The following is a 56,090-nucleotide window of genomic DNA, read 5'->3' as shown; positions in this document are numbered from 1 at the left end:
TGATCGAAGGTCTGGCACATGGGGTGCGGCTGGTAGAGCTGGGCGTGCACAGTGAGTTGACGGGCGTGCTGGCCCTGACGCGCTATCTGGCGCGTCATCGTCCGTGTGTCTTGTTGTCCAGCGGTCTGGAAGCCAACCTCAATGCGCTCAAGGCGCGCCGTCTGGATCGCTGGCGCGTGCCGGTGATTGCGCATCATGCCGTGGCGCCGGCCAGTGAACTGGTGGCCGCGGGCAGCAAGGCGCGCGGCCTGAGACGACGGATGGCGCTCAAGTATCCGCATGCGGCACTGGTGCTGGTCGAAAGCGATGAAGCCGGCTGCCAGGCACGCTACGAGGGCGGCATCGAGGCAGCGCGCGTCGTGACGTTGCCGTTGGTCCCTGATGAGGAGACAGGAGCGCTGAGCGAGCATCAATTGATGCAGTGCCTGTCGCTGATGCTGTCGGCAGCCGAGGTCGAGGGCGCGTCACCCTTCTCGTCCCAACGCTGGCAGGTCAGCAGTGGGGGAGCTGCGGCTGGCCTCGCGCAGTCCTCATCAACGCTTGACACCTCTGGCGTGGTGAGTCGGCAGGCCACCAGCGCTGATACCGGCGCGTCCGCGTCCCTCATGTCATCCGTCGATCTGCAGGCCGAACTGGCCAACAGCGGCGCACGAGAATAAGTCTTTCCATGGATGCCATACTGCTCGACCTGCCCAATCTACTTTTCTGCCTGCTACTGGTAATGGTCGGCTTCGTGCGCGGCTGGGTGACGCGCAATGTCGCGATCATCCTGGGCCTGAGCAGCCTCGTGCCGTACCTGCTCAACAATGTGTTGTTCTCACCGGAATACATGCCTGACCAGTTTCGCTACTGGAAGCAGGTCATGGCATTTCGCGCCATGGATTGGGGCACGATAGACCATGCACTGACCGTCTCATCTTCTTCGGGGCTGCTGGCGCTGCTGCCGTTGCCGTTGGTTGAGACAATTTCCAGTCTGGGTTTTTTCAACAAGTTCCTCTACATCGGCGGCCTGATGGTCATGTTGCGTCGCGGCATCATCTCCCACGCGGTGTTGCTGTTCTTGCTGTGCTACCCGAGCCTGGTGCTCTACAGCTCGCTGAGCCTGCGCGATACTCTGGTGACGGGGTTCATGCTCACCAGCTTCCTGCTGGCCATCGAGCGTCGGCCGGGTTGGGCGCTGTTGATGCTGATGCCGCTTTGGCTGATCAAGTTCCAGAATATGCTGATCATGCTGATCTTCCTGAGCGTCTACGTGGTTTATGACGTAAGCCGCCGTGGCCTATCCACCAAGCGCTTCTGCTGGTTGCTGGTCGGGTTGGTCGCCAGTGTGATGATCATCTACCCACTGGCGGTGGATCAGATCAACTTCTTCCGTGCGGCCATGTACATCGAGGATGGCGGCAAGAAGGAAGATATCGAGATCATCCAGGGCTTCGGGGATTTCCTGGTTACCGGCATACAAGGGGCACTGTACTTCCTGATCAAGCCGCTGCCCTGGGAAGCCGCCAATGCGCTGCAGCTGATTCAGGCGGGTGAGAATCTGCTGGTGGTCGCCTTCCTCGTCTGGCTGACCCTCAAGTGCTGGCAGGTCCAGCGCGAGAAGACGCTCTTCTGGCTGCTGTATCTGATCGGCGCCTTCACCATCTATGGGCTGGTCGTCTTCAACTACGGCACCGCGGTGCGCTATCGCTTCCCGTTCCTGGTCATCTATGTGGTGTGCATGGCGCATGACACAGGGCTGGTACGTCTGTGGCAGCAGCAACGCCGGCCTGCGTTGCTGGACTGACCTGCTGGACTGAGTTGCCGGCCTGAGCTGCTGGACTGAGCCACGACGTCTTTCCTTTCGTGCTGGTGTCGCTTCTCGGTCGTTTCTCTTGTTGTTTGTTTCTCTTATCGAAGGTCTCTCTTCCGGATGCTTCCGGTCGCGCGCTCAAGCTCGCGCGATGTTCTTCTTCGCATGACACGCAAGGAATGCCCCATGCCAACACGTGACGCCCAGCCCTCCACGGTGGTGCTGGTTTCCAACTCGTCGTTCTTTCTCTACAACTTCCATCGCGGTGTCATCGAAGGGCTACGTGATTCGGGCTATCGCGTGGTGTGCCTTGCGCCCACCGATGCCCATAGTGAACGCCTGGTGGACGAGCTCAAGGTCGAGCATCGTGCGCTGGGCATGGAAGGCAAGGGCACCTCGCTGATCGGAGAGGGCAAGAGCCTGCTGGCACTGCTGGGGACATTGCTGAAACTCAAGCCGCGCTATGTTCTCAACTTCACCATCAAGGCCAATGTCTATTCGGGACTGGCCTGTCGTCTGCTCAAGATTCCCTATACCAACAACGTCTCGGGGTTGGGCACCGCCTTCATACACGACAGCTGGCTGTTTCGTCGCGTGCGTGCGCTGTATGGCTTCGCCAATCGTGGCGCACGTTGCGTGTTCTTCGAGAACCGCGATGACCAACGCCTGTTCATGCGCCTCGGGCTGCAGAAGTCCACGCCGTCTGTCGTGTTGCCCGGCGCCGGTATCGACCCGCAACGCTTCGCCTTTGCGCCGCAGCCGCAGACGCCACCGCTGACCTTCGTGATGGTCGCACGCCTGATCGGCGACAAGGGGGTGCGGGAATACGTGACGGCGGCCGAGCGTCTGCATGAGCGTTATCCGCAGGCACGCTTCTGGTTGATCGGCCCGTCGGGAATCAGCAACCGCACCGCGATCAGCGACGAGGAAATCGCTGCCTGGCGCGAGAGTGGCGTATTGCATTACCTGGGCGAACAGCGGGATGTGCGCCCCTTCCTGGCCGAGGCCAATGTGCTGGTGCTGCCGTCGTACCGGGAAGGCATGCCGCGCACGGTACTGGAGGCGGCCTCGATGGGGCGTCCGGCGATCGTCAGTGATGTGCCGGGCTGTCGCAGCTCAGTCAAGCCTGGCGTTACCGGATGGCTGTGCGAAGCGGCCGATGCCGAGTCTCTGGAGCAGCAGATGCAGGGCTGTCTGGACATGCCGCATGCGGCGTTGGTCGAGGCGGGGCAGGCGGCACGCGTGCGTATCGAGCGTGAATTTGATCAGCAGATCGTGGTGCGTGCCTATCTGGGCTGCCTGCAGCACACACTGGATATCGAGTCACGTAAGTCAGTAATCGCTACTGCGTGAAGGGTGTCTATAAAATGCTGAATTAATAGTGTTTTCTTGATGATAATGAAGAAATTCGTCATCGACAGTTGCGTGAATATCAGAAAATCCCCAATAGGCAAGCGTGCATGCTAGCCCCACCAGGAAATAGTGATCTTGGTGCATGGCTCGCTGTCTTGCGCGGTCAACAGCGATACAGCGATGAGTTTGTATCTTCCAGCACGACCCCAACTTTTTCTCCCTCATCATTTCACTCGTATGAGAGCATCTTGATATGCCTCGAGTGTGCCAGTGAAGATCGTCGACAAACAACAGAGAGCCGGCATGAACGGATATCGCTTTTGTGTCCAATGTGGAGGTGCCAGCGTCCATCGCGTCAAGCGACATTGGTGGCAACGATTGCTCAAGAGCTCGCCTAGGTACCGGTGTGAGGATTGCGGCATCATCAATGATGTGTCGACTGAAGCATTGCGGCCGACTGGTAAAGCCGATCAGGACACGATCAAAACTATACGTTAGCGCTATCAGAGCCGAAATCAGAACCTTTCGGCCGAACGCTGCTTCCCTCCCGTTTTTTGATACCCCCCCTTTCTCCCGCCATTGACTCCTGTCGGTGGCGGTTTTTCTGCGCCGCAGTTGTGCATCGCGACTATGCAGTGCGACATTTCGCATGCCGAGCGTATGCCTCGTGGCGAGCATTTCCCTTTGGAGCGTATGAGCCAATGAAGATTCTGTTTGTCGTCGGTAATCTTTCCAGCGACGGGGGCACGGAGCGTGTCACATGCGAAATCGCCAATGGGCTGGTACGGATGGGTCACGAGGTGATGATCGCGAGCCTGTTCGGGCCAACGACCAGCTCATTTTCCCTGGATAACAGCATCACGACCTGTTGCCTGAATCTGAGGGAAGCAAGAGGAAGTGCCCGGCGTTCGCTGGGAATCAGTTCGGCGCTGCTGGCCAAGGTCCGGCACCAACAGGCCGATGTGGTGGTGCTGGTGGATTCGATCCTGTTTGCCTTCTGTGCGCCGTGGGCCCCGTTCCAGCGCGCCCGGATCATCTGCTGGGAGCATTTCAACCTCGCCACCGATCATGGTTCACGCCTGCGTTCGGTGGGCCGCTCGACCGCCGTGCGCCTGGCCGACGCCATCGTGGTGCTCACCGAGCGGGATGCCGAGGCCTGGCGAGCCCGCTATCGCATCCGCGACAAGGTCGGCGCGATCTGGAATCCGGTGCCGCACTTCCCCAAGCCCAGCGAGGAGAGCGCAGCGTCGCGTACCGTGCTTGCCGTCGGGCGCCTGACGGAGCAGAAGGGCTTCGATGTGCTGTTGAACGCCTGGCACAAGGTCGTGTCGGTCCACCCTGACTGGCGACTGCGCATCGTCGGCTGGGGTGAGGATGAAAACGACCTCAAGGCCCAGGCATGGACATTGGGCCTGAGTGACAGCGTCGTTTTCGTGGGCCGCACCTCACAGGTGGAAAAGGAGTATCAACGCGCGGCGTTGTACGTGATGAGCTCACGCTGGGAGGGGCTGCCGATGACCCTGCTGGAAGCGCAATCCTTCGGCTTGCCGGTGGTCTCGACAGACTGTGAAACCGGGCCTGCCGAAATCCTGGCCGGCGGCAGCGGCGTGCTGGTGGATGTCGAGGACGATGAGGCGCTGGCGCGCGAGATCCGTGATCTGATCACGGATGAAGCTCGTCGCAGCGAGATGTCCCTGCTGGCACGCGACAATGCCGCGCGCTTTGATGCGGACACCCTGTGCGGCGAGTGGCAGCAGTTGCTGGAGCGCCTGACCTCCGGTCGAACCCGCATCGCGGATGCCTCGTGAATCCTCCCAGAGTGTCAAAATCGGGCCGGTGAGCAGGGCGTGATCCACTCTGGTGAGCCTTTGGCTAAACATTCGCTGACCAGGCGACCAGTCACGCCTGCCAGTGTCACCCCGATATGCTGATGGCCAAAGGCATGGATCACGCGTGGCTCATTGGGTGACGGGCCGATCACCGGCACGGAATCGGGCAGGGTGGGACGAAAGCCCAGCCAGCGCCGGGCCACCGGGGCGTCAATGCCCAGCACCTTGCGCACCCGGCTTTCCAGATAGTCGAAACGGGTCGGGTTGGCCGGCCCCGCAAGCGAGCTCAGCTCCACGGTGCCGGCCACGCGCAGGCGCGCACCCTCGGCGCTGTGCAGTGGCGTCATGTAGAAGGCGCTTTCCACCGGGCAGGTCGGGCGGTTGAGCGGCGAGTGCTCGAGATCGAATTCGATGTGATAGCCACGCTCGGTATCCAGCGGAATCCTGTCGCCGATCTGGCGCGCCAGCTGTGCCGACCAGGCCCCGGCTGCCAGCACCACTCTGTCCGCCCTGAGTCGCCGGCCATCGGCGTACTCCAGCAGCATGCCGGAGGCCTGTCGGCTCAGGCGGGTGACCTCGGCGCTGACGATCCGGCCCTCTTCGCGCAGCGGGGTGGCCAGGGTGTCGATGAACACCTGCGGGTCATCGAGGTGACAGGAGGAGGGGAACAGCACGCCGCCCGCGGTGTGGCCTTCCATGGCGGGTTCCAGCGCGATCAGCTCGTCCGCCGTCAGTACCTGCTGGTGGATGCCGAGCTGGTCGCGCAGTCGGATATCGCCCTGTGCGGCCTGCAGGTTCTCGGCCTTGCCGTAGGCATACAGGCAGCCCTTGCGCTGAATCATCGCGGCGGCGGCGGGGGCATCGTCCAGCAGCGGCTGGTAGTCCGTGTAGGTATGGCTGAGCAGCTGGGCCAGCATCTCGCTGTTGGCGCGAAAGCGAGTGGCGTTGCACTGGCCCATGAAGCGCATCAACCAGGGCGAGAGCCTGGGCAGGCATTTCCAGTCGATGACGAAAGGCGAGTCAGGCGACAGCAGCAGCGACGACATGCTGCGCCAGATTTCCGGACGGGCGATGGGCAGGCAGCCGTAATCCGCCAGGGTGCTGGCATTGCCGAAGGAGGTGCCGCTGGCGATGCCTTCGCGTTCGATCATCGTCACCTCGTGGCCGCTGCGCCGCAGCCACAGGGCGCAGGCGACACCCACGGCGCCCGCGCCGATCACTGCCACTTCCGTGTGTTCGCTATCACTCATTGATCACTCACCTTGTGGTCATCTTGTTGTTATCGAGGTGTTGTCGACCAGGCATCGATATCGAAGCGTCGTCATCGAGGTATTCGCGCCGCAATGACGCACGCCCCGGGGGGTGGCCGGGGCGCAGCAGGGGGCCTTTCGAGCATGCCTCGCGCGCGACAGCTCGGCAAGCGCGCTGTGGCCGTGCGTGTCGTACTCAAGCGTTCCGGGCGTGGCGCAATCCAGGCCCTTCAAGACACGCGTTTCAAGATCGGCTCGGCTCCTCGAAGGGCAGCGGGATGTCATCACCGCGCCGGACGGCGAAGACATTCAGCGTCATTGCCACCAGGGCGTAGTAACCCAGTACCCCGACCAGCTCCACCACCACGGTTTCGCCGAACATCGCGACGGCCTCGCCGTACAGGGCATCATCGATGCGCCGCTCGGCGTAGAGAGCGCGGGTGACGCGATAGATCAGCCGCTCATCGTCTTGTTCAAATGCGGGTTCACGCTCCTCGCGCAGCGCCGTGATGACCTCGGGCGCGAGGCCGGCCTGCTCGGCAATCGGCGCGTGAATCTGCCATTCAGCCTGGGATTTCCACCATGCCGCCGTGGTGAGAATCGCCAGCTCGCTGAGGCGCAGCTCAAGGCCGGTGGCGTAGCGGCAGAAGGCACCGAGGCGCTGGGCATGATTGGCAAGCTCGGGGCTGTGGATCCAGGCCAGGAAAGGGCCGTCCAGATTGCCGCGCGGGCCGCTGAGAATCTCGGCCAGCACTTCGCGCTGAGCCGCGCTCATGCTGGCGTCATCCAGTTCGGTCAGGCGCGATGTGATCGCCATGAAAGTCACTCCATTCAAATCCATTCAAAGATCGTGGGGTAGGCAATGCGCCTGCAGCTGAGCCGTCACAGGCTGGCAAGGGTGGTATCGATGGCACGCCCCAGCTTGGTGGTGATCTCGTCCAGATGCGACTCCTGCAGAATGAACGGCGGTGCCAGCAGGATGTGATCGCCCTGGCGGCCATCGAGGGTGCCGCCCATCGGATAGCACATCAGGCCTTCGGCCATGGCGGCCTTCTTGAGCCGCGCGTGCAGCTTGAGGGAGGCGTCGAAGGGCTTTCTGGAATCGCGATCCGCCACCAGCTCCAGCCCCCGGAAGAGGCCGCGACCGCGGATGTCGCCGACATGGGGGTGATGCGCGAAGCGCTCGTTCAGGCGTGCCTTGAGCCCCTCGCCGAGGACATTGACGCGTGTGAGCAGGTCGCGGGATTCGATGGTCTGCTGGACTGCCAGCGCCGCGGCACAGGCGGTGGCATGGCCGATATAGGTATGGCCGTGCTGGAAGAAGCCGGAGCCATTGGCGATGGCATCACGAATGCGCTGGCTGACCAGGGTCGCGCCGATCGGCTGGTAGCCGGCGCCCAGGCCCTTGGCGATGGTGATCAGGTCCGCCGTGACACCTTCCTGCTCGGCGGCGAACAGACTGCCGGTGCGCCCCATGCCGCACATCACCTCGTCGAGAATCAGCAGCACGCCGTAGCGATCACAGACCTCGCGGATGCGTCTGAAGTAGCCCGGTACCGCGGTGACGGCGCCCAGGGTGGCACCGACCACCGGCTCGGCCACGAAGGCCATCACGTTCTCGGCACCCAGACGCAGGATTTCCTCTTCAAGCTCCGCGGCGAGACGAATGCCCATCGCCTCGGGCGTCTCGTCGGGCTGCTGGTCGCGATAGGCGTAGCAGGGGCTGACGTGGCTGACGTTGATCAGCAGCGGCTCGAATTGCTGACGCCGCCAGGCATTGCCGCCGGTGGCCAGCGCGCCCAGCGTATTGCCGTGATAGCTCTGGCGCCGCGCGATCAGATGCTTGCGCTGGGGCTGGCCGATCTCGACGAAATACTGACGGGCCAGCTTGAGTGCCGCCTCGACCGCTTCCGAGCCACCGGAGACGAAGTAGACGGAGTCGAGTCCAGCGGGGGCGCGTTCGATGAGGAAGTCGGCCAGCTGCTCCATCGGGTCGCTGGTGAAAAACGAGGTGTGCGCGTAGGCCAGTTGGCTGACCTGATCCTTGATGGCCTGCGCCACCGCCTCGTCGCTGTGTCCCAGGCATGACACGGCTGCGCCACCGCTGGCATCCAGATAACGGCGTCCCTCACGATCGACGATGTAGGGGCCATCGCCCTTCACGGCGGTGGGATACTCCTGATTGAGGTTGCGATGCAGTACGTGGCTCATGCGGGCTCCGTGGCAGCAGGGATGCGAAGGTGTAATGCAAATATGTAGTGCATTTGTAGTTTGTGCAATAAATAATTGCATGTGGTCGCTTGTGCCTTCGGACTCGACCGGCCAGAGATGCTACCGTTGCCGCCAACTTTCCTGTCCCTTGCCAAGGAGGTATTCCATGCCCCCATCCTCCCGAGCCCCCGGGCCCGCATCCCCTGACTCGCCGCCGGAGACCCTGGAGGGGTTGAAGCAGTTGCTGGCGGCGATCGATCGTCGTGAGGTGGAGATTCGTCTCGGCGCGAGTTCCCGGCGCGTGCTGGCGGTGCTGATCGAGTCCCCGCAACGCACGGCGGTGTCTTCCATCAGCCAGCTGGCGGAGCTGACCGGCGTGAATGCCTCGACCTTCTCGCGTCTGGCCCAGCGGCTGGGCTACGAGGGCTTCAGCAGGTTTCAGGATGTCTTTCGCCAGGCGGTGACGGATGGCGAGCACTTCTACAGTCAGCAGGCCTCGCAGCTGCTGGCGCGAGACGCCGATAGCAGCGCCATGGCCCAGCTTGCGCGTCTGGGACGGCAGGAGAGCGCCAACATCCTCAGCATGCTGGAAAGGGTGGACGCCGCGGCCTTCGAGGCCGCGACCACCTTGCTGGCCGAGGCGCCGCGCGTGCGCCTGCACGGCATGCGTCAGTTCAATTCCCTGGCGCTGTTCATGGCCTATGGGCTGGGCATGCTGCGCCCGGACGTGGCGCCGCTGGATGCCAGTCGTCAGGGTGTGGCCGATGCACTGGCCCAGCTGTCGGCCGGTGACGTGCTGGTGGTGGCCAGTTGCTTCCCCTATACCCCAAGCGTGGTGGCCTGCGCCGAGGTGGCGGTCAAGCGTGGTGTCGAGGTGATCGCGCTGACCGATTCGGCCAGCTCTCCGCTGGAGCCGCTGGCGCGCTACAGCTTCCATGTGCCCAATCACAGCCTCTTCTACAGCAACAGCATGAGCGCCTTCATGTTTCTCGCCGAAGGCCTGCTCAGTGAGGTGGCCAGCAAACTGGGCGATGCCGGGGTGGCTTCGCTCAAGCAGCGCGAGGCGATCATCACGGAGCTGGGGGGCGCACGCGGCTGATGCCCGCGACTCACTGCACCGACGGTGAACGCGGTCATGCACCACGGTGGTGCGGGAGCAGGCCTACGCAATGCGGCTTCAAGGCGCATACAGGACCAAAGAGGCATGGAGGGAGATTGGCGTGATTCCTGCAAAACGACTGATATGAAATGACATCCGTCAGGGCAAGGAATTTCCCATGAGCCGCGAGTACCGTTACACCCTGGGCAGTCAGGTCCATCGTTTTGCCAATCTGGCCGAGCTGATGGCCAAGGCGACGCCCGCCCGCTCCGGAGATCGTCTTGCTGGCGTGATCGCGGAAACCGCCGAGGAGCGAGTCGTCGCTCAGCTGTGTCTGGCGGAGTTGCCCCTCAAGACCTTCCTCGAAGACGTGCTGATTCCCTACGAACAGGACGACATCACCCGCCTGATCATCGATGAGCATGATCCGGTGGCGTTCCTGCCGATCGCCCATCTCACCGTCGGCGACTTCCGCAACTGGCTGCTGAGTGACCTCGCGACCCCCGCGCTGCTGGCGCAGGTGCGCGCCGGCATCACCCCCGAAATGGCCGCCGCGGTCAGCAAGCTGATGCGCAATCAGGACCTGATTCTGGTCGCGAAGAAGTGCGAGGTGGTCACCGCCTTTCGCAATACCATCGGCAAGAGTGGCCATCTCTCGACCCGCCTGCAGCCCAACCATCCCACCGATGACGTCACCGGCATCGCGGCCAGCATTCTCGATGGCCTGCTCTACGGCAACGGCGACGCCGTGATCGGCATCAACCCGGCCACCGACAACGTGGCGCAGAGTATCAAGCTGATGCGTCTGATGGATGAGGTGATCCAGAAGTACGCGATCCCCACCCAGTCCTGCGTGCTGACCCACGTCACCAATACCCTCGAGTGCATCGAGCAGGGTGCCCCGGTGGATCTTGTCTTCCAGTCCATCGGCGGCACCCAGGCCACCAACGAGAGCTTTGGTGTCGAGCTCTCCGTGCTGGCGGAGGCGCAGCAGGCCGCGCTGTCGCTCAAGCGCGGCACGGTGGGCGACAACGTGATGTATTTCGAGACCGGCCAGGGCAGTGCGCTGTCCGCCGATGCCCATCACGGCCTGGACCAGCAGACCTGCGAGGCGCGCGCCTATGCGGTGGCGCGCAAGTACTCGCCGCTGCTGGTCAATACCGTGGTCGGCTTCATCGGCCCCGAGTATCTGTTCAATGGCAAGGAGATCATCCGCGCCGGCCTCGAGGACCACTTCTGCGGCAAGCTTCTGGGCCTGCCGATGGGCTGCGACATCTGCTACACCAATCATGCCGATGCCGATCAGAACGACATGGACACCCTGCTGACGCTGCTCGGGGTGGCGGGCTGCAACTTCATCATGGGCATCCCCGGCTCGGATGACATCATGCTCAATTATCAGACCACCTCCTTCCACGATGCTCTCTATGCACGGCGGGTGCTGGGTTTGGGGCCGGCACCGGAATTCGCCGCCTGGCTCGAGGAGATGCAGATCTTCACCGATGTCGCCACCCAGGCACTGCCAAGCGAAATGCCCGACCGCTTCGCCAATTCACTGCGTCAGGTGACAGGAGGTGACGCATGAACCCTGACCAGCCCTCTGCTGATGCGGTCTCGTGCAGCCTCGAACCCGATGCCATCGTCACGCCCAATCCCTGGCAGCGGCTTGGCCAGTTCACGGATGCGCGCATCGGCCTTGGCCGTGCCGGCATCAGCCTGCCGACCAATCGTTCGCTGGAATTCCAGCTGGCGCACGCCCGCGCCCAGGACGCCGTCCACCTGCCGCTGGAGATTCCCCGACTGATCGAGGACCTCAATCAGCTCACAGCGCTCGAGAATGCTCCGCAGATCCAGCGACTGCACAGTCGCGCCGTGGATCGCACCACCTATCTGCAGCGCCCCGATTACGGCCGGCGTCTCGATGAGGATTCGCGTCAGCAGCTGTCCGCCCTCGACGCCCAGCCTGCCGATCTGGCCATCGTGGTCGTCGATGGGCTCTCGTCTCTGGCGGTGCAGAACAATGCCGCGCCCTTCATCGCGGCACTGCTGGAATCGCTTGCCGAAGACGGGCCGGATGCCTGGTCATTGGCACCGATCAGCGTGGTGGAGCAGGGGCGGGTCGCGATCGGCGATGAAGTCGGTGAGCTGCTCAATGCCCGTGCAGTGCTGGTGATGGTCGGCGAGCGTCCCGGCCTCAGCTCCCCGGACAGCCTCGGACTCTATCTGACCTGGCAGCCGCGCGTCGGCCTGAGCGATGCCAGCCGCAACTGCATCTCCAACGTGCGCCCGGCAGGGCTCGACTTCGCGATGGCCGCCCAGCGTCTGCATTACCTGCTGCGTGAGGCACGCAAGCTCGGCCTCACCGGCGTGGGCCTCAAGGACAGAAGCGGCGAGACGGCGCTGGAAGGCGGCACCGGTATCCAGAACTTCCTGCTGTCCTGATGGGACGGCAGCGCAGCAGCGGGAAACTCCCGATCCAACAATGACAAATGCCTGAGGCATACAAGGCGGCACCATGACTCGCGACACGAATCACGACACGAATGAACAGGACTATCTGGCCAGGCGCCAATTGAAGAAAGGGACGGCAGGCTGGGTCCTGCTGGCGGGCCTAGGGGTCTCCTACGTGATTTCCGGCGATTTCGCCGGCTGGAATTTCGGCATCGGCGAGGCGGGCTGGGGCGGCTTCGCGATCGCCGCACTGTTGATGGGCATCATGTACCTGGCACTCGTGCTGTCGCTGGCGGAAATGTCAGCGGCCATTCCGGCCGCCGGCGGCGGTTACAGCTTCGCCCGCCAGGCGATGGGGCCGGCAGGCGGCTACCTCACCGGCCTTGCCGTGCTGATCGAATATGCGCTGGCCCCCGCGGCCATCGTCATCTTCATCGGCAGCGCGGTGGAATCGTTGCTGGGCATCAATGGCCCGATCATCTACGCCATCTTCTATCTGGTGTTCATCGGCATTCACCTGGCGGGGGTCGGCGAGGCGCTCAAGGTGATGATGGTGATCAGCGGCCTGGCCGTGTTCGCGATCATCGCCACCGCCGTCGCGCTGATCGGTGACTTCGACAGCAGTCGCCTGTTCGATATCGCTCCGACCGATGCCTGGGGCGCCAGCGACTTCATGCCCAATGGCTGGTATGGCATCTGGGCGGCGCTGCCCTTCGGCATGTGGCTGTTTCTGGCCGTGGAAGGGGTGCCGCTGGCGGCGGAGGAATCACGCAACCCGGCCCGTGATGTCCCGCGCGGCATCATCGGCGCCATGCTGTTTCTGATGTTCACCGCCGTGCTGGTCGTCTTCCTGCTGGCCGGCGCCGCGGGGGCCGAGGCAATCGGCAGCAGCGCCGTGCCGCTGGTGGATGCCCTCAAGGCCACCGGCAGCGAGGGGCTGGCGACACTGGTCAATGTGTTGGCCCTGGCGGGGCTGGTGGCGTCGTTCTTCTCGATCATCTATGGCTACAGCCGTCTGGTCTTCGCGCTGTCGCGGGCGGGGTATCTGCCCAAGACGCTGTCGCTGACCAGCAAGCGCAAGGCGCCGACCTGGGCGCTGGTGGTGCCGGGCATCTTCGGGTTCCTCGTCTCGCTGACCGGCGAGGGCGATCTGATTCTGGGCATGGCGGTGGTGGGGGCAACAGTCTCCTATGCGCTGATGGCGGCCAGCCATATCCTGCTGCGCCTGCGTCAGCCGGCGCTGGCACGCCCCTATCGCACGCCGGGTGGCATCGTGACGTCCGCCATCGCGCTGGTGCTCTCGCTGATCGCGTTGACCGGGGTCTATGCCTTTGATCCGCGTGCCTTCAATTACACCCTGGTGCTGTTCGTGGTGGGCATCGCCTACTACGCCATCTTCAGCCGTCATCGGCTGGTGGCGAAGACCGCCGAGGAGGAGTTCGCGCTGGTGGCGAATGCCGAGAGTGACCTGGCGGCCAGCTGATCCGCTCAATCAGTTCAATCAGTTCAGGTAGCAAAGACGACAACGCCCGCCATGGCTGACCATGGCGGGCGTTGTCGTGACTGGCGGGCTTGGATCCGCTCAGTTCAGTTCAGCTCATCTCTGATCAGAAAGGATACTGCGCCAGGAATTGCTGGGCGGCTGCGGCGGGGTCTTCGGCACTGCACAGCGCCGAGACGACCGCGAGGCCGTCGGTGCCGCTGGTCATGACTTCACCGGCATTGGCCAGCGAGATGCCGCCGATGGCGACCGTCGGCAGCGGGCTTGAGCGCACGAGCTGCGTGAGCCCCTCGATGCCCAGCGGTGCGGCATGATCCGGCTTGGTCGGGGTGGCATGCACCGGGCCGAGGCCGAGGTAGTCGATGCGCTCGACATCGACGGCCTTGAGCTGCTCAAGCGTCTGGACCGACAGGCCGATCAAGGCGTCCTCGCCGAGACGGCGACGCGCCTCGACCGGGTCGCCATCGCTCTGGCCGATGTGCAGGCCATCGGCGCCACTGGCCAGCGCGACCTCGATGCGGTCATTGATGATCAGCGGTACCTCGTACTCGTCCAGCAGCGCCTTGAGGCGGATGGCCTGGGCGATCATCTCCTCGTCGCTGGCGTGCTTGTCGCGCAGCTGCACGACACTGACGCCGCCGCGCACGGCGGCCATCACGGTGGCTTCCAGGCCGCGCTCTGCGCACAGCGCGGGGTCGGTGACCAGGTAAAGGGATAGATCAAGTGACATCGGTCAGCTCCAGACGAGAGGCTAGCGGGGTGGAATCGGCGTCGAGAGTATACAGGGCATCCATGAAGCGTGGCACGAAGCTGCCCGGGCCTTGCGCCGACTGGCCCGCCGTCTCACCGGCCTCGGCGTAACAGGCCAGCGCGGCGGCGGTGGCGTGCAGAGTGTCGTCATGTCCGGCGAGGAAGGCGGCGACCACGCTGCTCAACGCGCAGCCCATGGCGGTGACGCGGCCCATCAGCGCATGACCACCCTGAACCGTGATTTGCCGCTGGCCATCGGTGACGACATCGGCACGGCCGGTCATCGCCACCACGCAGTTCTGCGCGCGCGCCAGCGCGACGGCGGCCCGACTGGCGCGCTCCAGCGCATCCTCACCGTCATCGCCGCTGTCCACGCCGCGACCCTGATTCATCTCACCGGCCAGCGCCAGCACTTCGGAGGCATTGGCGCGAATCACGCTGGGGCGATATTCCAGCAGCGCGCGGCACGCATACTTGCGCAGGCTGGAGGCGCCGATGCCGACGGGGTCCAGCACCCAGGGTTTGCCATCGCGGTGGGCGCACATCGCGGCCAGCTGCATGGCCTCGATCCAGCTGGGTGACAGCGTGCCGATATTGATCGACAGCGCCGCACTGATGGCGGAGATCTCCTGGATTTCCTGCTGCGCATGCGCCATCAGCGGCGAGGCACCGATGGCCAACAGGGTATTGGCGGTCGGCGTCATCGCGACATGATTGGTGATGTTGTGCACCAGCGGCGTGGTCTGGCGCAGCTGATTCAGCAGGCTGCCGGGAGAAAGGGATGACGATGGGGTCATGGGATCTCGTGACTGGAGAAAGGAAGCATCAGCGCTCGAGAGTAAAAGCTGGCGCTGAAAGGTCAAGTGGCAAGGTCCGGCGCTGACGGTGGCATGACGCGGTATCTCCCTGTCATCTATCAAGAGTCGCGCAAAGGATAATAAATAATATCGTGGTTCTATAAACCTTGACGACAAGTCCATAAGATACAGTCTCTTACGGTCTTTTGTGTACGAGTCATCAGTCAAGGGTCACGCAGTGATACGGATAGGTCAGCGCGGTAGCGTCAGCAATACGAGCAGCAGTCACCTGGATTTCGCTGGCAACAGCAGCATGAGCAACAGCAGCACGAGCAACAACAGCAAGCCCGCGCGCGGCCGGCAGCCGTCTGGCGGTTCTCGGCTTGAGCGCATCGCCAGAAGGGTGGTGATGGCACTGACAGTGCCCGTGCTGCTGGGCGCTGCGGCCAGCAGTCAGGCGGATGCGGTGATCGCCAGCTGGAATCTGAAGCATGCCGGCTGGAACAACGGCAAGCATCTCGAGCAGGTCGCGGCGGTGGCAAGCCATATGGACCTGATCGGCCTGCAGGAGGTGATGAAGGAGGAGGTCGTCAGCGAGCTCGAGCAGCAGCTTGAGGCGCTGACCGGCGATGAGTGGGACAGCCTGGTCAGCCATGCGGTCGGGCGCAGTACCTATACCGAGCGCTACGCCTATCTGTATCGCGACAAGACGATCGCCTATCAGGGCGGGGCTACCGTCTATCTCGATCCCGAGGATGTGTTCTCGCGCGAGCCGCTGCTGGCCACCTTCGTCGAGAAGGACAGCGGGCGGGCCTTCAGCGCCGCCAACGTGCATATCGTCTATGGCGACAGCAAGGCGGATCGCGCACCGGAAATCCGTGCACTGGCGGATATCTACGACCTGATGAAGGAAATCTCGCCCGGCACCCCGGCGATCATCATGGGCGACTTCAACATGGCGCCGGATGAGCCTGCGTGGGGAGGCCTGCGGACCCTCGGCCTGCGCCCGCTGATCACCGAGGGCGCGACGACGCTCTCCAAGACCGATGGCCGCTATGCCTCGCTCTACGACAACATCTGGTATGTGCCGAGCGAATGGCCCAGCGCCAGCGGCGAGGTGTTCCGCTTCCCGGACTATCTGGGCATCAGTCATGAGGCGGCGCGTGCCGATGTCTCCGATCACGCCCCGATCTATCTGTCGGTGACCGGCGAGACACTGGCGTTGCTGCCACTGGACGGCGGCCAGCCGCAGGCGGCGGGCACAGAGGTGGCCAGTCGTGCATCCAACGCCTCCAGTTCGGCGAGTCAGACCTGTATCGACCTCAATACCGCCAACGCCGATCAGCTGGATCGCCTGCCCAATATCGGGCCGGCACGCGCCGCCGATATCATCCGTCAGCGCCCGTGGAGTTCCAGCGGTCAACTGACCCGCATCAGCGGCATCGGCAAGGGTACGCTCAGCGAGATCGTCGCCAGCGGCATGCTGTGCAGCTGAGTTTTTTTCAGAACGGGTCTGTTCTGAACAGATCAGTCTGAATAGGTCTGGTCTGAACTGATCAGGCCTGAGCCTGAAGAGACCAGTCTCGGTCTCACGCGAAAATGACGAAGCCAGCCATCACGGGGATAGCGTGATGGCTGGCTTCGTCGTCTTGAGGCGGGCAGGCCGTCTTCCTGGTGCCGTCTTAGGTCAGCTCAGATACTTCTCGAACCAGGCAAGGGTTCTGTCCCAGGCGAGCTTGGCGGCCTGTTCGTCATAGCGTGGCGTCGAATCGTTGTGGAAGCCGTGGTGGGTGTCTTGGTAGATGTAGGCCTCATAGACCTTGTCTTGCTCCTTCAGCGCGGCTTCATAGGCGGGCCAGCCGGCATTGACGCGCTCATCGTGCTCCGCATAGTGCAGCAACAGCGGGGCCTTGATGGCGGCGACTTCCTCGGCGCGCGGCTGGCGGCCATAGAAGGGCACGGCACAGGCAAGCTCCGGATAGGCCACGGCGGCGGCATTGGAGACGCCCCCGCCGTAGCAGAAGCCGGTAATGCCGATCTTGCCGGTGGTGCGGCCGTCGCTCATCAGGTAATCGATGGCGGCGAAGAAGTCGTTCATCAGCTTTTCAGGGTCTACCTGTGCCTGCAGCTCCTTGCCCCTGGGGTCATTGCCCGGGTAGCCGCCCACCGAGCTCAGCCCATCCGGGGCCAGCGCGATATAGCCGGCCTTGGCTACGCGGCGCGCCACGTCCTCGATATAGGGGTTGAGGCCACGATTCTCATGCACCACCACCACGCCCGGCAGCGGGCCGCTGGCCTTGGCGGGCTTCACCAGATAGGCGCGCACCTCGCCGTGGCCCTCGGGGGACGGGTAGGTGATGTATTCGGCGACGATATCGGGGTCCGTGAACTCGACCTGGGAAGCCAGCGCGTAGTCGGGGCTCAGGCTTGCCAGAATCGAGGTGGCCGTCATGCCCGCAACGGCAAAGGCCGCCGCGCGATCCAGAAACTGGCGGCGAGTGATGTTGCCATGCACATATCCGTCGTACAGCTCCAGCAACTCGGGAGCAAAATCCTTTGCAGTGAGGCGGGCCATGTCAGACTCCTGGGCAAGAGAAGGGACGAGCGAATCTTGAACATAGCAACCCGCCATGACGCTACCAAGTTTTTGCCGCCCTGTTCACCGAGTCTGTCATTTTCCGGGCCTGACATTTTCTGAGTCAGGTATTTGCCGAAGCGTGCGTGAGCCGGACGTGAGCAGGGCGGGTGTGGGAAGCACTGGTGTAGGAAGGGCTGGCGGCGCCGCCTGGCTGGGTTGAATGGGCGTGAGCCGAGTCGCGCATATCGCCAGTCGCGGCCCGTGCGCATTGTGACTGCAGGCGTCAATCATTATCATCTGCGCATGATTCATGCTGATAGCCGAGCTGCCTGGCGGCTCCGGTGGGCCCTGATGCATGGAAGTTCACTTCCTCCTCCTAGTGGCAGACCTTGCTGGTGATTGAAAAAAGTCCGATGTCTCCCCCCGCGCACGCTCAGGCCTCAGCGCCTGAGTCGTCGCCTACGCTCGCCCAGCAATACCGGCGCTTCGCCTGGAAACGTGTGGTGATTCTCACCGCACTGGGCCTGGCACTGCTGTTGGCCATCCTTGGCGACATCATGACCGGCCCTGCCGATCTCGCGCTGTCTGATCTGCTGGGCGAACTCATCAATCCCGGTTCGCACGGGCCGATCAATGAAGCCATCGTCTGGCAGATTCGCCTGCCGACGGCGGTGATGGCGGCGCTGGTCGGTGCAGCTCTGGGGCTTGCGGGTGCCGAGATGCAGACCGTGCTCAACAACGCCCTGGCCAGCCCCTTCACGCTGGGCGTGGGCGCCGCGGCGACGCTTGGTGCCTCGCTGGTCATCATCCTGGATGTCGCCTTGCCGGGGCTGCCGCCCAGCTACACCATCGCGCTGATGGCCTTCGTGTTCGCGGCGCTGTCGATTCTGGCCATCGATGCCGTGGCCTCGCTGTATGGCGCCAGTCGCGAGGTCATCGTGCTGTTCGGCATCGCGCTGGTCTTCGTGCTCAACGCCGTCAATGCGCTGGTGCAGTTCGTGGCCAGTCCCGATGCGCTGCAACAGCTGGTGTTCTGGACCATGGGCAGCCTGTCGGAAGCCTCGTGGGAGCGAGTCGCGATCATCGCCAGCGTCTTGGTCGTCTGCCTGCCCTTCGCCATGCGGCGTGCCTGGGCGCTGACAGCGCTGCGTGCCGGGGAAGACCATGCGCGCAGCTTCGGCGTGCCGGTCACCCGTCTGCGCCGCACGGCGCTGTTGCGCGTCAGCCTGCTGGCGGCAGTGGCGGTGGCCTTTGTCGGCACCATCGGCTTCATCGGTCTGGTCGGGCCGCACATGGCGCGTCTGGCGCTGGGGGAAGACCATCGCTTCTATCTGCCCGGCAGTGCGCTGGCGGGGGCGCTGGTGCTGTCCCTGGCCGCGACGGCCAGTGAGTCGCTGGTGCCCGGCCTGGTGCTGCCGGTGGGGATCGTGACCTCGTTGATCGGTATCCCCTGTTTCCTCGCATTGCTGCTCGGTCAGCGCAGGGGGCAGGGATGAGCCATCACGTCTTTGATTCGCAAGCGGCCCTGAAGATCTCGCAGCTGACCACCGGCTATCAGCGGCGCATGATCTTCGATCAACTCGATCTGCCACCGCTGCCGGCGGGCTCACTGGTCGGGGTGCTCGGGCCGAATGCGGTCGGCAAGTCGACCTTCCTCAAGGCGATTGCCGGCATGCGTCCGGCCAAGGGCGACATCCACCTCGGCGAGCTTGCGCTGTCGTCGCTGCACGGGGCGAACCGCATGCGCCATGTCGGCTACCTGCCGCAGACGCTGCCGCAGCCGACCAGTCTGGTCGCCTATGAAGCCGTGGCCAGCGCCTGTCGCGCGGCGCGTGCCGAACTAAGCCGCGAGGCCACCGATTCGCTGGTCGAGCAGGTCTTCGCACGCCTGTCGCTGCATTCGCTGGCCTTCCGGCGCATGGACACGCTCTCCGGTGGCCAGCGTCAGATGGTCGGCCTCGCCCAGGCGCTGGTGCGCCAGCCGCAACTGCTGCTGCTGGATGAGCCGACCAGTGCGCTGGACCTGCGCTGGCAGCTGGCCTTGATCGAAGGCGTGCGCGGTGTGGTGCAGGAGCAGCAGGCCATCTGCCTGATCGCGCTGCATGACATCAATCTGGCGCTGCGTTTCTGTGATCAGATCATCCTGTTCGCGCCCTCCGGGCTGCTGGCCACCGGGGCCCCGCGTGAGGTAATCACCGCTGAGCATCTGCGCGAGGCCTACGGCATCGAGGCGCGTATCGAGAGCTGCTCGCTGGGCCATCCGGTGGTACTCACCGACCGCGTCGCCGATTCGGCCCACGCCGATATCGGCCATATCACGCGCGATGTCGGAGCCAGACGATGATGGCGGTGCGCAAGACTGAGCCCAGAAGCGAGCCCAGAAGACTGGCAGGAGCCTGCCTGCTGGCACTCGCCACTGTCTTCGCTGGCGCCTTCTCGAACGCACCGGGCAACCTTGCCCATGCCGCCGAGCCGGTCGCCAAGGGGCAGACCCAGGCCAGCTTTCCGCGTCAGTTCACGGATCTCGCCGGGCGCGAGGTGACGCTTGAGGCCTCACCGCAGCGCATCTTCCTCGCCCAGCCGCGCCAGCTGTATGCCCTGCTGACGCTATTGGATGCGCCGCTTGAGCGCATCGTCGGCTGGGCCTATCCCTTGGCGGTGTTTGACCCGGCGATGACCGAGCGTCTCGAGACGCGTTGGCCGCAACTTGCCACGCTGCCAGCGCTGAGTCGCGCCTCGACCCCGAGCCTCGAGGGCGAGGCCCTGCTGGCGCTGACGCCGGACCTGGTGCTGTTCGATCTCTCCCAGCGCTCACGTATCGAAGGCTCGCCGCTGGCGGCGCTGCTGGACGAGGTCGGCACTCCCTACCTGTATGTCGAGTTCAATCACCATCCGCTGCAGGATGCCCCGGTCAGCGTGCGCCTGCTGGGCGAGGTGCTCGGCGTCGAGGCGCGTGCCCGCGAGGTGGATGACACCATCGCGGCGCATCTGGCGCTGATTGACGAACGTCTGGCGACGATTGCCGAACGGCCGCGTGTGCTGGTCAACATCGCACCGGGCGTGAAGGTGGATTGCTGTCGTACCAATCTTCACAACGGCGTGGCGGACCTGGTCACGCGGGCCGGTGGGCGCAATCTGGCCGCTGAACTGGCGCCGGTCAGCGGTGCCACCCTCAGCAAGGAGTGGGTGCTGGCACACCCGCCCGAGGCGATTCTCAATACCGGTGGCCAGTGGGCCAAGGGCGATGGCCTGCGTGCCGGCATCGGCATCTCGGGTGAGGATATCCAGCACGATCTGGCGCGCATGGTGCAGACACTGCCCGGCTGGCAGTCACTCGATGCGGTCAAGCAGGGCCGGGTGATGGCGCTGTGGCATGGCTTCCACCAGGGGCCCTATGCCATCGTCGCGCTGGAGGCCATCGCGCGCTGGTTGCACCCCGAGACCTTTGCCGACCTCGACCCCATGGCCACCTTTGCCTACCTGATGAATGACCCGACGCTGTCGCGCGGCAGCGGCCACTTCTGGGGCCAGCTGGCGCTTGAGGCTTCTGACACGACCCGATGAGCTGATCGGGGCTGGTGCATGCAGGTGCCTGCTGGTGCCTGCTGGTGCTTGGGGACGGAAGTCGTATTTTCTACTTGAGGCTTTCCTGAAACGATGGGGCGACGTTGTCATCGTCCTATGTTGTTATCGCTCGGCGTTATCATCGCCCGACGATGGCATCGGGCCAGCGACGGGAGGCCGCATGTCAGAGCAGGATGACCGCAAGCCCACAGCGACGGTCAGCCCGGTGCGCAGTGCGCAGCTGGTGGCGATCGTCCTGGCGCTGATCGAGCTGTTCCAGGGAGATTGGCAGGGCGCCCTGCTGCTGGGCGGGATAGGTTGGGTGATCGGGCTTTTCAAGCATCCGCGCTGATAGGCGGCGCGAGTGGTACGTCTTTTCCGTGACAGGAAATCAGGGGGTAATGTGGCCAAGACACGCATGGTGACCCAGTTCGGCATGGGCACCTCCATTCGCAGCCAGAACTACACCGAGGCGGCGGCACGTGGCATCCGCGATGCCCTGTGGCACAACTCGCTCAACGTGGCGGACGCCTTCGGCTTCCCCAAGGAGGCGATGCTGATCGAGGTCGAGATCGGCGTGCAGCAGCCCGACAAGGTCGACAGTGACGCCCTGCTGGGCATCTTTCCCTACGGTCAGCCCAGTGTGCGCGTGGTCAAGGGCGGGCTGGATGTCGCCAAGCCGGATGGCAGCGGGGTCAGCGTGATCGCCAATGTCGCCATCATCGTGTCATTCGACATGGCCGCCACCGGCGCGGCGTCCACTTCTTCCACGCCCGGGCAGTCGGCAGGAGGTCAGTCATGAGCGAGCAACGCATCATTCTCGAGATGGGCACCGGCAATGACCTCTACGGCATGGACTACACCAAGGCCGCCTGCCGTGCGGTGCATGACGCCCTGCATCATTCCTCCATCGTGATGTTCCAGTCACTCGGCATCGATCACCACCAGATGCGCGTCGAGGTCACCATCGCGGTCCAGGAGCCGGACGCCGTGGATACGGACGCGGTGGCGCGCGAGCTTCCCCGTGGGCGCGCCGAGGTGACGGTGGTGCAGGGTGGTCTCAATGTGCATGACGAGGCCAGTGGCCAGACGCATGTCATCGCCTCGGCCGCCATCGCCGCCATGCTCGATATCGATCACGACGCCTGGCAGCTGTGTCAGTCGTAGGCAATGCGCGAGCGCGCTGACTGAGGTCGTGTCGACCAACGAAGAAAGCCCCCATGCGTCAGTGACGCACGGGGGCTTTACGGTTCAGACCCGATGGCGCAGGCGCTGATTACAGCGTGCTGATGCGCAGCACCGGCTTGACGGTCAGGCCTGATTTCGAATCCGCGAAGGCCTGTTCGATGTCACCGAAGTCATACATCTGGATCAGCTTGTCGAAGGGGAAGCGGCCTTCCTTGTAGTAGCCGACCAGACGCGGGATGAAGACGCGCGGCACGGCGTCGCCTTCGATCACGCCGATCATCGACTTGCCTTCCGCCATCAGGTCGTGGTGCACGTCCAGGGTCACATCGTGGGTCAGGCCGACGATGGCAGAGGTGCCCAGCGGACGCAGCACCTGCAGGGAGCTGCGCACCAGCATCGGCACGCCGGTGGTCTCGAGGGAGAATTCGCTGCCGCCATCGGTGATGCGCTTGATCTCGCCGACCAGGTCCTCGGTCTTGTCGTTGACGCTGTGGGTCGCGCCCAGCTCATGGGCCAGCTCCAGACGGCTCTCGTGCAGGTCGACCGCGATGATGTTCTTGCAGCCGGCGATTTTGGCCGCCATCACGGCACTCAGGCCCACGGCGCCACAGCCGAACACGACGAGGCTGTCACCGAAGCCCGGCTTGAGGCGATTGAGGATGGTGCCGGCGCCAGTCTGGATGCCGCAACCCAGCGGGCCCAGCAGGGCGAGATCGACATCGCTGTCGACCTTGACGGCATTGCGCTCGCTGACCACGGCGTGAGTGGCGAAGGACGACTGGCCGAAGAAGGTGGCGACGTCATGGCCGTCACAGCTCAGACGCTTGCCGCCATCATCCATCACACCGCCGAAGTTGAGTTCACCGCCGCGCTCGCAGACGGTCGGGTGTCCGGTCAGGCAGTGGCTGCAATGGCCACAGTGCGCGAAGGAGAGCACCACATGGTCGCCCACTTCCATGTCGCGGACATTGTCACCGATCTGCTCGACCACACCGGCTCCTTCATGGCCGAGCACGATCGGATAGGGGGCGATGCCCAGGTCGCGTGCGGCGGCATCGGTATGGCAGACCCCGGTGGCCACGACACGTACCAGAATCTCGTCTCCCTTGGGGGACGCCAGTTCGACGTCCTTGAGGTCGAAGGGCTGGCCTTGGGTAGCGGTGACGGCGGCGCGAATTTTCATGGTGTTGATCCCGTTGATGATCGAGTGATGGCGTGATGGCGTTCTTCAGAGGCGTCCCGGGGCGGCGTGTCCTCCGGGACGGTTCTCTTGACGGTTTCAGGGCTGTCGCAAGTCGCTCAGGGCTGCTGGGTCGTGACATGGGCAATCACGGACATGCCGATGCGTACCTTGTCGAAGTCGGGCTGGTTCGGCTCGAACACGATCTTGACCGGCATGCGCTGGGTGATCTTGGTGAAGTTGCCGGTGGCGTTCTCGCTGGCCACGGCCGAGAAGGCGCTGCTGGAGGCCGGTGCGATGCTGTCGACATGGCCAGTGAAGGTCTTGCCAGGCAGGCTATCCAGCGTCATCTCGACCGGTTGGCCCGGCTCCATCTCGGCCATCTGGGTCTCGAGATAGTTGGCGACGACATAGGCTTCCTTGTGCGGCACGATGGCCAGCAGCGAATCACCCGGTTGCACGTAGGCGCCGACACGCAGTGAGCGCTGGGTGACGATGCCGTCCTTCGGCGCACGAATGACGGTATAGCCGGTGTTCAGCTCTGCCTGCTCGAGCGCTGCACGTGAGCGTTCGACCTCGGCCAGGGCTTCCACGCGCTGGGCTTCAAGGACGCCGATCTGCTTTTCCGCCGAGTGCTGAGCCGCCTGGGCCTGTACGAGATTGGCTTCCCAGATGCCCTGCTGTTCATCGGCCTTTTCCTTGTCCTGCTGGGAGGCGGCGTTGGTCATGCGCAGGCTGCGGTAACGCTTGGCATCATTGCGCGCATAACGCAGCGAGGCCTGGGTGGACTTCACTTCGGCGATGGACTGCTGCACGACGGCGTGCTGACGCTCGATGTTGGCATCCAGGTCACCGACCGCTGCCTGTTGGGCGGCGAGATCGGCCTGGGCGGAGTGCAGGGAGGCCTGGTAATCGCGGTCATCCAGCGTGGCCAGGATCTGGCCTTCCTTGACCACTTCGTTGTCTTCCACCAGCACCTTGTCGATCTGACCCGCGACGCGTGTGGTCACCATCACGCTATCGGCGCGTACATAGGCATTGTTGGTGGCTTCGCGGCCATCGTGGCCCTTCCAGTAGAGGCCCGCGTAGGTCGCGACCAGCAGGAGCGCCAGAACGCTCAACAGTAGGGTGGTACGTGTCTTGTTCATGTCGGTGTCGTATCTCGTCGTCTATGTCGAAGAAGGAGGAAGTGACTGAATCCTGGCTGGCGGGCAGCCGCCGGCTTTGTCTGTGTCTATGCCCCGGAGGGTTGTGCTCGAGAGGGCTGAGACTGAGAGCGCTGTGCTGGCGATGGCTCTGGTTGAGGTGCCGGCGCCGGTTGGGGCGGATAGGCGCGGATCGGCAGCACCATGACCAGTATCAGCAGCGCCATCACGAAGGGGATGATGGCGAGGTAGGCATCCGCATAGCTCATCACGGAGGCCTGCTCGGAGATGCGCGTGGTGATATCGCTTGCCGCATCGACCTGGATGAGTCCGGCGGGCTGATTGCCCTGCAGGCCGAGTGCCTCGCCCAGGCGGGTGGTGTGCAGGGCTTCACGCGTGACGAGGAAGCTTCCGTAGACCGTGGAGGCCACCACCGTGAACAGGGCGCGCAGCGAGTTGACCATCGCGGTGGCGAACGGCCCTTCCAGCGGGCTGAGCGCCCCGGTGGCATTCATCAGCAGCGGTACCACCACCATCGGCTGGCCCAGGGTGTTGAGCACCTCGATGAGATAGAAGTTGTCTCGATTCCAGTCGCTGGTGAGCTGCGAGCCCAGCAGGCAGCTGATCAGGATCAACACCAGGCCCGTGGCCATCACGTAGCGGCTGTCGACGCTCTTGCGGTTGATCAGTGTCGCCACCAGCGGTGCCAGCAGCAGCTGCGGCAGGGCCATGGTCAGCATGACCGGGAACAGCTGCATGGGGCGATAGCCCTGCACTTCCCCCAGGAAGGCGGCGGGAATGGTGCCGGCGGCCAGGGTCAGGAACATGAAGGTACACAGGGTGATGATGCCGAAGGCAAAGTTGCGACGTGCCAGCAGCTGCAGCTTGTAGAGCGGCATCGGGTGGAACCACTCATGGATCAGGAAGGTCACGAAGACCAGCCCGCCCGTGGTCAGCAGAGCGACGATCAACGGCGAGTTGCCCCAGTCGAGTCGCTCACCCTGGGTCATGCCGGCGACCAGCGCGCACAGGGCGGTGACGCCCAGCAAGGCACCGAGCCAGTCGAACTGCTTGCAGCGTTCCAGCTTGAGCGGGTCCTGCGGCAGGCCCCAGGAGACCAGCGCGGCGGCGAGAAGGCATACCGGCGCGGTTTCCCAGAACACCAGATTCCAGTCGCCCAGGTCGCCATAGAGAGCGGCCAGCGGTGCCGATAGATAAGGGCCGAAGGTGGCCGTCATCGCATAGGCCGACAGGCCATAGAGCTTGCTGTGCCACGGCAGGAAGCGCAGCGCCGACATCATCAACAGCGGCAGGATGCTGCCGGAGGCCAGCCCCTGGGCAACGCGCAGCCCCGCCATCAGCGGGAAGCTGTCGGCCAGGGGCACCAGCAGTGAGAACAGGGCCAGTGACAGGCAGGCACCGATCGCGAAGCGGCGCAGGCTGAAGGTGACGGCCAGCCAGCCGGCGAGCAGCATCATCGAGACTTCCGCCGCGCTGTAGATGGTGGTCAGCCAGCTGCCCTCATCGTGGGAGAAGCCGAAGTGTCCGACCACATCCGTCAGGACGGTCTGCGTGACACGCTCTCCCACACCGGACATCAGCGATGCGAGCAGAATGCCCACAAGACCGAGTGCGAGTCGTAGATTGAAGGGTTGAGGAGCGGCCACTGTAGAGTTCCCGTTTTGAGGTGAAGCGCTAGACACTTTGGGTGTCTCGTTATGCGGTACACTGTACCACTTGGTGGTTTCGTTAGGCAAGTAGTTAGCTTGTTAAGGAGTTGTGTCTGTGTCCACAAGAGAAGGTAGTGGCGTGCAGGTCGTGGCCAGAGTGGCGGCGATTCTCAAGAGTCTGGAAGGCAGTGAGCAGGGCATGAGCCTGGGGGAGATCGCCGCCAGGAACGATCTGCCGCGCTCGACCGTCAAGCGGCTGGTCGATGCGCTGGCCCAGGAAGACCTGCTGGAAATCCACGGCCATGGCGGGATACGGCTCGGCTCTGCGCTGATGCGGCTGGCGCGCCATAGCCAGCTCGATATCACCACGCATGCCAAGTCGTTTCTGGAGGCGTTGAGCGGCTCCACCGAGGAAACGGTGGTGCTCTGCAGTCTGAGCGGCAACGAGCTGCTGATACTGCACTCGGTGTTGTCGCCGCTGCCGCTGCGGGTATCGCCGATGGCCGGCAACTTCCTGTCATTGCATGCGACAGCCAGCGGCAAGGTGCTGCTCTCGCATCTCGAGGATGAGCAGGTGGAGCGCCTGCTGGGCACGGAACTCACGGCCTACACGAACAACACCCTCGCGATGCCGGCACTGCTGACGCAACTGGCCGAGGTGCGTCGCACCGGCATCGGCCATGATGAGGACGAGCATATGCAGGGGGTCGGCGCGATCGGAATCGGCCTGGAGACCAGCCAGGGCCATTACTCCGTGTCCGTGGTCGGCCCCTCGTGGCGCATCAGCGAGCGCAGGGCGGAGATTCAGGCCGCGCTGCAGGCGACACGTGACGAGATGCTCAAGGCCTTTCGTTCACTCAAGTGAGCGCGTCTCGCCAAGGCGGCAAGGCTGCCGTGTGCGGCGGCTGATCGAACGGCGAGGTGGTGGAGAGATCGCCGAGGAAGCGGAGAGGTTGGCGAGAAAGCAGAAAGATCGACGACAAAGCTAGGAAAGAGCGAATAGGAAGGCAGGCACAGCTACGCCGCCCGTCCGAATGGACGGGCGGCGTGTTTTTACGAGGCAGCACTCAGATATAGAGCTTGGAAAGAGAGCTCAGAGGCCAGGGCTCGCTCAGGCCTCTCTGGCCGCGATCAGCTGGTCCGCCAGGGTCATCAGCTCCGCGGCGATGAAGTCCGGGGTCGGCACATTCTCGGCGGGTAGCACGGCATTGTGCGGGCGCGTCAGCAGGGCGCCCTGCATGCCGGCGGCCTGGGCTCCGATGGTGTCCCACACATGGCAGGCGATCATGCACATGTCGTCCAGTTCGACTTCGAGCTGCTCGGCGACATGCTGATAGGTGGCCGGCGCCGGCTTGAACTGCTTGACGCTGTCGACGCTGAAATGCTGCTCGAAGGCCTCGCTGATACCGGCCTTCTCCAGCGGCGTCGGGGAGGCGCCTGCGGGGGAATTGGTCAGCGTCACCAGACGAAAACCGGCCTGCTTGAGGCGCTCAAGCGCCGGGGCGACATCGGGATGGGCCGGCATCTCGGCCATGCGCGACTTGAGCTCATCGATATCGTCATCCGCGAGCCTGACCTGATGGATGTCGGCGACCATCTTGAGGGCGCCCACGCCGAGCGCCCCGAAGGGGGTGTAGCGTTGTGAGAGCGTCATGGTCTGCGAGTACAGCACCAGCTGTGCGAACCATTCGCGCAACACGCTCTCATCACCGAACACGCGTGCGAACAACGGCGAGAGAGTGGTGATGTCGAGCAGTGTCTCGTTGACGTCGAATACCAGTACGTCGGGAAAGGTCGTGTCAGACATGGTGACTCCTGGGGTGATATTTCAGACATGCAGTGGGTGCGAAGCGAGGTGGCAGGCTGACGGGTAGCGTCAGGGGGTCAGTGCCAGCGGATCAGCGCCAAGGAATCAGCGCTGGCAAGCCCGCGTCACTTTCTTCATGACGCAAGACTACCTGTTGTTGAGTGATTGCTCAAATGGTGGCCGCTGGCAGTGTGATGACGCTTATCAAAGGTCTGGAATGACACCGGCAGCCTCAGCGTCTGACGGCGCTCGATATTTTCATGATCAAATGTTGTACAAACATTGAATTTACGCCATATTGCGTCGCAGAAGGGCTGAAAAAACCAAGAAAACAGCAGGGGTAAGGGACAATGAGCAATATCGCTATCTGGATGGGGCTTGGCTTGGCCGTCACCTTTGTGCTGTTGGCGACTGGCGTCTTTGACAAGCTACTGACCCGTATCGAGCAGGATGATTCGGCGCGCAAGATGAAATGATCGACTGGCGGTGACAGCCGAAGGGCTTCACGTAAAACCCACCCTCCAGGGTGGGTTTTTTCATGCCGTTTGGCGACAGAACCTGCAGGGTAAGCACGCTTTGCGGTTTCGCGAGTCTGAAGCCGGCTCGCCATCGGTCAGCGAATGTAGTCTTGCGTATCGCTGTGTAATCATGGAGAAGTGATTTGCTATCGGGGTGTTCGTCGCGTTCATGGTGACTGGCGAGTCGCGATGAGATCAACGTGCTGAACACGCCAGCAAGTTACCACTGGTTAACGTTTCGAGAAATGTCGCCCACAAGAGAGAGTTGTACAGATATCACATCATGGATAGTGTGAGTTCAGTGGGCTTTGCAGAGTATGAGGGATGTTCACACCCGTAATGGTTACCTGAACGCGTGTGATCATTGCCGTGAATTCAATCAGTGTGGCTCCAGGGAATCGAATCATGGATGAGAAAGCCAACGCCGTTCTGTCCTGCCCGGTATGTAACTGCCTGAGCATGGATTACCAATATCATGAGCGCTCTGATGATTACCTGGTGCACTGTGGTGAGTGTGCCGAGTTCATCGGCACCTGGTCGTTGTTGCAACGTGAGCTTGCAGTGCAGAAGGCACGGATTGCCTTGCTCAGTCCGGAACTCGCCAGTCAGAGTCTTTACCGTCGTGTGCGCAGCATGCCCGTCATCCACTGAGGCGTGAGCGGGTGGGATTTCGCTGGGCTCGCCCCGACGAAGGTCATCGTGCGTTGCTCTCGAGGTTCCTGTCGGGATGTCTCGAGCACAAATGTCAGATACAGCAAGGCCCCGCCATGGCGGGGCCTTGCTGTATCTGACGTCTGCGGCCGTGCTCAGTTCTGGTAGGCTCCGGCGGCGTAGGTCATTTCATAGCTGTGGCTATAGACCTCGAGGATGTTGCCGAACGGGTCTTCCATGTAGACCATGCGGAACGGCTTCTCGCCCGGGAAGTACTCGCGTACCGGCATGCGCTGCTTGCCGCCGGCGGCGACGATGCGCTCGGCCAGTCCTTCGACGTCCGGGTCCTGGACGCAGAAGTGGAAGATGCCGGTCTTCCAGTACTCGAAGTTGTTTTCCGGCGTCTCGTGGTTCGGGAATTCGAAGATCTCGACGCCGATACGGTCGCCGGTGGACAGGTGGGCGATGCGGAAGCTGCCCCAGCCCGGACCGAAGACATCGCTGCACATCACGCCGATGGCGGAGTCATCTTCGGTGATGGTGGTCGGCTCCATCACCACGTACCAGCCCAGCACTTCGGTGTAGAACTTGACTGCGGCTTCCACATCACCAACGGACAGGCCGATGTGGGAGAAGGTGCGCGGATACGGTGTGTTCTTTTCGTTGCTCATGAGTCACCTCGATATGTGAGTCGTGAAGAAAATGGCTCGGTCACTGCCTGCGTGACGTTGGATGCCATCTTGGGCGTCATGAGCAATAATGAAAACTACGTGGCTGTTATGATAATGATAAGACTTTCTTATGGCAGTAGGGGTTATCCGTCGCAGTCTTGCTGATGCTACTCCTCTGACGCTGACTCCCTGATTCTGTCCCCTGACTCTGCCCCCTGATTCTTCCAGCCCCCAGGAGCTTGAATGCTGCAACCCCAATGGCTACGCACCTTTTGCACCTTGGTGAGTGTCGGCAACTTCACGCGCACCGCGGAGCGGCTCGATCTGACCCAAGCCGCCGTCAGTCAGCATGTGCGCCAGCTGGAAACCCGACTTGGCACGCTGTTGATTCGTCATCCGCGCAAGATCGAACTGACGCCGGCCGGCCATGCACTGCTGGATTTCGCGCGTGAGATGGAAACCGCCGAGCAGCGCCTGACCCAGCGCCTGGCGGGCAATGAAGACAGTCATGGCGACATTTGGCTGATCACGCCGGGCAGCATTGGTCTGGCGATCTATCCGCGCTTGCTGGCGCTTCAGCAGGAGTCGCCGGGCCTCAATGTCCACCATCGCTTCGCGCCGACGCGCGAGGTGGTGGAGGCCGTGCTGGAGAATCGCTTCGAGCTGGGGATCGTCACGCTCAAGCCGGATGACCCGCGCCTGAGCGTGACGGAGTGGGCGCGTGAGCCCCTCGAGCTGGTGGTGCCGGCGGGAGTCGAGATCCATGACTGGGGGGATCTCGAGACATTGGGCTTCATCGACCACCCGGATGGTCAGGACATGGCCTCGCGCCTGTTGAGTCGGCGCTTCCCGGGCAATCCGGGCATCAGCTCACTGCCGCGCAGTGGCTCCACCAACCAGATCAGTCTGATTCTGGAGCCGGTCGCCCGCGGGTTGGGCTTCAGCGTCGTGCCGCGCCATGCCCGTGAAGCCTTCCCTGATCATCAGGCCATCCGGGTGGTGCCACCGCCTGAGGGCAGCACGGAGGTGGTCGATACCCTATGGTTGCTCACGCGAGCGGAATGGCCGCTCTCGGCGCGCGCCAGACGGGTGTTGGAGTATCTGAAGGTGTCGCTGTAGCGCGCCGAGGCCTCGACGCTCAGGCATCAGCGCCGGGCATCAGCGCACTGATCAGCTTATGGAGCAGTTCATGAAACAGTTCATGGAGCAGCTCACGGCTGGCTCAGCGCATAGACCCGGGCCGAGGGTGCCGTAGATGAAAAGATGCTGCATGGGAGTCTCTGTCGTTCGTCGGGGGAGAAGTCTGTCTCGGCGGCGCGCGCCGGACGGAGCGAGGGCTTGCGGCAACTCATGGCTGCCTTGAGGTAGGCCCCGGAATCTCGAGGCCGGAAAATTCGCGTGTCAGCCAGCGGGTGATCGGTTGGATCACGGCGCTGTTGGGATGGCGGACACTCATGCGATAGCCGTGGCGGTCCCGCGAGATATGCGGCGTCAGGGCGATCAGCGAGCCGTTGTCGAGCAGGTCCTGGATGACGTGGCTCCAGCCCAGCGCGACGCCCTGATGATTGACGGCAGCATTGAGCGTCAGCGGAAAGTTGTTGTAGGGGAAGGCCTTGTCGAGGCGTGGCACCGGCAGTCCCGCATGGCGACACCAGGTGGCCCAGTCCAGCCAGCGGGTATCGCGCATGTCCAGGTGCAGCAGGGTGATACGCGACAGCGCTTCGGCATCCAGCCCCTTCTCGAGCCCATGACGCCGGGCGTAGTCCGGGGAGCAGACCGGGAAGGCGCGCTCCGCGACCACAAGTGTATCGCGATGATCGCCCGTCAGCGGCGGGCCGAAGCGGATCGCGATGTCGGCCTGCTGCATCTGCGGGTCTTCATCGCGATCGATCGGCAGCAGCGTGAAGTGGCAGTCGGGGAAGTCCTGCTCCAGCCGCTCCAGGCGCGGGCGCAGCCAGACATGCGCAAAACCGGCGCCCGCGGCGATGGTGATGCGCGGCGTCGGCTTGTGCACCTTGCGACGTGCTTCCGTGACGGCGCTGCATACCTTGCCAAGCCCGCCTGCCAGTTCGGCATGGAAGCTCTCGCCGTAGTGATTGAGGATCAGCCGGCCGCCCTGGCGATCGAACAGCGGATGGCCCAGGTGCTCCTCCAGCGCGCGGATGCGCTGGGAGATGGTGGGCTGGGTGGTATCCAGCTCACTGGCGGCGGCCGTCATCGACCCCAGGCGGACCGTCACGTCAAAGGCGACCAGCCCGCGCAGGGAGGGCAGGTCATCCAGAGGGCTTGCGCTTTCCAGCGGCGCTGGGGAGCTTGTCTTTCGGGCCGGCACGAGAGTCCTCACTGTGATGCGCTGTCGCGGCGCTCCTTTCGTACTGTTTTGGCCTGGGTGATGGCCTAGATGATGGCCTGGCTGATGGCTCGGGAGATTGCCTGGATGAGGCATGAGAAGGCATCAGCCAAGGATCACCGGATACAAACAGGAGTGCCGCCTTGTATAGGCGGCACTTATACGCGACGCAGCGAATGACATCAACGCTCAGCCCGGCGGATCAGGCCATGAGGTCGCAACGGATCCTGACCAGCGTCGCATCGGATCCTGATCGAGGAGTTGCTGGTCCTGATTGACGCGCCGCTGAGATCAGTCGGTGTCGCGCTCGGCAATTCGCGCATGCCAGGCGGCAATGCTCTCTTCGGGATACTCGGCGTGATGAGCATCACGTGCTTCGTGCGCGACTTCCACCCAGTTGGCCTTGCTGTCGAGCATGATGTGGACATGTTCCGGCGGCACGGGCAGCGGGGTGTCGATCGCCCCCGCCTGAGGGTGGATCAGCTCCGGCCAGCGGGCATCGTAGAGCCACAGCGCACTGCCGCAGCGCTTGCAGAAGTGGCGCTCCGCCGGACTTTCGACCCCGTCGGTCACCGCGTGATAGATGGAGAGATTGTCCCGGCCTTCCACCTTCAGGGTATTGGCATCGCCCGCCAGATTGATCGCGTAGCCACCGCTGCCCGCCGTCTTGCGACAGATCGAGCAATAGCAGCGCTGATACGGATAGGGGTGCGGCGATTCGAGCTGGAATGTGACGGCCTTGCAGTGGCAGGAACCTTCAAGCTGCATGAGGAATCTCCCTTGTGATGCATGAATGAGGATGCTGGCGCTGACTGGCCATGCATCGCCCGAAGGGCAATGTTACTCCATCCGGGCGCAAGGCGGCGGGCCGTCATTCATCACTTGCCACGATCCATCCATCTCTTGCCTCGAGCCAGCAATCGCTATCCGTGCCGCGCGTGAGTCTCACTGCGGCAGGGCGTAGACATAGGCCTCGAGTTCACGATTGTCATCGAGAATGACGGTGGTGACGGTACGCTGATAGATGGGGCCCTCGAAGTCATCGAGAGCATCCCAATGCTCGGGCAATTGCGCCGAGGAGAACACGTGGCCGCGTATCACCTGGCCCGTGTTGTCGACGACCAGACCCGGGAAGTTGTGCTCATCGCCGTGATCGGTGTTTTCCAGCCGGCCGCGTAGATAGGCCGAGCTCCATTCGCCGTCGATATTGGCGATGACATGTTCGTTGAGGCCGCCGGGGCCCAGTGGACCGTAGATGAAGAGATGTTCCATGCGTCTGCCTGTCGGGTTGGGGGAGGGGGATGATCCGCGAGGGAAAGACGGCCGTACCGGCACCGCCTTCATTGACGCTGACGTTAGCCAATGATGATGAAGGTTGAGTGGCGAGGTTCAACCCCTTGTTGACGTGGAGCACTCAACGCAACGCCCACAAACCAGATTGCCCCCACTGGGCGGGCCAGTGAGGGCAATGGTCAAGCGGGGGAGCGGAGCAGGTCAGGCGCGTTTCACGCCCCCGCCTTCACACGCTCAGACGCGGCTGTCGAAACCGCCGGCCGGCTCTTCGCCGATCACGTCCGGATCGAAGGGCTTGCGCGCGAAGACGCGACGCAGTGCCGGTTCGAAGTGCTCCAACGGCGGGGTCGGGTAGTCGGGATCGAAGGCGGCCTGATCATAACGCTCGCAGAAATCCACGCACTTCTGATACCAGGGGTGGTCCTTGTAGATCTCGCGCTCGTTGCGGTCCTCGCCGTAGAAGTGACCGTAGTAGAACTTCTGGAACAGGCCGTGGTGATGGATGATCCAGGTCACTTCGGCACGCACGTACGGGCGAATGATGGCGGCGGCCAGCTGCGAGTGATTGTAGGGCGCCAGCTCATCGCCGAGATCATGCAGCAGGGTGGCGACGACCAGGTCATCATCGGTGCCATCGGCCTCGGCGCGCGCCGCCGACTGCAGGGAATGCTCCAGACGGCTGACCTTGTAGCCACTCAGGCCATCATCGAGCTTGCGCAGGGCAAGCTTGAGGCGCTCCACCAGCCCTTCATTGAACTGATCTTCAAGACGCTCGAGCAACGCATAGTCTTCTGCGGTGCCGTCCTTCATCTGGGTGAATGAAACCTGATCCATTACGCCATTTCCTCACGGTTTTCTTGTTGTGCCTGCTGCTGACGCTGACGCATCAGGGTCGTGGCGAAGCGCTCACGCGGGCCATCGCTATCCATGTAGCAGCCCTGCAGGTGGCGGTGCCCCTCATTGGTGTCGAACGCCGTACGGCCATGCAGCACGCGGGTGTTGTCGAACATCATCAGCTCTCCGGATTCGAGTTGGAAGCGAATCTCGTTGGCCGGGTCCTGGAACAGCTGCCCCAGACGCTGGCGGGCCTGATGGTAGCGGCGAGTGTTTTCCAGCGACATGTGCGGCAGATGATCGAGGCGCGGGCTGTAGTTGACGCCGATGGGCTCACCATCGGAATTCTCGCGAATCACGCAGCGGCGCGTGGTCAGCTCGGTGCCGGCATCCAGGAAGCGGAAGCCGATCGGCGTGGTGCGCAGCAGTTCATAGCCTTCCGGCATCTCGGCCTTGAGCTGCTTGAGCGCATTGAGGCTGTCGACCAGCGTGGACAGGCCGCCGGTGGTCTCGTTGACCAGGCAGTGCAGCATCTGGATGCCCGGCACCGGATCACGATACGGGTTGTCGGTGTGCGGCCCGAGCGCCACGCTGCGGTAGGCCAGGTCGTTGCCCGTCGGACGCGAGTACACCTCGAAGTAGCTGCCGAAGTTGGTGTCCTTCACGTAGCCGAAGTGACCGGCCACTTCCAGAATGCGCTCCGGATCGGTCGGCACGTTCTGCACGATGATGTAGCCAAAGCGCAGATAGGCCTTCAATGCCTTCTGGAAGTCCTCATTGTTGCCCATCTTCTCCCAGTCGACGCGCTGCGCCTGCTGATCGATGCTCGCATCCCAGCTCTCGGGCTTGGGGAACGGCGTGATGCCCTGCAGTTCATGCGCCAGCATGGTGAGGTCATACACCTCGCAATGCCCGTCACTGAAGGTGAATTCCACGTGCGTCTCGTCGACCGGGCGTGCCGCGGTCAGCTCGAGGTTGACATCGATGGCATGCGAATCGAACAGACGCTGGGTGGTCACCTCATCGAGCTGCTCCGGGTCCTGGGTGCGCTCGCGCAGCCACAGCGGGCTGACCGGCTCCAGGCCTTCGGCGGTGATCAGGTTCAGTGACAGCGGCGACTCGCTCAGGGTCAGCGGCAGCGCGTCGGACAGGGCATTGGTCAGGGACATGCAGGCATCTCTCCATTAGCACGGTTGTATATCGTGGCCATTATGGGAGCGAGGCATGGGACCTAAGTAGGGGGGGAGTGTTATCGGAGGGTATGCATTTTTCTTATGAGGTGGATGGAACCCGAGGAAATGGCCCGTGAAGCGTACTGGTGAATTGATACAAGGATTCAGTGATGTTCACTTCGAGCCGTTGCAGGGAACAGTCAACTGACTTGCCTGTTTCCTGCAGTGCGCTGCAGTGGAGGTGAGCTCTGAAAAGTTGTTCGTTTCGGTGTGTAGTTTCAGAGATTTCTGGTACTGACTTCGGTCAGACCTGATGGGCCTTTCCGCTTGCAGGTGCTCAGGCTCTGCTGAGCCCCGACACCATCCTTGAGCCATACCGACAACGAGCGCTGCCAACGGGCTGTCGCTCGGCCTCTTGTCGTGTGACAGGTGGTCTTGTCTCCCTGAACTTTTGAAGTTTCACTCGTATAGCCCTCCATGGCATCTCAAGAAAACTGATAGCGGGCGAAGAGTGGCATGAAAGAAGGCCCGGGGCCTTCGCCCCGCACCTCAAGCCTGTGGAGATCTATCCTTGCGCTCGCAGTTCGCTCGCTGCTCCAGCTGTTCCAGCGTTTCTTCATCCAATCCCAGGTTCTGCACGTATTGCCAAAGGGGGAGGCCGAGTGCGCGAGCACGTTGCTCCAGTATCGACTTGGTGGCTTGATCGATATTGGCGCGGGTCAGGTGATGCCGTGACTTGTAGCGGTATGCCCGAATACTGTCCCGTGCGCGGCGCCAGTCTTCATCGCAGGCCCAAGCGTTGACCCAAGCAACCAGCTCTTCCCCTTGGCAGACTTTCTGGAGTGCAGACAGTGCGTCCTTGCGCTCTTCGCAGATGGGCAAGCCCTGGAAGTAGCGAACGTACAGCGGCACCTCATCCCAAGGTGGTGGAGTCTTGTTCATTGTCATATGGGCCAGCCGCCGCGGCTGACCCATCCTCCCTGACAGTGGTGATTACGCGCTGATGTAGTCGCTGGCAAAGGTCTGCAGGGTAGATTTCAGATCACGTGCATCGATAGCAGCGCCGATGGAACGGAACTTCCAGTCGTTGCCATGACGATAGACGCTGCCCAGGATCATGCTGACGCGGCCGGAGAAGGATTTGTCGTTGGACACATCGAACTTGGCGAACACGTCGCCTTGGCCAGCGCGACCATTGTGGATACGGGCGTTGGCGAACGGGATGGCGTCGAACTTCTGCTGACTGAAGGAATTCAGCACCACCGCCAGGTGATTGACTTCCTTCGGCACGCGCATCAGGTCAATCTGGATGACTTCGTTGTCCTTGCCGTCATCGCCACCGGTGTCGCCGGTACGGTCATCGCCACTGTGCTTGATGGAGCCACACTTGGACTTGAGGTTGCCGAAGTAGACGATGTCCGTGCTCTTGCCGTTGGCATCGAACATGCCGATTGAGGCATCCAGGTCCACGGCAACGTTCTTCTTGCCGAAGAAGCCCTTCTTTTCGATCGCGCCCCAGTTCACGCCGATCTCGATGTAATCGAGCTTCGTGCCGTCATCCTTGGCGAGGCTGATGCGCTGACCCTTGGAAAGATTGATAGCCATGAGTGTCTGTTTCCTTTGCTGTATTGCGCGCCTGAGGCGGCAGTGGAAGAAGGGGCCGCCGCCGGCGGCCCCGGTGAATCAGCTGAAGAGCTTTCCGAACAGGCCTTTCTTCGCGCCGGCATCGGGAATATTGGCGAAGCGCTTGGTGATGTTGTGCTTCGCGTTGTACTTGGCTGCCTGACTCGCCTGAGCGCCCTTGAACACGGCAGGGCCGTTCAGGTTCAGGTCGATCGACGTGCCGTGCCATGACAACCAGGCGGTGTTTTCGGCGCCACGGCTGGCGGTCTTGCCGGACGGGGCCAGAATGACTTCGCCCTCGGTGACGATGGCGTAGCCGATCACGTAGGTGTAGATCCCGTCGACATTGGCACCGGGGTCCTTGGTGAAGTCGTATTCGCAGACCACCTTCTGGCTGCCAAAGCTCATGGTCATACGCGGGCGCAGGGTGGCCACGGCCACGGCGCCATTGGCCAGCGCGGAGTAGACGCTGAAGCACAGTGCGACCGGGCCGCCCATGCGCTTGGCGATATCGCGTGCCACCGTAATGCGTTCCTCGCCCGGGGCATCGACACTGGCGCTCTGCACGTCACCATGGTGTTTCACGAACGGCAGTTCGGTCAGGCTGCCCGGATAGGCACCGTCCACCAGATACTGCAGTTCATCCGGCATGAGGATGGAGCAACGGAGATCCAGATCATCGTTATCCTGCCCGTCGTTGTTATCGACCCACTGGGCTTGTACGAGAAGCTCGTTGCTGCCCTTGGTCAGGTCGATCGTGGCCGTTTCGTCTGCCTTGCTCAGATTGATCATGTTCAGTCCTTGTCAGCTAATGGCTTTCAGCTTCAGGGAGGAAACGCGGCGCGCCCACCCTCCGTGACACGTCTTCTCGAGCATCTGTCCTTCATGTCGGAAGACGGCGGCGTCCGCATGCAGCAGGGCGTTCGCCTGATCTTGCTGGCGGGAGAGCGCACGGGTGAAGTGCGCTTCCACGACGTCAATCTGCGTCGGGTGAATGCAGGTCTTGGCGTAGAAGCCCCACGCAATGTCCTGGGCCAGTTCGCGCCCCAGCGTTTCCGGCTCATCGATCAGGTCACACACCGGTGCTGCCAGCTCGTACCCGGCAGGGCGGAAGGTGGTGACGATGCGCTCCAGGGTGCCGCGCAGCGGGGTGTCATAGATGGTCTGCCCCGGTTGACGCTTGATTCCCAGGGTGCCCAGCAAGTCGTTGGCGCCGATACGCAGCGCGATGACCGGGTTATGAAGCTTCTGGAGGGCGCACAGGACAGCATCGGCACCGGTGTCGCGGAACATGGCAGCCGTCTCGAGGGTCGGCATGACCGCCAGCGTCGGCGCATGATCCAGCACGGCCTGCCATTCGCCGGCGGTCTGGCCATCGAATTTCGGGATCACGACACCATCCAGGCGAGCCATGGCCTCGGGGGCCGCCAGCAGGGTGGCCAGTACGGCCGGTGAGCGGGGGCGCACGAAGCGCAGGTGCGGGACATCGTGGGGAGCCGCCTTCAATGCCTTGAGCAGGCGGTGCACGGCCCATGTCACATCGCTTTCGGCCACGGCATCTTCGGTGCAGATGATCAGCGAGCGAGCATGGTGGCAGCCCTCACGCAGAATGCTGTCGAGCTGCTGGTGCGTCGCCGGCACGTAGAGTGAAGCGCCGAGTGATCCATAGAGGCAGTCAGTCATGCGCCACCTCATGCGTCATGGCCTTGATCAACGCGCAGGCGTGGAAGGGCATCTCGGGGCGCACGGCGACCGGGACGGATTTTTCCGCTGCCAGCAACATCAGGTGCTCGACGTCGGGGTGCTGGGTATCACGCACCATCAGCAAGGCCGGGACACGGCGCAGCATCACGCGGGTCGCTTCGGCAATGCCGGGCTTGATGTGATTGATGTCGTCGACGGCGTAATCCTTGCGGATCTGCTTGAGCATCTCGCCCATGAGGGTCTGCTGACGCAGGCGCTCATTCTCGGCGATCGCCATTTCATCCGGCGTCGTGAATTCCCCGAGATGGGCTGCAACGCGCTCGATGAAGGCCTGGGACTGGTCATGTTCCGCCAGTTCGTCATAGACCACGCAGCCATGGAACGCGCCTGCCGGCACCTGATCATTGAGCACCGAGCGCGACACGAGGCCGGAGACGGTCGCATTCAGAATGCCTGACGGAATCGCATAGTCTTCGTAGGTCGCGGCATAGTCCGCGGTGCCACCGATATCGGACACGACCGCCAGCTTGGCCGGGATCGTGCTCTTGTGCCGGGCCTTGCGATTGGCGTTGTAGCGGTTGATGTCACGCTTGAGCTCACCGGTGATGACGCCCTTGGCCGTCCAGGCGTCCACGAACACGATCCGGCGCGCGGCCACGCCCACCTCATCCAGCAGATAGTCCAGCGCCGCATGGTCGATGCCCCGGTCACGGATGATCGACACGCTGTAATGCTCGGCGGCCTGGCCTTCATGGTCGACCAGCGCGCGGCGCAGCAGCGCGCCCACCGGGGTGCCGGCCCGCACGAGGCTGATCAGCACCAGCGGCTCGTCACTGCGGCCGTAATCCAGCAGCAGTTGGACCGCCAGCTGGCGGACTTCACTGGCCAGACGCGGCGCATAACGCTCACACAGCGTCTCGAACAGGGTCAGGTAATCGGCACTCGGTGCCGGCTCGCGATGAATCATCTCGCTGTAGTGGGCCTCTCCCGACTGGATGCGGCGCTCCTTCTCCTCGACCGAGAGGAACTGACCCTCGATCGGTGTCAGCAGGAAGCGGCAATCGGCAGGCTGGTATGAGCCATGCAACGGTGCTGTGGGGGCCATCGTCGTCATTGGGCGAGTTCCTTGAGCTGATGCCAGATCTGGCTACGGGTCGGGATCACCGCCATGTCGCTGGCGGCCATGAATTTCAGGTCGGACAGGCTGTCACCCAGCGCGATCACGGTGTCCTGGGGTTGCCGCTGCAGCACATGCTCCAGCAGGTAGTCGCAGGTCGCGGCCTTGCAGGTGTAAGCCGGGCGAAGGGCGGCATTGCGCGCATTGCGGTGCAGGGACAGGTCGTGCGCCTCTGCCACGGCCACCAGGCGGTCATGCAAGCCCGGCGGCAGGAAGTCGGGGGCCTTGATCGACAGGTAGACCGGCACCTCGAGGTCACTCAGCTCACGCAGGCTCAGCATGGTCGCCGGGAATTCCTCGGCCAACACCACTTCGAGCGATTCTCTCGCCAAGCGGATATTGCGCTTTGCGGCATCCAGCTCACTGGCCAGCCGTGCCTGCCATTGCGGCATCACCTGCCCATTCTGGAGCAGGAGTGCCCCATGGCTGACCACCGAGTACTCGGCGTCCAATTCGAGGTTCACCCGATCCAGCGCGTAACTGGTACGCCCGGTGACCGGCACGATGGTGTCGGCGGCGTAGCAGAACATGTCCCACAGGCGTTGTTGCTGAGGGGTCTGGTAGGAGAGCGGACGGCCTTCACCATCCACAGCCGCCATCCGGGTGCGCTCGGCACCGGTGGGCAGGGAGCGCTCGCTGGCGAACAGGGTGTCGTCCAGGTCGGTGAGTACGATCAGGCGTCCTGACATCACGCGTTCTCCTCGACCTTGGCGCTGATGGTGCGGCTATAGGCCCAGTGCGCGCTGGTAAGAGCCGCGTGCATGGCGGAATCCCCGATACCGCTGAAGGGAAGCGGCTGGCGGGAGTCGTCCGGGTTGTACAGGAAGTGACGCTTACCCTCGCGGCCGCTCTGGCCAATCGCGGGGATCTCCAACATGCCGGCAATGTCATCACCGACGGCAATGGGTGAGCGTGTTGAGCTCTGGAAGCGCACGTCGTGGCCAAGGGACTCAAGTGCCAGGGCGAGACGGAAGGGCGCGTCGAGGTATTCGCCCATGCCATACACGGCCAGCGGGCCCGTGATCTCGGGGTCGCGATACAGCTCTGAGTACAGCGCATGACATTCAGCGATGCGCTCCGGCCACGGCTCATCCTCAAGACCGAGCACCTTGCCGAACAGACCATCCTGCTCGATGGGCAGGGGAGCTGACGGACGGCCTTCAGCGACTAGCGTTGCGCAGAAGTCGGTATCCACATGCTCGGGCAACTCGGCCCGATAGTCAGGATCGGGAGTGAAGGTGAAGGTGCCGGCCATCAACTGGACGAAATGCACTTCGACATGTGACGGCAGTTCCGCCAGCAGGGCAGCACGGGCCTCATCGGTCAGCCAGCTCACCAACGACACGATGTGCAGGTCGGTGACATGGGCCAGCAGCTCGGTATTCAGCAGCTCTCGGGCCAGTTGGGCGAGCGTCTTGCCAGTCGAGATTTCATCGTCCACCAGCACGAGGTCACGAGACTCAGCGGCCAGCGCTGCAGACTCATCATTCAGGTGAGCGATGTGCATGGTGTCGGCGTGGGAGTGCGCCTCGCGAATGCGCAGCCACGGCTGCGGCACCAGAAAACGCGTGGTGTGCTGGTACACGGCCAGCGTCGTGCGGCGACCGAGATGCCGGGCCACGCCCGCTCCGAGGCCAATGGCGGTTTCCGCCATGCCCACCACGTAGGGGATCTTGCCCGCCAGGCAGAGGGTGTCCGCCAGCTCGGCATGAATGGCATCCATTTTCGAGGGCAGGACAGGCACATGCTTGCCCAGCACCTTGGAGACGAAGAGGTAGCCCCGGCGCGGGTTGAGTCGAGACGCGAATGTCAGCAGCTCGTCGAGTCGCTCCGCTCCCTCAGTGAGTGACAGGTCCAAACGCCCGGCGGCAATGTCGATCTGTTTGGTGAGTGTCGAGGATGTCATTCGTCCATTTCCTGATAAGAAGGTGAGGTCGCGACTCTTTTTTGCACGAGAGAGAGGTTTGCGACTTTTTTTTGCGTGCAGCGACGATAAATTGCGCGTCACGCTGCCGCGCTATCACGGCGTCGGAGTCTCTGGAAAGTTCGCTTGATGCCGATGGTGATGAGGTAGACGCACCAGCCAGAGATGCTGAGAGCGGCCACCAGTACCAGTTGGAACGATGGGGTCAGTCGGCCAAACAAGCTTTCCAGAAGCATCCAGATCGGGATGGCCAAGGTCATGGGGATGACCAGCACGTGCCACAGCATTTCCGTGCGGCTGAGTCGCGCGCGATACCGACTGAGCGTGATGGCCCACGGACGATGCAAGAAGGTGGCGGCGACCACGATCGTGGCGAGAATCAGCGGTACCAGGCACCTGACGGGATGGCCGTTGAAGCCCAGCCAGAAGCTGCTCCACGTGGTCACCAGCCAGAAAGCGCCTTCTGCCGCGCTGAGAAGATCAGCACGCAGTTTGGAATGATTCGACATACAGGCTCCTGGCCCGGGAAAAGAGGCGGGGACGAGCGTCCCCGCCATCGGGATGCACTGCGCTTAGTTGGCAGTCAGTCCATATTTGGAGGCCAGGCCTGCCAGGCCGTTGGAGAAGCCCTGACCGACTGCTCGGAACTTCCACTCGCCGTTGCGACGATAGACTTCACAGAAGATCATCGCGTCTTCGGTGGAGTAGTCCTCGGACAGGTCGTAGCGAACCACTTCCTGGTTGGTCTCCAGATTGACGATGCGGGCGAACGCATTCTCGACACCACCGAAGTTCTGGCCACGGGATTGCGCATCGTGGATGGTCACGGCAACGGCCATGGCGTCGACATCGGCCGGCACCTTGGACAGGTCTACCAGGATGGCTTCGTCGTCACCGTCGCCTTCACCGGTACGGTTGTCACCGGTGTGCTCGATGGAGCCGTCAGCGGATTTCAGGTTGTTGTAGAAGATGAAGTCCTGGTCGTTGCGGCACTTGCCTTCGGCGTTGAGCACGAACACGCTGGCGTCGAGATCGAAGTCGGCGCCAGTGGTCACACGGCTGTCCCAGCCCAGACCGATCTGGATGCGAGTAATCCCCGGAGACTCCTTGCTCAGGGAGATGTTGCCGCCTTTGGAAAGAGAGATAGCCATGGGTCAGTCGTCCTGTATTGCACTGAATAGAGAGGTTTCAGGTCTTGCGAGGAGGGCAGGCGGCCAGTCAGTCAGCGCGCCTGCCCAGTCTGGCTTACTGCAGGCCGTAGCCTTTCAGGAAGGCCGCCAGGCCACCGGCGAAGCCATCGCCCTTGGCGACGAAGCGCCAGTCACCGTCCTTCTTGTACAGCTCACCGAAGATGACGGCGGTTTCAGCGGAATAGTCTTCGGTCAGGTCGTAGCGCGCGACCGGCTCATCCTTGCCATCCTGCAGAATGCGGATGAAGGCGTTGTCGACCATGCCGAAGTTCTGGCCACGAGAGTCGGCTTCGTGGATGGTCACGACGACCACGATCTTCTCGACGGCGGCGTCGAGCTTGGTGGTATCGACGATGATGCTTTCGTCGTCGCCGTCACCTTCGCCGGTCAGGTTGTCGCCGGTGGAGGCCACGCCGCCACACGGGGAGGTCTGGTTGCCGTAGAAGACCAGGGATTTCTCGGCACCCACCGGCTTGCCAGCGGCATCCAGCATCAGGGCAGACGCATCAAGGTCGAAGTCTGCGCCATCGGTGATACGTGCATCCCAGCCCATGCCCAGAGTGAACTTGGTCGCGCCTTCGGCTTCTTTCGCCAGATTGATGCGGCTGCCTTTGCTCAGATCGATCATGAAAAAACTCCTGTGATTGGGGGTCAGTGCCGGTGGAGAGGCACTGGCAAGCACCCGGTGGATGCTTGCCAGTACCCCCTTGCGGGGATACCGGAACGCTTATGACTGATCCGTCTGGGCATCTTCCTTGCCCGGGAAGACCAGACTGGCGAGCACGCCACCGAGGATCAGCACCAGGACGACGCCCATGCTGATCTGATGGTCGATGTGGTACAGGCCGAGCGCCGAGCCACCGAGTTTGGCGGCGATGAACACCAGCACCAGCGCCACAGCCTTTTCGAGATGCACCAGGAACTTCGCGGCTGCCGCCAGCATGAAGTACAGGTTGCGCAGGCCGAGGATGGCGAAGATGACAGAGGCGTAGACCAGGAAGGGCTCCTGGGTGATGGCCACGATGGCCGGCACGCTGTCGAAGCTGAAGATGATGTCCGAGATCTCGATACACACCAGACACAGCAGTGCCGGGGTGGCGTAGACACGGGCCTTCTGTGCCAGCGTCATGCCCTCGCGGGTGGCGACTTCATCAGCCTGCTGACTACCGACGAAGAATTGCTTGCCGACCATGCGCGGGAAGACCGGAATGACTTTCTGGGTCCAGCGAACCGACCAGTGATCCGAGAAGTCTTCCGTGGAGTCCTCATCGCCACTGTTGGCGGTGAACATCTTCACGCCGGTCCACAGCACGATCAGGGCGAACAGCAGCTCGATCCAGTGGGAGACACCGAAGAGGGCGGTCCCGGCGGCCACGAAGATCGCGCGGAAGACCAGTGCCCCGATGATCCCGTAATACAGGATGCGGTGCTGCATGATTCCCTTGATGCCGAAAGACGCGAAGATGGCGACAAAGACCATCATGTTGTCGACACTGAGCGCTTTCTCGAGGACGTACCCAGACAGGAACAGGCTCGCGGCCTCTTCGGAGTAACGGACATTCAGGTACCCGTAGAAGGCCAGCGCGAGCGCCACCCAGAAAACCGACCAGCCGAGGGCGTTCTTGAACGTCACCTCTTCAGCGTTACGGTGAGAGAAGAGGTCAACCCAGACCGAGGCTGCGACTGCCACGAGCAAGACCGTGACGGCCTCTGCGGGAAATCCAAAGTCCATGCGGTGTTACCCCTTCAAAGTCCGAAATCGGCGGGTGCCAGACCCAGCTCACGCGCGATGAGAGAAGCCTTGGCCTTCTCGTCTTCATCAAAGTCGCCATCCGCGCCACCGATGGCGATCGCCAGACGCACGACCATGCGGGCCTGGTCGTCGTTCTTCTTGACCTTGCCGATGTCGTTGAGCGCGGTGATTTCTGCCAGATCGGGGTCTGTATCCGGGTTGGACGGGTCGAGCGAATCCAGGTAGGTCTTGAACTTGCGTGCGACTTCGGCGGGGTCGAAGATGCTGAGCGCTTCATGGTTGCGCACGAAGGCGATGGTCTTCTGCTTTTCTTCCCGGGAGATGGTGCCGTCGGCGACGGCAATCATGGCGCTGGCAGCCATGGCGGCATTCAGGAAGCTTTCAGACTTGTATTTCTTGGCTTCGGTCTTGAGTGAGTTGAATGACTCTTTGGCTCGGGAGACGATTGAGTTCAGCATGTTGCACCTCGTTGTTAGCGTATGACTCACGGTGTCGTTCACAGGGTACCGTAAAACCGAAGCCTGGCAATACGATATTCGGTGATTCAAACAAAAAAGCGGCAATCTATTCCAAGGGGTAGAACAAGCGATGAAGGTCAATATAAATGTACTGTGTTCACAAGTAAGATGAATGTCAGGTGAACAGCATCCTGCTCCGTGTCGGATTGCACAGTATTTGATCTCCTTCTCTTGTCTGGCGGGGACTGCAGGCCATTAATCCCTGATTTAACGAAGGTGCGAAAGCAGCGTGTCGGGCGGGTGGCCGCAGCGGAGCATCCAGCAAGGGAGTCTGTGTCGTCCCTGAGGTAAATGGTCCATCAGTGCCGGGAGTGGAAGGTGTTGATTCAAGCGTTTGTCTTCCTTGAGATTTTCTCTTTTCTCGACTGAGTCTCAAAGGCTTGCCTGACTCACCTTATCCATGTCCCCGTTGTTCCCGCGAGCGGGCCGCCATCCCGTGCTGGCAGGCAGCGGCAACCGAGCGGAAAATCGATAGCAGGCGAGCTATCGATTTTCCGCAACAATAGCGTCCCCATAATAGAAAGGAGCGTTTCGTCGTCGTTTTCAGCAAGGGGCTGATGTTCATTATGACAGGTACAAATATCCTTCCTTTCTATCGCCAGCGCTCCCACAATCATGTTGTGGATTTTTTATGGACTGGTGAAAAAGAATAAACTGTAGAATATCGGGAATGTTGTTTTTAATATGTAGTCAGCCTTGAGAAATTGATACTGCATCACTCTCAGCACTTCATGGCGCATTACACACTAGATAAACGCTATTCACAGTGGTGGCTGGGCGGGATAGTCATGTTGCCGACCGGGATACCGCATATTCAGACGTGACAAGGAGCTTCATTCATGGGAACCACACTGGTCTCCGGACAGAACACGGCGCTGACAGGTCAACAGTATATTTTTGATCTGACGGTCAACAACGCCGGCACTGCCACACTCGATGCCAGCGCCATTTTGGTGGACGCGTCCGGCAAGGCCCGGGGGGATGCCGACTTCATCTTCTACAATCAGCCGACTCACCCGACCGGCGCAGTACGCCAGGTGTCTGGCAGTCGGTTTGATGTGGATCTGGCCAAGCTCCCCGCCCATGTCGAAAAAGTGGTGTTTGTCTTCACGGTTGAGCAGGGGCTGTCGGTCCTGCCGCAAGGCTACGGCTTTACCCTGGAAGGCGCTGGTCAGCAGGTGGCCTTCCAGGGGCAGTCCGGTAACCGGCCTGAGAAATCTCTGATGCTGATGGAGCTTTATCGTCGCAATGGGGCCTGGAAGGTCAAGGCAGTGGATCAGGGCTTCGCCGGCGGCATGGGGCGACTGGCCGAGCACTTCGGCATCGAGGTCGGGGATAGCACTCCTGCCGCTACGCCGCCAGCCCCCAAGCCCGCACCGAAACCCGCTCCCAAGCCGACGCCAGCACCAGCGCCTGCCTCCAAGCCGATCAATCTCAGCAAGATCACGCTGGAGAAGAAAGGCGAGACCATCTCGCTTGAGAAGAAATCCAGCTCCTTCGGCAAGATTCACGTCAATCTCAACTGGGAGCAGGGCAACGGCAAGAGCGGTGGTTTGCTGAAGAGCCTGCTTGGCGGCGGCAACAGCGCGATCGATCTGGATCTGGGCTGCATGTACAAGCTCAAGAATGGCAAGGGCGGGGTCGTGCAGGCGCTGGGCAACGCCTTCGGCAACCTGGAGCGTGAGCCCTACATCCATCTCGACGGCGACGACCGTTCCGGCCAATCCAGCGGTGGTGAGAATCTCTACCTCAACGGCCATCACTGGAGTGACATTGACCGCGTCATGATCTTTGCCTTCATCTACGAAGGTGCCTCCAACTGGGCACAAGCCAACGGGCGCATTCTGCTCAAGGCGCCCGATCAGCCAGAAGTCGAGGTGCGTCTTGACGCGGCGAGCGGTGGCAATTTCTGCGTCATCGCCATGCTCAACAATCAGAACGGCAGCCTGAATATCTCCAAGGAAGTGAACTACTTCCCGGGACACAAGCAGGCCGACAAGCACTATGGCTTCGGCTTCAACTGGTCAGCCGCCCGCAAGTGACCCTTATCACTTCAACCACGACAGACAAGGGTCTTTCATGAGCTCCATGACACCGGGTTCCCTCATCTTTCTCGCCATCCTCTGGTTCATTGCCTGCCGGTTTCTCTACAAGCCGGAAAGCAAGCACGCCTGGGGGAAAGTCTTCCTGTCTACAGGATGGCGGCTGGGCCTCATGTTCTGGCTGGCCACGTTCATCGAGAGCAGCACATCTGGAATCCTCCACCCGCATCATGGCCTCAAGGTGGCGATCAAGGCCGTCATCGTGGCGCTGGCCGCCCTGTGGTTCTTCCGTCTCTGGTCAGGGCTACTGGATGAGCACACCAGCGTCGGGCGCTCAGTGACGGAATTCGCCGTGGCCTGCTGGGTACTCGATACCTCCACGGAGGTGCTGGGCGCACAGGGCATCGACACCGAAGGGTTGCTGTTCGTACTCCTGGAGGTGAGCGCGCTTCTCTGTGTATTGGTCGCGATCCACAAGGCCATCAGCAAATTCAAGAAGGCGGTATTGGAAGACAAGAGCGAGCGCTACCGGACCAATGTCGGCCGTCTGGTGACGGGCGTCGTGCTGGCACCTTTCGTCATCGCCCCGCTTTACATGGCCATTCTGGCGTATGAAGGGCAGTCCGAAGCCATTCTGGCGGTTGTCGGTCTGGGCAAGATCATCACGATCTACTCAACGGCCACGGAATTCCTCATGGAGTACGTATGACGGGGAGGGCGCCGAGCTGCTGATCAGGCTACTCGGCGTCTACCCCGGCGCTTCCTATAACAATGACGCGGCTCTACAGGGGAGCTGCACTTTCGCAAGGGGACGACAGGGATGGGATTACCTCTCACGAGACAGCAGCGGCAGGTGGCGCTGCTGTGTAGCGTTCTGGCGGTGTCGCCACTGCTGCAAGGGGCAGGACTCATGCGGGCGAGCCGGGAGCTGGCGGAGGCCGCTGTCCAGGCAGGGCAGGATCTCTCTCAAGCGGTAGCAGAACGCTGGGGGCGAGCCTTCGGGGATAACGATGTGGGTAGTGTCATACCGACCGAGGTGGCCAAGAACATCACACAGGAGGCGTTGCAGGAGGCCGCAGCCGCTGCCCCCACACAGGCCGCCGGCATTCGAGCGGCGTCGACCGGCGCAGCGCTGGCCGGTAGCTCCCGTGCCAAGGCAGTCCCCACCCGAGGAAAGCTCACCATTGAAACGTCGCCTGCCGATGCCACGGTGCGCATCATGAACATCCGGCCCAAGTACCGCGATGGTATCTCGCTGTCGCCGGGGCGGTATGACGTGATGGTCAGCGCGGATGGCTACCGGACCAAGCGTTTCCCGCTGACGGTCAAGGCGGGGACGGTGGCCGTGGATGTCGAGCTGGCGCGTCGCAGCGGCTTTTCCTGCGCCAACACGCAGTATTACTCCGGTGGTGACTCGATCAGCAATCACGGTTATCAGTTGCGTACCGAAACCCTGCTGGAGAACACCACGCTGTATGAGGTGTATTCCTCCCTGGCGCAATCCCTGCAGCAGGAATCCCACTACCTGTTCAATGTGACCACGGATATTTCCGAGAACTATGCCTACCTCTCGGCGTGGCAGAGCACCAACCTGTCCCTGTCGGACATGGCCAAGAATCACGATAGCGATATCGGCCGCAGCCGCTCCCTACAAAACCACTATGGGTTGGAGAAGGTGGACAAGGACACGGTGCGGTACATCCATGCCGCGCGCATCCCCGTCGGGGCTCTTACCAGCGATCAATGGGTACGTGAAGGCCACTGCCTTGAACTGGAGAATCTCTGATGGCTCGACTCTCTCTGATTTCCAGTGCACTGATCCTGACAACACTCACCGGCTGCGCGGGCATCCCCAGTCCCGTGCTGATCCCCCGCGACCCGCTGCCCCAGTACGTGAGCCCTCTCGAGTACGAGGGTCAATCCTGCGAATCGCTCCAGTATGCCCACAGCACCTTCGAAGGCGTGCTGCGTTTTCTGAAGCCGGTGATGGACAGCTCGTCAATGGAATGGGACGTCAAGGTAGGCAATGGCAAGGTCCGGCGCACGCTCAAGAAGCGCGGCTTCGATGTGCCGCCCGATACGTTGCTGTTCGATCTCTACACCGAATCCTGGGGCCGCTACATCGCTGTGCAGAAGATCAGTGATGACCAGCAGTGCGGCATCCCGGACACCGACGGCTACACGCCGTGGCAATCCGTTTACCAATGACACTCCGCGGCGTCACTCCCGGCGCCGCATCTTCACAATGAGGTGATTCATGCGTCGACTCCCCGTGTATTTGGTCACAGATACCTCGTATTCCATGTCAGGCGAGCCGATCAAGGCCGTCAATGACGGACTGGCCGGGCTGGTCGATATGCTCCGCCAGGACCCGCACGCGCTGGAAACCGTGCACCTGTCGGTGATCCAGTTCAGCAGCAAGGCCACCCAGACCATTCCGCTGACCGATCTGATGACCTTCCAGGCCCCGTCCCTCAAGCCGGATGGCATGACGGCGCTGGGTGCTGCACTGAAGCTGACCGCCGAGCGCATTCAGGCCGAGGTCAAGCAGACCACGGCAGACACCAAGGGTGACTGGCGCCCGCTGGTCTTCGTCTTCACCGACGGGGCATCGACCGACACCCTGACCAAGGGCATCAAGGCCATCAAGGGCGTGAGTCTGGCCAAGCTGGTCGGCTGTGCCGCCGGCAAGGACGCCAGCATCGATGACTTGAAGTCGTTCGCCACCGATGTGGTGCAGCTGGACAGCAACAGTGCCGAATCCATCCGCGCCTTCTTCGCCTGGGTGTCCGCCAGCGTCTCGATGACCAGCCAGAACATCGAAGGCGGTGGTGGGGACGTGGGCGGCGAGCTCCCGCCGCCGCCGAAGGAAATCAACGTCATCAACCTGTCCAAAGACTGAGCGAGGTCACCATGCAACGACGTCTACCGATCTATTTGCTGGTCGACTCCAGCGGCTCCATGCGCGGCGAGCCCATCCAGTCAGTGAATGTTGGCCTGTCAGCGTTGCTGACCGCCCTTCGTCAAGACCCCTATGCGCTGGAGACCGTGCACCTGTCGATCGTCACCTTCGATAACAAGGTGAAGGATCTGGTGCCGCTGCAGCCGCTGGAAACGGCGCAGGTAGAAGATATCGAGCTGCCGAATTCAGGCGCCACGCACATGGGGGAAGCCCTGAATCATGTCTGCGATCTGATTGACCGCGACGTGAAGGTCTCCAGCGCCGATCAGAAAGGCGACTTCCGGCCGATGCTGTTCGTGATGACGGATGGCTCACCGTCTGACCTCATGGAGTTCGATGAGGCAGTGCGTCGCATAAAAGGCATGAAGTTCTCGGAGGTCATTGCCTGTGCTGCCGGGCCCAAGGCCAAGACCGACTACCTGCAGAAGTTCGCGACCCAGACGGTCAGTCTGGAAACCATGGACAGCTCCAGCTTCGCCACCTACTTCCAGTGGGTGTCCGCCTCGATCGCGGCCACCGCCAGCGGCCAGCAGGCCAGTGGCGCGCCGGAAGACATCACGCTGCCGCCGCCGCCCGCCGAAGTCCAAGTCGTCCTGTAAGGAGCTCACATGAGACGCCTCCCGATTTTTCTCTGCGTCGATGTTTCGGAGTCGATGGCCGGGGAACCCTTGATGCAGCTGCAGAAGGCCATGGAAAGCATCGTGGGCCAGTTGCGCCAGGATCCGCATGCACTGGAAACCGTGCACATCTCGGTGATCGCCTTTGCCGGCCGCGCCGGCATGATTGTGCCGCTGGTCGAGCTGATGTCCTTCTACCCGCCGCGTCTGCCCCTGGGGGGCGGCACTGCCCTCGGGGAAGCTCTCGATGAGGTGATGACGCGCATTGAAGTCGAGGTGAAGAAGACCACGGCGCACCAGCGGGGTGACTGGGAACCCATCGTCTACCTGCTGACCGATGGCCGCCCGACAGACCGGACTGACAGCGCGATCCGTCGCTGGCGGAAACACTTTGCCAGCCGCGCGCACCTGATTGCCGTGACTCTCGGCAAGGGGGCCGATACCCAGGTGCTGCAGCAGCTCACCGACGATGTGCTGTCACTGGAAGGCAGTGGCGGGGACGAGTTGGCGCGGTTCGCTCAGTGGGTAACGGCATCCGTCGCTGCCCAGAGCCAGGCGCTGGATGCCGGATCAGCCGCGCCGGGCATCTCGCTGGCCAAGGCCGGTGATGCTGGTATCTCCTTGCTGAAGGCGGGCGAGGGCAAGCCGCCGGAGGATGATCAGGTCGTGGTGCTGACGGGCCGCTGCAGCAAGAGCCGCAAGCCGTATCTGCTCAAGTACCAGGCGCTGGACATGCCGGATGTGCTGGGCAGCTTCGGCGGCCAGGCCGCCACGGGCGTCTATGGGCTGGAAGGGTGCTATGGCCTCGAGGAGGACTATTTCGACTGGACGGCAGAGCGCACGGCGCCCGCCACTCAGGTGAACACCAATCAGCTGGAAGGGGTGGCGCCATGCCCGCACTGCGGCGCGGCGACCACCTTCGCGCTGGGGCGTTGCGATCACCTGATGTGCTGCGATGGCCCCGGAGAACAGACCTGCCCGTGGTGTGACATGGAGGTCAACTTCGGTCCCGGCAGTTCAGACGGGTTTGATATTGGCAGGGGGCTGGGATGAAGCACTCGCAAGACTACTACGCGCAGATCTTCGCGCTGTTGACGACCGGACGGCTCAGTTATATCCGCACGGAGGAGTTGGAGCGGTTGCTGTACCACACCGATGCGGTGGCCATGGTGGATCGCTTTGCAGAAGAGTTTCAGCACCACCTGAATCACGTGGCGGAAGATCAGGGCAATGGCCCGGATGCCCAGGCGCATGACACCGATCATCCGTCGCTGGAAGAGAATGCCCACAAGCAGAAACCATTGTCATATGACAATGATGGCGCTGGTGAAGCCCCCGACCCTGAAGCGCTGGAAGCGTCTGCCAGCGTTCAGTCTGAGACACAGCCGCCAGAAGTCGCCGCCTGCGCTGAGACTGAAACTCCAGAGCCAGACGGTCACGAGCAAGCCGACGGATCGTTGTCATATGACAATCGTGACGTGGCGGCAGAGGACGTGACTCGGCGGCAGGAAGCGGGTGTCAGTGCTGCGCCAGACCGTCACGAGCAAGCAGACGGATCGTTGTCATATGACAATCGTGACGTGGCCACAGAGGACGTGACTCGGCGACAGGAAGCGGGCGTCAGTGCTGAGCCTGATACGCAGCCGCCAGAGGCGACCGACGATGTCGATCCTGCAGCAGAGGTGCCGATGCCCCTGGCCGATATGCCCGCACCTGCGTCACCCGAACCACTCGAGCTGCCCGATCTCCTGGTGGAGACGGCGACTTCGCCGAAGGATGGTGCCGGCCCCGCGCCACTGGCGCCCGGCGATGTCCCCTCAGTCTCGACCGCCACCAAGGAGCCTGCCGTGAACGACTTCCGATGCAACATCCCCAATGGTCGATCAGGTGAGCCCTACGAGTGCGAGCTGGGCGATCTGGCATCTACCCCGGCACCCGAAGGTGCCTACTTCGTGCTGGAGTCTGCCGGCGGCAATGATCTGAGCATTGAAGGTGACCGGCTGGTCGGCACGCTCGGCCCGGCCGGCAATACTGAGGTGCGGGTGAATGGCCATACCCAGGATGGTCGATTGACGGTTCGCTTCACGCTGAAGCTGGCGGTCATTCCGAACCCTCGGGATCTCTGGAAGGATCTGCCATCTGACCCTGACGCGCCCTATGCCAAGCCAGATTGCGACGTGGATCGCGTTGTGGCCGGGAACGGCTGGCGGATGCAGATGGCATCACAGCGGGGTCGCTCACACGCCCATAAGGGCTTGCAGCGTGACGATCATGGTCTGATCCGTGCCACCGCGACGGGCTGGCACATTCTGATCGTGGCGGATGGTGCCGGGTCGTGTGGGTTGTCGCGAGAGGGCAGTCGGTTGATCTGCATCCATGCGGGCGATCACCTGCAGGCCTATCTCGAGACGGACGACTGCCCACTGGAGTCAGCGGCCACCGAGTTCATTGAGCATGGTGACGGCACCATGCGGCAGTCGCTCAACCAGGCGTTGCATAGCAGCGTATTGACCGGCCTTCACGCGGGCTACCAAGCCATTGCCGCCGCCGCGCGCGAGTCAGGAGTGTCGTCCAAGGCCTTTTCTACCACGACACTTCTGGCACTGCACAAGCACACGGAGCGGGGCAGTCTGGTCATCACCTTCGGGATTGGCGATGGCGGTATCGCGGCACTGACCCGTGGCCGGGGCGGCAAGCTGCTCAACGACGTCGATGGCGGAGCCCACGCCGGCCAGACGCGCTTCCTCGATGCCAAGGTCTTCAGTGCGCCGGATGAGGATTTCTACCCGCGGATCAAGATCCACCGGTTTGCCGCGCTGGACGCTCTGGTCCTGGCGACCGATGGCGTGACCGACCCTCTGTTTGACTCTGACAACGATCTCAAGAATGCACGTCAGTGGTGGGAGATGTTCGACACTCTCGCTCCGGTTCTGGGTGATCCAGCCCGACCGGAAGTGGTGGCAGAGGACCCGTTGGTGCAGTACCTGGACTTCTTCAAGGCCGGCCATCATGACGACCGGACCCTGGCTGTGCTGATGGTGCCGGACCCCACGACAACCGAGCAGGCGCCCGAGCCATCGCCAGCCGTTGCTGAGCGGCCGGCAGGGCCATCTGCGACAGAGGAAACAACCGAGGCCGATGAGCTCCATGAGGAGAGTGTGGCCCCGGTAGAGGAGGCGGAACGCGAATCAGGTGAGCCTGCTGACCCACAGCGCAAGGAGTCTGATCAATGAGTGAGCCTATCGTGACCCTCATGGCATCCCATGGGGAGCAGGTACAGTTCCGCGACAAGATCATCGCCACCGGTGGCATGAAGGACGTCTATGCCTCGCCGGACAAGAAGTACGTGGTGGCCTTCTATCGGACAGAGCTGGATGAGGCATCACGCCAGCGCCTGCAGATGATCACCGGGCCGTACCGGGAGCGTATCTTCGGCGAGGCCAGTGGTGACTACTGGGATCAGATGTTCTGCTGGCCGACCGCCACCGTGGAGCACAATGGCCGTGTGGGTGTCGTCGCTCCGTTCTACCGGGATCACTTCTTCTTCGAGCACGGCTCGTTGAACAACGACATGCTCAAGATCCGCGGCAAGGACAAGGAGGGCAAGTGGTTCGCGGCGCCCAACAACCAGTTCAAGTTCCTGGATGAACGCGAGCGTGGTAACTGGCTATCCTACCTGCAGCTGTGTCTGCGCCTGTCGCGCGCGATCCGTCGCCTGCACGCTGCGGGTCTGGCGCACAGCGATCTGAGCTACAAGAACGTGCTGCTGGCGCCCACCAGCGGCCAGGTGTGCATCATCGACGTGGATGGTCTGGTCGTGCCGGACCGGTTCCCGCCGGAAGTGGTCGGCACGCCGGACTTCATTGCCCCGGAAGTCGTGGCCACCAGTCACCTGGACAAGACCGACCCCGGCCGCGCGCTGCCGAGCATCTACACAGATCGGCATGCGCTGGCGGTCATGGTCTACACCCTGTTGTTGCTGCGCCATCCGCTGCGTGGCCGGAAGGTGCATGCCCAGGAGCCCGGTGAGGACGAACGCCTGACGATGGGCGAGCGGGCGCTGTTCGTGGAGCATCCCGAAGATGACTCCAATCGGGCCAACCCCGCAGAGGCCAAGCCGACGGAACTGCCTTGGAAAGATCCCGAGGCGCTCCCGTACACCGTGGCGGGGCCGTATCTGAAGGAGCTGTTCGATCGTGCCTTCATCGAGGGGCTGCATGCACCCAAGAAACGGCCCAGTGCGGATGAATGGGAAGCCGCGCTGATCAAGACGGTGGATCTGATCCAGCCCTGCCAGAACAGCGAGTGTGCCCAAGGGTGGTACGTGTTCAACAACATGATGGCGCCAGAGTGCCCATTCTGTGGGACGGCCTACGAGGGCCAACTCCCCATTCTCAACCTGTATTCGAAGCGCGGAGACAGCTACCGTCCCGACAATCACCGGGTCATGGTGTACTCCAACCAAAGTCTGTTCCCATGGCACATCGACCGCACGATCACACCGAACGAACGGCTGGCGGCCGAGCACCGCTCACGCGTGGGGTATTTCGTGCAGCATCAGGGCCGTTGGTTCCTGGTCAACGAGAGGATGCCGTCCCTGCGTAATGTCCAGAGCGGCGAAGATCTCCCGGTGGGCTCACAGATTGAGCTGAAGGAAGGCCTGCAGTTGCTGACCGGGACGTCCCCGGGGAGTCGACTGCTGCTGATACAAATGGTCGGGGGCTAGGTTACCCACACGGAGCAAGTTATCCAGTGAAACGCGTAATGGACATCGTTCGCTTATCAGCTACACAAAGGGCAATATCTGGCGGCACGATATCGCGTGAGGAACCTCGAGTATGCAAAAGGGCTTGGCCGCAGATTCTGAGTGCAACACCTGAGTTTCCCTGTAAGGTATTGCGCTCATGTCATACTCAGAACTCAGCA

General features: G+C 62.5%; 56 protein-coding genes (1 of these 56 running past the window's edge). 28 read left to right on the top strand and 28 right to left on the bottom strand.

From position 1 onward, the window contains the following. The 4 genes from R2R70_RS13065 to R2R70_RS13050 form a co-directional block, all read left to right on the top strand. Positions 1-659 carry the 3' portion of a glycosyltransferase family 4 protein gene (locus R2R70_RS13065; protein ID WP_410978240.1) on the top strand. 139 nt of this gene lie to the left of the window's left edge, so the window shows 659 of its 798 coding nt (coding positions 140-798); its start codon lies beyond the left edge, outside the window; it ends in the stop codon at positions 657-659. 8 nt (positions 660-667) lie between these two features. After that, positions 668-1,786, top strand: coding sequence for a hypothetical protein (locus tag R2R70_RS13060; RefSeq protein ID WP_410978239.1), 1,119 nt, complete (start codon positions 668-670; stop codon positions 1,784-1,786). 192 nt (positions 1,787-1,978) lie between these two features. Continuing rightward, positions 1,979-3,145 (top strand): glycosyltransferase family 4 protein, encoded by a 1,167-nt coding sequence (locus R2R70_RS13055; RefSeq protein WP_410978238.1) that lies wholly within the window; start codon positions 1,979-1,981, stop codon positions 3,143-3,145. A 701-nt stretch (positions 3,146-3,846) separates the two neighbouring features. Beyond that, positions 3,847-4,953: a glycosyltransferase family 4 protein gene (locus tag R2R70_RS13050; RefSeq protein ID WP_279832794.1), complete on the top strand. Its 1,107-nt coding sequence runs from the start codon at positions 3,847-3,849 to the stop codon at positions 4,951-4,953. 14 nt (positions 4,954-4,967) lie between these two features. Here the strand turns inward: R2R70_RS13050 and R2R70_RS13045 are convergent, their stop codons facing one another. The 3 genes from R2R70_RS13045 to R2R70_RS13035 form a co-directional block, all read right to left on the bottom strand. Next, positions 4,968-6,224 (bottom strand): NAD(P)/FAD-dependent oxidoreductase, encoded by a 1,257-nt coding sequence (locus R2R70_RS13045; protein WP_410978237.1) that lies wholly within the window; start codon positions 6,222-6,224, stop codon positions 4,968-4,970. 244 nt (positions 6,225-6,468) lie between these two features. Beyond that, entirely contained in the window at positions 6,469-7,041 is a 573-nt protein-coding gene (locus tag R2R70_RS13040; RefSeq protein WP_410978236.1) for a carboxymuconolactone decarboxylase family protein, read from the bottom strand. A 65-nt stretch (positions 7,042-7,106) separates the two neighbouring features. Then, complete coding sequence (locus R2R70_RS13035; RefSeq protein WP_410978235.1) at positions 7,107-8,435, bottom strand: aspartate aminotransferase family protein; 1,329 nt, start codon at positions 8,433-8,435, stop codon at positions 7,107-7,109. Positions 8,436-8,601: 166 nt separating this feature from the next. Between R2R70_RS13035 and R2R70_RS13030 the strand changes: the two genes are divergently transcribed. The 4 genes from R2R70_RS13030 (at position 8,602) to eat (ending at position 13,468) form a co-directional block, all read left to right on the top strand. Next, complete coding sequence (locus R2R70_RS13030) at positions 8,602-9,534, top strand: MurR/RpiR family transcriptional regulator (RefSeq protein ID WP_107336380.1); 933 nt, start codon at positions 8,602-8,604, stop codon at positions 9,532-9,534. A 178-nt stretch (positions 9,535-9,712) separates the two neighbouring features. Further along, the gene (locus R2R70_RS13025) at positions 9,713-11,119 is read left to right on the top strand and encodes an ethanolamine ammonia-lyase subunit EutB (RefSeq protein ID WP_215823152.1); all 1,407 of its coding nucleotides are present in this window, start codon (positions 9,713-9,715) and stop codon (positions 11,117-11,119) included. Further along, positions 11,116-11,976, top strand: a complete 861-nt coding sequence (eutC, locus tag R2R70_RS13020; protein ID WP_410978234.1) for an ethanolamine ammonia-lyase subunit EutC — start codon at positions 11,116-11,118, stop codon at positions 11,974-11,976. The genes R2R70_RS13025 and eutC overlap by 4 nt, the downstream gene beginning before the upstream one ends. 73 nt (positions 11,977-12,049) lie before the next feature. Further along, complete coding sequence (gene eat, locus R2R70_RS13015; protein WP_024952616.1) at positions 12,050-13,468, top strand: ethanolamine permease; 1,419 nt, start codon at positions 12,050-12,052, stop codon at positions 13,466-13,468. Between the two features lie 124 nt (positions 13,469-13,592). Here eat and thiE read toward each other — a convergent pair whose 3' ends face one another. Both thiE and thiM read right to left on the bottom strand, forming a co-directional pair. Then, positions 13,593-14,216 (bottom strand): thiamine phosphate synthase, encoded by a 624-nt coding sequence (thiE, locus tag R2R70_RS13010; protein WP_054556232.1) that lies wholly within the window; start codon positions 14,214-14,216, stop codon positions 13,593-13,595. Beyond that, positions 14,206-15,033, bottom strand: coding sequence for a hydroxyethylthiazole kinase (gene thiM / locus R2R70_RS13005; protein ID WP_410978233.1), 828 nt, complete (start codon positions 15,031-15,033; stop codon positions 14,206-14,208). The genes thiE and thiM overlap by 11 nt, the downstream gene beginning before the upstream one ends. A gap of 313 nt (positions 15,034-15,346) precedes the next feature. Between thiM and R2R70_RS13000 the strand changes: the two genes are divergently transcribed. Beyond that, complete coding sequence (locus tag R2R70_RS13000) at positions 15,347-16,528, top strand: endonuclease/exonuclease/phosphatase family protein (RefSeq protein ID WP_410978232.1); 1,182 nt, start codon at positions 15,347-15,349, stop codon at positions 16,526-16,528. A 192-nt stretch (positions 16,529-16,720) separates the two neighbouring features. Here R2R70_RS13000 and yghX read toward each other — a convergent pair whose 3' ends face one another. After that, complete coding sequence (yghX, locus tag R2R70_RS12995) at positions 16,721-17,608, bottom strand: YghX family hydrolase (RefSeq protein ID WP_410978231.1); 888 nt, start codon at positions 17,606-17,608, stop codon at positions 16,721-16,723. A gap of 416 nt (positions 17,609-18,024) precedes the next feature. On the opposite strand from yghX, the gene R2R70_RS12990 reads away from it, so the two are divergent. From R2R70_RS12990 to R2R70_RS12965, 6 genes are all read left to right on the top strand, one after another. Further along, complete coding sequence (locus tag R2R70_RS12990) at positions 18,025-19,107, top strand: FecCD family ABC transporter permease (protein WP_410978230.1); 1,083 nt, start codon at positions 18,025-18,027, stop codon at positions 19,105-19,107. Next, the gene (locus R2R70_RS12985; RefSeq protein ID WP_107336388.1) at positions 19,104-19,955 is read left to right on the top strand and encodes an ABC transporter ATP-binding protein; all 852 of its coding nucleotides are present in this window, start codon (positions 19,104-19,106) and stop codon (positions 19,953-19,955) included. The genes R2R70_RS12990 and R2R70_RS12985 overlap by 4 nt, the downstream gene beginning before the upstream one ends. Continuing rightward, positions 19,952-21,175, top strand: a complete 1,224-nt coding sequence (locus R2R70_RS12980; RefSeq protein ID WP_410978229.1) for an ABC transporter substrate-binding protein — start codon at positions 19,952-19,954, stop codon at positions 21,173-21,175. The genes R2R70_RS12985 and R2R70_RS12980 overlap by 4 nt, the downstream gene beginning before the upstream one ends. A 181-nt stretch (positions 21,176-21,356) precedes the next feature. Continuing rightward, positions 21,357-21,527, top strand: a complete 171-nt coding sequence (locus tag R2R70_RS12975; RefSeq protein WP_160317865.1) for a hypothetical protein — start codon at positions 21,357-21,359, stop codon at positions 21,525-21,527. A 51-nt stretch (positions 21,528-21,578) separates the two neighbouring features. Next, a complete protein-coding gene (locus R2R70_RS12970) occupies positions 21,579-21,977 on the top strand; it encodes a Lin0512 family protein (RefSeq protein ID WP_410978228.1) in 399 nt (132 codons plus the stop codon). Beyond that, positions 21,974-22,342, top strand: a complete 369-nt coding sequence (locus R2R70_RS12965; RefSeq protein ID WP_054556226.1) for a Lin0512 family protein — start codon at positions 21,974-21,976, stop codon at positions 22,340-22,342. Before R2R70_RS12970 ends, R2R70_RS12965 begins: the two co-directional genes overlap by 4 nt. Before the next feature lie 109 nt (positions 22,343-22,451). Here R2R70_RS12965 and R2R70_RS12960 read toward each other — a convergent pair whose 3' ends face one another. The 3 genes from R2R70_RS12960 to R2R70_RS12950 form a co-directional block, all read right to left on the bottom strand. Beyond that, a complete protein-coding gene (locus R2R70_RS12960; protein ID WP_410978227.1) occupies positions 22,452-23,546 on the bottom strand; it encodes an NAD(P)-dependent alcohol dehydrogenase in 1,095 nt (364 codons plus the stop codon). Between the two features lie 116 nt (positions 23,547-23,662). Then, positions 23,663-24,691 carry an HlyD family secretion protein gene (locus tag R2R70_RS12955; RefSeq protein WP_410978226.1) on the bottom strand — a complete coding sequence of 343 codons (1,029 nt, stop codon included), beginning with the start codon at positions 24,689-24,691 and terminating at the stop codon, positions 23,663-23,665. Positions 24,692-24,777: 86 nt separating this feature from the next. Next, the gene (locus R2R70_RS12950) at positions 24,778-26,355 is read right to left on the bottom strand and encodes an MFS transporter (protein WP_410978225.1); all 1,578 of its coding nucleotides are present in this window, start codon (positions 26,353-26,355) and stop codon (positions 24,778-24,780) included. 118 nt (positions 26,356-26,473) lie between these two features. Here R2R70_RS12950 and R2R70_RS12945 point away from each other — a divergent pair, with 118 nt between their 5' ends. Next, positions 26,474-27,223 carry an IclR family transcriptional regulator gene (locus tag R2R70_RS12945; protein WP_410978224.1) on the top strand — a complete coding sequence of 250 codons (750 nt, stop codon included), beginning with the start codon at positions 26,474-26,476 and terminating at the stop codon, positions 27,221-27,223. Positions 27,224-27,469: 246 nt separating this feature from the next. On the opposite strand, the gene R2R70_RS12940 is transcribed toward R2R70_RS12945, so the two are convergent. Further along, on the bottom strand, positions 27,470-28,165 hold the full coding sequence (locus R2R70_RS12940) for a haloacid dehalogenase type II (protein WP_410978223.1): 696 nt from the start codon (positions 28,163-28,165) through the stop codon (positions 27,470-27,472). A gap of 350 nt (positions 28,166-28,515) precedes the next feature. Here R2R70_RS12940 and R2R70_RS12935 point away from each other — a divergent pair, with 350 nt between their 5' ends. Both R2R70_RS12935 and R2R70_RS12930 read left to right on the top strand, forming a co-directional pair. Then, positions 28,516-28,641 (top strand): hypothetical protein, encoded by a 126-nt coding sequence (locus R2R70_RS12935; protein ID WP_263643033.1) that lies wholly within the window; start codon positions 28,516-28,518, stop codon positions 28,639-28,641. Positions 28,642-29,088: 447 nt separating this feature from the next. Then, positions 29,089-29,334: a hypothetical protein gene (locus R2R70_RS12930; protein WP_043333917.1), complete on the top strand. Its 246-nt coding sequence runs from the start codon at positions 29,089-29,091 to the stop codon at positions 29,332-29,334. Between the two features lie 155 nt (positions 29,335-29,489). Here the strand turns inward: R2R70_RS12930 and R2R70_RS12925 are convergent, their stop codons facing one another. After that, positions 29,490-30,005, bottom strand: a complete 516-nt coding sequence (locus tag R2R70_RS12925) for a lactoylglutathione lyase family protein (protein ID WP_043333918.1) — start codon at positions 30,003-30,005, stop codon at positions 29,490-29,492. A gap of 243 nt (positions 30,006-30,248) precedes the next feature. Between R2R70_RS12925 and R2R70_RS12920 the strand changes: the two genes are divergently transcribed. Then, a complete protein-coding gene (locus tag R2R70_RS12920) occupies positions 30,249-31,124 on the top strand; it encodes a LysR family transcriptional regulator (RefSeq protein ID WP_410978222.1) in 876 nt (291 codons plus the stop codon). Between the two features lie 229 nt (positions 31,125-31,353). Here R2R70_RS12920 and R2R70_RS12915 read toward each other — a convergent pair whose 3' ends face one another. From R2R70_RS12915 to R2R70_RS12835, 17 genes are all read right to left on the bottom strand, one after another. Beyond that, a complete protein-coding gene (locus tag R2R70_RS12915; RefSeq protein WP_165873978.1) occupies positions 31,354-32,337 on the bottom strand; it encodes a LysR substrate-binding domain-containing protein in 984 nt (327 codons plus the stop codon). 309 nt (positions 32,338-32,646) lie between these two features. Beyond that, the gene (locus R2R70_RS12910) at positions 32,647-33,123 is read right to left on the bottom strand and encodes a GFA family protein (protein ID WP_054556217.1); all 477 of its coding nucleotides are present in this window, start codon (positions 33,121-33,123) and stop codon (positions 32,647-32,649) included. Positions 33,124-33,300: 177 nt separating this feature from the next. Continuing rightward, the gene (locus R2R70_RS12905) at positions 33,301-33,627 is read right to left on the bottom strand and encodes a gamma-glutamylcyclotransferase family protein (protein WP_054556216.1); all 327 of its coding nucleotides are present in this window, start codon (positions 33,625-33,627) and stop codon (positions 33,301-33,303) included. Positions 33,628-33,882: 255 nt separating this feature from the next. Beyond that, positions 33,883-34,482 (bottom strand): HD domain-containing protein, encoded by a 600-nt coding sequence (locus tag R2R70_RS12900; RefSeq protein WP_410978221.1) that lies wholly within the window; start codon positions 34,480-34,482, stop codon positions 33,883-33,885. Next, positions 34,482-35,651: a TauD/TfdA family dioxygenase gene (locus tag R2R70_RS12895; RefSeq protein ID WP_410978220.1), complete on the bottom strand. Its 1,170-nt coding sequence runs from the start codon at positions 35,649-35,651 to the stop codon at positions 34,482-34,484. Before R2R70_RS12895 ends, R2R70_RS12900 begins: the two co-directional genes overlap by 1 nt. Before the next feature lie 552 nt (positions 35,652-36,203). Next, positions 36,204-36,596, bottom strand: a complete 393-nt coding sequence (locus R2R70_RS12890; RefSeq protein WP_410978219.1) for a hypothetical protein — start codon at positions 36,594-36,596, stop codon at positions 36,204-36,206. 51 nt (positions 36,597-36,647) lie between these two features. After that, entirely contained in the window at positions 36,648-37,259 is a 612-nt protein-coding gene (locus R2R70_RS12885) for a TerD family protein (RefSeq protein WP_192837699.1), read from the bottom strand. A 78-nt stretch (positions 37,260-37,337) separates the two neighbouring features. Then, positions 37,338-38,069, bottom strand: coding sequence for a hypothetical protein (locus tag R2R70_RS12880; RefSeq protein WP_410978218.1), 732 nt, complete (start codon positions 38,067-38,069; stop codon positions 37,338-37,340). Positions 38,070-38,081: 12 nt separating this feature from the next. Continuing rightward, entirely contained in the window at positions 38,082-38,960 is an 879-nt protein-coding gene (locus tag R2R70_RS12875) for an aldolase/citrate lyase family protein (RefSeq protein WP_410978217.1), read from the bottom strand. Next, a complete protein-coding gene (locus R2R70_RS12870; protein WP_410978216.1) occupies positions 38,953-40,095 on the bottom strand; it encodes a cysteine protease StiP family protein in 1,143 nt (380 codons plus the stop codon). The genes R2R70_RS12875 and R2R70_RS12870 overlap by 8 nt, the downstream gene beginning before the upstream one ends. Further along, complete coding sequence (locus R2R70_RS12865) at positions 40,092-40,847, bottom strand: hypothetical protein (protein WP_410978215.1); 756 nt, start codon at positions 40,845-40,847, stop codon at positions 40,092-40,094. Before R2R70_RS12865 ends, R2R70_RS12870 begins: the two co-directional genes overlap by 4 nt. Beyond that, positions 40,847-42,064, bottom strand: coding sequence for a phosphoribosyltransferase domain-containing protein (locus R2R70_RS12860; RefSeq protein ID WP_410978214.1), 1,218 nt, complete (start codon positions 42,062-42,064; stop codon positions 40,847-40,849). Before R2R70_RS12860 ends, R2R70_RS12865 begins: the two co-directional genes overlap by 1 nt. A 98-nt stretch (positions 42,065-42,162) precedes the next feature. Continuing rightward, complete coding sequence (locus tag R2R70_RS12855; protein ID WP_410978213.1) at positions 42,163-42,591, bottom strand: hypothetical protein; 429 nt, start codon at positions 42,589-42,591, stop codon at positions 42,163-42,165. Between the two features lie 63 nt (positions 42,592-42,654). After that, entirely contained in the window at positions 42,655-43,233 is a 579-nt protein-coding gene (locus tag R2R70_RS12850; protein ID WP_410978212.1) for a TerD family protein, read from the bottom strand. A gap of 94 nt (positions 43,234-43,327) precedes the next feature. Next, positions 43,328-43,900, bottom strand: coding sequence for a TerD family protein (locus R2R70_RS12845; RefSeq protein WP_279832844.1), 573 nt, complete (start codon positions 43,898-43,900; stop codon positions 43,328-43,330). 99 nt (positions 43,901-43,999) lie between these two features. Beyond that, entirely contained in the window at positions 44,000-45,004 is a 1,005-nt protein-coding gene (locus R2R70_RS12840) for a TerC/Alx family metal homeostasis membrane protein (RefSeq protein WP_410978211.1), read from the bottom strand. 14 nt (positions 45,005-45,018) lie between these two features. Further along, positions 45,019-45,483: a tellurite resistance TerB family protein gene (locus tag R2R70_RS12835; RefSeq protein ID WP_279832847.1), complete on the bottom strand. Its 465-nt coding sequence runs from the start codon at positions 45,481-45,483 to the stop codon at positions 45,019-45,021. A gap of 899 nt (positions 45,484-46,382) precedes the next feature. On the opposite strand from R2R70_RS12835, the gene R2R70_RS12830 reads away from it, so the two are divergent. From R2R70_RS12830 to R2R70_RS12790, 9 genes are all read left to right on the top strand, one after another. After that, positions 46,383-47,585 (top strand): TerD family protein, encoded by a 1,203-nt coding sequence (locus R2R70_RS12830; RefSeq protein WP_410978210.1) that lies wholly within the window; start codon positions 46,383-46,385, stop codon positions 47,583-47,585. A gap of 37 nt (positions 47,586-47,622) precedes the next feature. Then, positions 47,623-48,294: a hypothetical protein gene (locus tag R2R70_RS12825; RefSeq protein ID WP_410978209.1), complete on the top strand. Its 672-nt coding sequence runs from the start codon at positions 47,623-47,625 to the stop codon at positions 48,292-48,294. Positions 48,295-48,597: 303 nt separating this feature from the next. After that, positions 48,598-49,371, top strand: a complete 774-nt coding sequence (locus R2R70_RS12820) for a carboxypeptidase-like regulatory domain-containing protein (protein WP_410978208.1) — start codon at positions 48,598-48,600, stop codon at positions 49,369-49,371. Beyond that, positions 49,371-49,793: a hypothetical protein gene (locus tag R2R70_RS12815; protein WP_410978207.1), complete on the top strand. Its 423-nt coding sequence runs from the start codon at positions 49,371-49,373 to the stop codon at positions 49,791-49,793. The genes R2R70_RS12820 and R2R70_RS12815 overlap by 1 nt, the downstream gene beginning before the upstream one ends. A gap of 49 nt (positions 49,794-49,842) precedes the next feature. After that, a complete protein-coding gene (locus tag R2R70_RS12810) occupies positions 49,843-50,487 on the top strand; it encodes a vWA domain-containing protein (protein ID WP_279832856.1) in 645 nt (214 codons plus the stop codon). 11 nt (positions 50,488-50,498) lie between these two features. Continuing rightward, on the top strand, positions 50,499-51,146 hold the full coding sequence (locus tag R2R70_RS12805) for a vWA domain-containing protein (protein WP_410978206.1): 648 nt from the start codon (positions 50,499-50,501) through the stop codon (positions 51,144-51,146). A 9-nt stretch (positions 51,147-51,155) separates the two neighbouring features. After that, positions 51,156-52,217, top strand: a complete 1,062-nt coding sequence (locus R2R70_RS12800; protein ID WP_410978205.1) for a TerY-C metal binding domain-containing protein — start codon at positions 51,156-51,158, stop codon at positions 52,215-52,217. After that, positions 52,214-54,397, top strand: a complete 2,184-nt coding sequence (locus R2R70_RS12795) for a protein phosphatase 2C domain-containing protein (RefSeq protein ID WP_410978204.1) — start codon at positions 52,214-52,216, stop codon at positions 54,395-54,397. The genes R2R70_RS12800 and R2R70_RS12795 overlap by 4 nt, the downstream gene beginning before the upstream one ends. Beyond that, positions 54,394-55,890: a helix-hairpin-helix domain-containing protein gene (locus tag R2R70_RS12790; RefSeq protein ID WP_410978203.1), complete on the top strand. Its 1,497-nt coding sequence runs from the start codon at positions 54,394-54,396 to the stop codon at positions 55,888-55,890. Before R2R70_RS12795 ends, R2R70_RS12790 begins: the two co-directional genes overlap by 4 nt. Positions 55,891-56,090: the final 200 nt, after the last annotated feature.

Origin of the sequence: Cobetia sp. SIMBA_158 (genome assembly GCF_046566945.1) — a bacterium.
Taxonomy (GTDB): Bacteria; Pseudomonadota; Gammaproteobacteria; order Pseudomonadales; family Halomonadaceae; genus Cobetia; species Cobetia amphilecti.
The sequence above is the reverse complement of the archived record's forward strand: the minus strand, read 5'-3'. Positions and strand labels throughout refer to the sequence as shown.

What these genes read in the sequence shown, in the direction of transcription:
- R2R70_RS12860 (WP_410978214.1), bottom strand. Translation starts at nt 42,064, where the DNA reads ATGACATCCTCGACACTCACCAAACAGATCGACATTGCCGCCGGGCGT.
- R2R70_RS13000 (WP_410978232.1), top strand. Translation starts at nt 15,347, where the DNA reads ATGAGCAACAGCAGCACGAGCAACAACAGCAAGCCCGCGCGCGGCCGG.
- R2R70_RS12905 (WP_054556216.1), bottom strand. Translation starts at nt 33,627, where the DNA reads ATGGAACATCTCTTCATCTACGGTCCACTGGGCCCCGGCGGCCTCAAC.
- R2R70_RS13050 (WP_279832794.1), top strand. Translation starts at nt 3,847, where the DNA reads ATGAAGATTCTGTTTGTCGTCGGTAATCTTTCCAGCGACGGGGGCACG.
- R2R70_RS12840 (WP_410978211.1), bottom strand. Translation starts at nt 45,004, where the DNA reads ATGGACTTTGGATTTCCCGCAGAGGCCGTCACGGTCTTGCTCGTGGCA.
- yghX (WP_410978231.1), bottom strand. Translation starts at nt 17,608, where the DNA reads ATGGCCCGCCTCACTGCAAAGGATTTTGCTCCCGAGTTGCTGGAGCTG.
- R2R70_RS12910 (WP_054556217.1), bottom strand. Translation starts at nt 33,123, where the DNA reads ATGCAGCTTGAAGGTTCCTGCCACTGCAAGGCCGTCACATTCCAGCTC.
- R2R70_RS12830 (WP_410978210.1), top strand. Translation starts at nt 46,383, where the DNA reads ATGGGAACCACACTGGTCTCCGGACAGAACACGGCGCTGACAGGTCAA.
- R2R70_RS12920 (WP_410978222.1), top strand. Translation starts at nt 30,249, where the DNA reads ATGCTGCAACCCCAATGGCTACGCACCTTTTGCACCTTGGTGAGTGTC.
- R2R70_RS12800 (WP_410978205.1), top strand. Translation starts at nt 51,156, where the DNA reads ATGAGACGCCTCCCGATTTTTCTCTGCGTCGATGTTTCGGAGTCGATG.
- R2R70_RS12880 (WP_410978218.1), bottom strand. Translation starts at nt 38,069, where the DNA reads ATGATCAATCTGAGCAAGGCAGACGAAACGGCCACGATCGACCTGACC.
- eat (WP_024952616.1), top strand. Translation starts at nt 12,050, where the DNA reads ATGACTCGCGACACGAATCACGACACGAATGAACAGGACTATCTGGCC.
- R2R70_RS12805 (WP_410978206.1), top strand. Translation starts at nt 50,499, where the DNA reads ATGCAACGACGTCTACCGATCTATTTGCTGGTCGACTCCAGCGGCTCC.
- R2R70_RS12940 (WP_410978223.1), bottom strand. Translation starts at nt 28,165, where the DNA reads ATGTCTGACACGACCTTTCCCGACGTACTGGTATTCGACGTCAACGAG.
- R2R70_RS13060 (WP_410978239.1), top strand. Translation starts at nt 668, where the DNA reads ATGGATGCCATACTGCTCGACCTGCCCAATCTACTTTTCTGCCTGCTA.
- R2R70_RS12990 (WP_410978230.1), top strand. Translation starts at nt 18,025, where the DNA reads ATGTCTCCCCCCGCGCACGCTCAGGCCTCAGCGCCTGAGTCGTCGCCT.
- R2R70_RS12815 (WP_410978207.1), top strand. Translation starts at nt 49,371, where the DNA reads ATGGCTCGACTCTCTCTGATTTCCAGTGCACTGATCCTGACAACACTC.
- R2R70_RS12975 (WP_160317865.1), top strand. Translation starts at nt 21,357, where the DNA reads ATGTCAGAGCAGGATGACCGCAAGCCCACAGCGACGGTCAGCCCGGTG.
- R2R70_RS12795 (WP_410978204.1), top strand. Translation starts at nt 52,214, where the DNA reads ATGAAGCACTCGCAAGACTACTACGCGCAGATCTTCGCGCTGTTGACG.
- R2R70_RS12935 (WP_263643033.1), top strand. Translation starts at nt 28,516, where the DNA reads ATGAGCAATATCGCTATCTGGATGGGGCTTGGCTTGGCCGTCACCTTT.
- R2R70_RS12930 (WP_043333917.1), top strand. Translation starts at nt 29,089, where the DNA reads ATGGATGAGAAAGCCAACGCCGTTCTGTCCTGCCCGGTATGTAACTGC.
- R2R70_RS12890 (WP_410978219.1), bottom strand. Translation starts at nt 36,596, where the DNA reads ATGAACAAGACTCCACCACCTTGGGATGAGGTGCCGCTGTACGTTCGC.
- eutC (WP_410978234.1), top strand. Translation starts at nt 11,116, where the DNA reads ATGAACCCTGACCAGCCCTCTGCTGATGCGGTCTCGTGCAGCCTCGAA.
- R2R70_RS12965 (WP_054556226.1), top strand. Translation starts at nt 21,974, where the DNA reads ATGAGCGAGCAACGCATCATTCTCGAGATGGGCACCGGCAATGACCTC.
- R2R70_RS12810 (WP_279832856.1), top strand. Translation starts at nt 49,843, where the DNA reads ATGCGTCGACTCCCCGTGTATTTGGTCACAGATACCTCGTATTCCATG.
- R2R70_RS12850 (WP_410978212.1), bottom strand. Translation starts at nt 43,233, where the DNA reads ATGGCTATCTCTCTTTCCAAAGGCGGCAACATCTCCCTGAGCAAGGAG.
- R2R70_RS13040 (WP_410978236.1), bottom strand. Translation starts at nt 7,041, where the DNA reads ATGGCGATCACATCGCGCCTGACCGAACTGGATGACGCCAGCATGAGC.
- R2R70_RS12900 (WP_410978221.1), bottom strand. Translation starts at nt 34,482, where the DNA reads ATGGATCAGGTTTCATTCACCCAGATGAAGGACGGCACCGCAGAAGAC.
- R2R70_RS13045 (WP_410978237.1), bottom strand. Translation starts at nt 6,224, where the DNA reads ATGAGTGATAGCGAACACACGGAAGTGGCAGTGATCGGCGCGGGCGCC.
- thiE (WP_054556232.1), bottom strand. Translation starts at nt 14,216, where the DNA reads ATGTCACTTGATCTATCCCTTTACCTGGTCACCGACCCCGCGCTGTGC.
- R2R70_RS12865 (WP_410978215.1), bottom strand. Translation starts at nt 40,847, where the DNA reads ATGTCAGGACGCCTGATCGTACTCACCGACCTGGACGACACCCTGTTC.
- R2R70_RS12925 (WP_043333918.1), bottom strand. Translation starts at nt 30,005, where the DNA reads ATGAGCAACGAAAAGAACACACCGTATCCGCGCACCTTCTCCCACATC.
- R2R70_RS12985 (WP_107336388.1), top strand. Translation starts at nt 19,104, where the DNA reads ATGAGCCATCACGTCTTTGATTCGCAAGCGGCCCTGAAGATCTCGCAG.
- R2R70_RS13055 (WP_410978238.1), top strand. Translation starts at nt 1,979, where the DNA reads ATGCCAACACGTGACGCCCAGCCCTCCACGGTGGTGCTGGTTTCCAAC.
- R2R70_RS12980 (WP_410978229.1), top strand. Translation starts at nt 19,952, where the DNA reads ATGATGGCGGTGCGCAAGACTGAGCCCAGAAGCGAGCCCAGAAGACTG.
- R2R70_RS12845 (WP_279832844.1), bottom strand. Translation starts at nt 43,900, where the DNA reads ATGATCGATCTGAGCAAAGGCAGCCGCATCAATCTGGCGAAAGAAGCC.
- thiM (WP_410978233.1), bottom strand. Translation starts at nt 15,033, where the DNA reads ATGACCCCATCGTCATCCCTTTCTCCCGGCAGCCTGCTGAATCAGCTG.
- R2R70_RS12885 (WP_192837699.1), bottom strand. Translation starts at nt 37,259, where the DNA reads ATGGCTATCAATCTTTCCAAGGGTCAGCGCATCAGCCTCGCCAAGGAT.
- R2R70_RS12855 (WP_410978213.1), bottom strand. Translation starts at nt 42,591, where the DNA reads ATGTCGAATCATTCCAAACTGCGTGCTGATCTTCTCAGCGCGGCAGAA.
- R2R70_RS12825 (WP_410978209.1), top strand. Translation starts at nt 47,623, where the DNA reads ATGAGCTCCATGACACCGGGTTCCCTCATCTTTCTCGCCATCCTCTGG.
- R2R70_RS12955 (WP_410978226.1), bottom strand. Translation starts at nt 24,691, where the DNA reads ATGAACAAGACACGTACCACCCTACTGTTGAGCGTTCTGGCGCTCCTG.
- R2R70_RS12790 (WP_410978203.1), top strand. Translation starts at nt 54,394, where the DNA reads ATGAGTGAGCCTATCGTGACCCTCATGGCATCCCATGGGGAGCAGGTA.
- R2R70_RS12835 (WP_279832847.1), bottom strand. Translation starts at nt 45,483, where the DNA reads ATGCTGAACTCAATCGTCTCCCGAGCCAAAGAGTCATTCAACTCACTC.
- R2R70_RS13035 (WP_410978235.1), bottom strand. Translation starts at nt 8,435, where the DNA reads ATGAGCCACGTACTGCATCGCAACCTCAATCAGGAGTATCCCACCGCC.
- R2R70_RS12895 (WP_410978220.1), bottom strand. Translation starts at nt 35,651, where the DNA reads ATGTCCCTGACCAATGCCCTGTCCGACGCGCTGCCGCTGACCCTGAGC.
- R2R70_RS12875 (WP_410978217.1), bottom strand. Translation starts at nt 38,960, where the DNA reads ATGACTGACTGCCTCTATGGATCACTCGGCGCTTCACTCTACGTGCCG.
- R2R70_RS12960 (WP_410978227.1), bottom strand. Translation starts at nt 23,546, where the DNA reads ATGAAAATTCGCGCCGCCGTCACCGCTACCCAAGGCCAGCCCTTCGAC.
- R2R70_RS13025 (WP_215823152.1), top strand. Translation starts at nt 9,713, where the DNA reads ATGAGCCGCGAGTACCGTTACACCCTGGGCAGTCAGGTCCATCGTTTT.
- R2R70_RS13030 (WP_107336380.1), top strand. Translation starts at nt 8,602, where the DNA reads ATGCCCCCATCCTCCCGAGCCCCCGGGCCCGCATCCCCTGACTCGCCG.
- R2R70_RS12870 (WP_410978216.1), bottom strand. Translation starts at nt 40,095, where the DNA reads ATGACGACGATGGCCCCCACAGCACCGTTGCATGGCTCATACCAGCCT.